This is a genomic window from Arenimonas oryziterrae DSM 21050 = YC6267 (assembly GCF_000420545.1).
Classification (GTDB): domain Bacteria; phylum Pseudomonadota; class Gammaproteobacteria; order Xanthomonadales; family Xanthomonadaceae; genus Arenimonas; species Arenimonas oryziterrae.
The window spans coordinates 171588-228623 of record NZ_ATVD01000002.1; the positions used below are offsets into that span (position 1 = coordinate 171588).

A 57036-nucleotide genomic window follows, 5' to 3' on the forward strand; every position below is an offset into this window, starting at 1 on the left:
GTGCGCGACCGGACCCGCGAACTCGAACACGCCAACGTCGAGCTGCGCGAGCAGATGGTGGTACGCGAGCACATCGAATCGCGCCTCAAGCACGAAGCTCTGCACGATGCGCTGACCGGGCTGCCGAACCGGGCCTCGATGCTGGAACGGCTGACCCTGGCCCTGCGCCGCTACCGCGCCGACCGCTCGCGGCAGTTCGCGGTGCTGTTTCTCGATCTGGACCGTTTCAAGGTCGTCAACGATTCGGTCGGGCATCTGGTCGGCGACGACCTGCTGATTGCGGCGGGCCGGCGCATCGCCGCCTGCGTGCGCGACCCGGGTTCGGTCGCACGCCTGGGCGGCGACGAGTTCACCGTCGTGCTCGAGGACATCAACGGCGTCGAGGATGCCAACCACGTGGCGATGCGCATCCTCGCCGCCCTCGTCGATCCGATCCGCATCGGCGACAAGGAAATCTATACCTCGGCCAGCATCGGTATCGCGCTCGCCGACCCGCGCTACACCAGCGCCGAAGAACTGCTGCGCGATGCGGACGTGGCGATGTACCGCGCCAAATCACGCGGCCGCCAGCGCTACGAATTGTTCGACCAGACCCTGCACGAGGAAGCGCTGCACGTGCTGGATCTGGAAAGCGACCTGCGCCGAGCGATCGTACGCCGCGAGTTCATGCCGTATTTCCAGCCGATCGTGCGCCTCGACGACGGCGCGATCGTCGGCTACGAGGCCTTGCTGCGCTGGCAGCACAAGGAACGCGGACTGATGCTGCCGCACGAATTTCTCGGAATCGCCGAGGATTCGGGCAGCATCGAGCTGATCGACTGGCAGATCTACGAACGCGTGTTCGACGCCATCCCGCGCCTGGGCGCCGCCCCGCTGTACACGGCGATCAACGTGTCGGCACGGCATTTCCGCTCGCCCTATCTCGCCGAGCGCCTGCTGGAACTGCTCGAGACCTACCAGGTCGCGCCCGATCGCGTACGCATCGAAGTGACCGAAGGCGCGCTGCTGGAAAATCCCGATCAGGCACGGCAGACGATGCTGCGCCTGCGCGATGCCGGCGTGCTGTGCGCGCTCGACGATTTCGGCACCGGCTATTCGTCGCTGTCGTACCTGCACCGGTTCCCGCTGTACGCGCTGAAGATCGACCGATCCTTCGTGTCCGACCTGCAACCCGATCTCGGCGGCAGCAGCGCCGCGGTCGTTCGCGCGATCCGTGCGTTGGCCGGTTCGCTGGGCATGGAAGTGATCGCCGAAGGCATCGAGACCAGCGCCCAGCGCCAGGCGCTGATCGAACTTGACTGCCGGGTTGGCCAGGGCTTCCTGTTCGCGCAGCCGCAGCCGCTGCCCAAACTCGCGACCGTGAATTGAGCGCACTTGCCCGCGACGGCGCAAGAGAGTAAATTTTCGCAACTTTCAGCAATTACTGAAACTTCCGAATGAACCTGCCCCCACTGACTCAGAGCTTTGTCCTGCACTTCGGCGAGATGGGCAGCCGCTGGGGCATCAACCGTACGGTGGGGCAAATCTACGCCCTGATCTTCGTCTCCAGCCGGCCCGTCCACGCGGATGAAATCGTAGATAAATTAGGGGTTTCCCGCTCAAACGTGAGTATGGGCTTGAAGGAGCTCATGGCCTGGCGACTGGTCAAACTCGAGCACCTGCCGGGCGACCGTCGCGACTATTTCACCGCCCCGGGCGAAATCTGGACCATCTTCACCACCCTGGCCGAGGAGCGTCAGCGCCGCGAAGTCGAGCCGACCCTGTCGATGCTGCGGGTGGCCCTGCTCGAGTCGACCGACTCGCCCGAGGACCTGCATGCGCAGGCGCGCATGCGCGAGATGTACGAATTGATGGAGCTGATGACGACCTGGTTCGCCGAGGTGCGCAAGCTCTCGCCGTCGACCCTGGTCAAGCTCATGGAACTCGGCGGCAAGGTCAATCGCCTGCTCGAGCTCAAGGACAAGCTGATGGTGGTGCCGGGCGGCAAGCCCTGAACCCTTGCAGGAGAGTTTGATGGATCCGCTCGTCCTCGCCCGCATCCAGTTCGCGGCGAACATCTCGTTCCACATCCTGTTTCCGACCGTCACGATCGCGATGGGCTGGCTGCTGCTGTTTTTCAAGCTGCGCCATCGCGCGACTGGCGAGAAGAAATGGATGGACGCCTACGGCTTCTGGGTGAAGATCTTCGCGCTGAGCTTCGCGCTGGGTGTGGTCAGCGGCATCACCATGAGTTTCCAGTTCGGCACCAACTGGCCCGGCTACATGCAAACGGTCGGCAACATCGCCGGTCCGCTGCTCGCCTACGAAGTGTTGAGCGCGTTTTTCCTCGAAGCGACCTTCCTCGGCGTCATGCTGTTCGGCCGCCGCCGCGTGAGCGAGAACATGCACACGCTGGCGACCTTCCTTGTCGCGGCGGGTACGACGCTGTCGGCGTTCTGGATCCTGGCGCTGAATTCGTGGATGCAGACGCCCGCCGGTTTCGAAATGATTGGTGGCCAGGCGCATGTCACCAGCTGGTGGCAGGTGATCTTCAACCCCTCGTTTCCGTACCGTCTCGTGCACATGCTGCTGGCATCGGGCCTGACTGCGAGTTTCCTGATGGCCGGCGTCTCGGCCTACCAGTGGCTGCGCAGCGATCGTGCACCGGCGGTGATGGCCGCCCTGCGCACCGGTGTCTTCGTCGCTGCGATGCTGATTCCGGTGCAGATCTTCGTCGGCGACCAGCACGGCCTCAACACCTTCGAACATCAGCCGGCGAAAGTCGCGGCGATGGAAGGCGTCTGGGACACCGAGCGCGGCGCGCCCGCCCTCGCCTTCGGATTACCCAACGCGAAAGATCGGCGCAACGACTATGCGATCGGCATTCCGAAGCTCGCCAGCCTCATCCTCACCCATCATGTCGACGGCGAGATCCGCGGCCTCAATGAGTTCGGCGATCGTCACCCGCCGGTCGCACCGGTGTTCTGGGGCTTCCGCGTGATGGTCGGCACCGGCGTGCTGATGCTCGGCATTTCCTGGTGGTGTGCCTTCCGGCTGCGGCGCGGCGGCGAACCCAGCCCCTGGCTCGCGCGCGCCCTGGTCGGCATGACCTTCTCCGGCTGGCTCGCCACGCTCGCCGGTTGGTACGTCACGGAAATCGGCCGACAGCCCTATCTCGTTACCGGCGTCCTGCTGACCCGCGATGCTGCCGCCGCGACGCCGGTGCCCCTGCTCGGCATTTCCTTGACCCTGTACCTGACGATCTATGCGCTGCTGATCGTTTCCTACGTCAGCGTGGTTTTCCATCTCGCGCGCAAGCGCAAGCTCGTCGATCGCGATGCCGAAGACCTGGGCCAGGAGCTGCCGCAATGAACGACCTGTATCCGCTGATCTTCGTTTTCCTGATGGCGCTGTCGATGCTGATCTATGTCGTGCTCGACGGCTACGACCTCGGCGTCGGCATCCTGTTGCGCCGCGCCAGCGACGCGCACAAGGACGAGATGATTTCCTCGATCGGTCCGTTCTGGGACGCGAACGAAACCTGGCTCGTGCTCGGCGTCGGCATCCTGCTCGTGGCGTTTCCGCAGGCGCATGGCGTCATCCTCGGGGGTCTGTACCTGCCGGTCGCGTTCATGCTGATCGGACTGATCCTGCGCGGCGTCGCCTTCGACTTCCGCGTCAAGGCGCACGACGACCATCGCAAGTGGTGGAATCGTGCGTTCTATGCCGGCTCCTTGCTGGCGGCGGTCTCGCAAGGCTTCATGCTCGGCATCTATCTGCTGGGCTTCGACTATTCGTTCGCCAGCGTGGTATTTGCGGCCTTCGTCGGCCTCGGCCTCGCTGCGGGATACACCCTGCTCGGTGCGACGTGGCTGATTCTCAAGACCGAGAATGCGCTGCTCGATCGCGCGGTGCGCTGGGCCCGCGGCAGCCTGTGGCTGACCGGCTTCGGCATCGTGGCGGTCTCGGTGGCGACGCCCTGGGTGAGTTCGCGCATCTTCGACAAATGGTTTTCGATGCCGAACCTGTTGCTGCTCGCGCCGATTCCGCTGCTGACGGCCGTGCTGTTCTTCGCCTGCGAACGCCAGCTCAAGCACATGATCGAGGGCCGTCCGCATCGCGCCTGGCTGCCGTTCGCGTCCGCCGTCGGCCTGTTCGTGCTCGCGTTCGTCGGTCTGGCCTACAGCCTGTTCCCTTACCTGGTCGTCGACCGCCTGACCTATCTCGACGCCGCAACCGCCCCCGAATCGATGAAGGTCATGCTCATCGGCATCGCGATCACCTTGCCGGCGATCCTGGGCTACACCGTGTACTCGTACCGTGTGTTCTGGGGAAAAACGCGGGAGCTCAGCTACTAGCTAAGGAAGGCATTCCCTAGCGAAGTGGTGGGATTGCGAATCGCCGTCGGCTAGAACCCTGGCTCTAATCTGGTGGTTGACAAGCGTTTCGACGCGCGCTTAGTCTCGACCCATGCCTCGCCACCACACCACTGCCAACGCAATCACCGCCCGGGTCCTCCCGGTCGCTGATGCGTTCGTGGTCAATGGCCTGGCCCTCGCAGCGCTCGTACTCGTACTCGTCCTTATTATCCCCGGAGGTGCGGGCTGAGGGCGTTCGTCTAACGAGTAAAACCAGACGAGACCGAAAACCCCGCACCCGGAAACGGATGCGGGGTTTTTTGTTGCCCGGCTCGCCAAAGCGAACCATGCAAACAGTCAACCAACCCACGCAAAACAACGACGAAGCGCCGCGCGAACGCGTACGCATCTTCGACACCACCCTGCGCGACGGCGAACAGGCTCCCGGCTATTCGATGACGCGGGCGCAGAAGCGGCGCATCGCCCAGGCGCTCGCCGAACTCGGCGTCGACATCATCGAAGCAGGCTTCGCCCAGGCCTCCGACGATGATTTCGCGGCCGTGCAGGCGATCGCCGGCGACCTGCGCGGACCGACCGTCTGCGCCCTCGCCCGCTGCCAGTTCGGCGACATCGAAGCCGCCGCCCGCGCGCTGGAACCGGCGCATCACGCGCGCATCCACGTGTTCATCGCGACCAGCCCGCTGCATCGCGAGCACAAGCTGGGCATGAGCAAGGCCCAGGTCATCGACAACGCGGTCGCCGGCGTGCGCCGGGCGCGCGAGTTGTGCGGTGACGTCGAGTTCTCCGCCGAAGACGCGCTGCGTACCGAACCGGAATTCCTCGCCGAGGTCCTGAGCGCGGTCATCGCCGCTGGCGCTTCGACCCTCAATGTGCCCGACACGGTCGGCTATACGACGCCGGCGGAGATGGCCGAGCGCATCGCCTACCTGCGCCGGCACGTGCAGGGCATCGAACGCGCCGTGCTCAGCGTGCACTGCCATAACGACCTCGGCATGGCCGTCGCGAACAGCCTGGCGGCCGTCGGCGCCGGTGCGCGCCAGGTCGAGTGCACGCTGACCGGCATCGGCGAACGCGCCGGCAATGCCGCGCTCGAAGAAGTGGTCATGGCCCTGAAAACGCGCAGCGAGCTGTATCGCGTCGACACCGGCATCGCCACGCAGCGCCTGTATCCGACCGCGCGTCTGCTGACCAATCTGCTGGGCATGCATCTGCCGCGCAACAAGGCCGTGGTCGGCGAGAACGCGTTCGCACACGAAGCGGGCATCCATCAGCATGGCATGCTCAAACACCGCGGAACCTACGAAATCATGCGTCCGGAAGACGTCGGGTTCGCGCGCTCGCAGCTGGTGCTGGGCAAACACAGCGGCCGACATGCCCTGCGCGAACGCCTGGCCACGCTCGGCCACGAGCCGGACGAGGCGCAGCTCGACGAGCTGTTTACGCGCTTCAAGACGCTCGCCGACAAGAAGCGCGAGGTGTTCGACAACGATCTGGAAGCGTTGGCGCTCGGCCGCGATCCCGATGCGCTCGGTCCCTGGCGCATCGTGCAGTTGCACACCAGCAGCCACGTTGGCGGCATGGCCTCGGCGACGGTCAAGCTGACACACGAGGACGGCCGCCAGGCCAGCGAAGCCTCGATCGGCGATGGGCCGGTGCATGCGGTGCTGCGCACGATCGAGCGCGCGACCGGCCACGCGCTGGAGATCGGCGATTTCCAGATCCGTTCGCTGAGCGTGGGCGGCGATGCCCAAGGCCAGGCAACGTTGTCGGTCGAGCACGAAGGCCGCGAGGTCCGCGGCAAGGGCGTATCCACCGACATCGTCGAGGCGGCGGCGCTCGCTGCCCTCGAGGTGGTCAATCGCATCGAACGCCTGAGCGCGCCCACGCGCCGCGCCGCCAACCAATCCTGACGGAGTCGTCTCATGAAAGCCCCCACCCTGCTCTGGCACAACGGCCGCATCAAGTCCTGGCACGAGGCCAGCGTGCATGTCGGCGCGCATGCGCTGCACTACGGCTCGTCCGTGTTCGAAGGCGAACGCGTCTACGCGACGCCCTCGGGCCCGCAGTATTTCCGCCTGGCCGAACACACCGAGCGCCTGTTCAATTCCGCGCGCATCTACGACCTGGTCATCCCCTACACGCCCGATGAAATCAATGCCGCCTGCCACGAGGTGATCCGCGCCACCGGCCTCAAGAGCGCGTATGTCCGTCCGATCGCGTACCGCTCGGGCTTCACCTTCAGTCTCGCGCCCACGGCGGACGTCGCCGTGGACGTCGCGATCATCGCGATCGAATGGGGATCAATGCACGGCGCCGCCGCGCTGGAGAACGGCGTCGATGTCTGCGTGAGTTCGTGGACGCGCGCCGCGCCGAACACCTATCCGACCGGCGCCAAGGCCGGCGGCAACTACCTGTCGAGTCAGCTGATCGCCCAGGAAGCCGTGCGCGGCGGTTTCGTCGAAGGCATCGCGCTGGCGCCGGGCGGTCTGCTCAGCGAAGGCGCCGGCGAGAATCTTTTCGTCGTGCACAAGAACCGCATCTACACGCCGCCGGCGGGCGCCAGCATTCTGTGTGGCATCACCCGCGACAGCGTGTTCACGCTTGCACGCGAGCTCGGCTACGAGGTGCAGGAGCAGGCCTTGCCGCGCGAAATGCTGTATTTCGCCGACGAGGTGTTCATGACCGGCACCGCGGCGGAAATCACGCCGGTGCGCTCGGTCGACCGCAAGCCGGTCGGCAAGGGCGAACCCGGCCCGGTGACGAAAGCGCTGCAGAAGGCGTTCTTCGGTCTGTTCGACGGCAGCACCGTCGATCGCTGGGGCTGGCTCACACCGGTGACCGAGGCGACCCAGTCCCAGGAGGCCGCGTGATGAATCCGTCCGCCCGCACTCTGCTCGACAAGCTCTGGGACGCGCATCAGGTCGTCGCCGAAACGGCCGCGGCGCCCGGTGTGCTCTACATCGATCTGCATCTGATCCACGAAGTCACGACGCCGCAGGCCTTCACCGAACTGCGTGCGCGCGGCCTGTCGGTGCGCCGTCCCGAACGCATTCTCGCCACGCTCGACCATTCCACGCCGACGACGCCGCGCGATGCGCAGGGTCAGCATGTCTACGCCAGCGAGGAAGCGGCCGCCCAGGTCGCGCAGTTGGAACTGAACTGCCTGCAGTTCGGCATCGACCTGCAAGGCTGGAGCAGCGAATCGCGCGGCATCGTCCACGTGATCGGCCCGGAGCTGGGCGCCACCCAGCCGGGCATGACCATCGTCTGCGGCGACAGCCACACCTCGACCCACGGTGCCTTCGGCGCGCTCGCGTTCGGCATCGGCACGACCGAAGTCGGCCATGTGTTGGCAACGCAATGCCTGTTGCAACGCAAGCCGAAGAACTTCGCGATCCATGTCGAAGGTCGTCTGGCGCCGGGCGTGACGGCAAAAGACCTGGCCCTGCATCTGATTGGCCGCATCGGCGTCAACGGCGGCACGGGCCATGTCCTCGAATACCGCGGCAGCGCCATCGAGGCCCTGACCATGGAAGAGCGCATGACCCTGTGCAACATGTCGATCGAGGCCGGTGCACGTGCCGGGCTGATTGCACCGGACGAAACCACGTTCGCGTATCTGCAAGGTCGCGAACGCGCTCCGAAAGGCGCCGCCTGGGATCAGGCGCTGGCTTATTGGCGGACGCTGCCCAGCGATGCCGGCGCGCGCTACGACCGCGAACTGCGCTTCGATGCCGCCGACGTGCGCCCGACGATCAGCTACGGCACGCATCCGGGCATGGTCGTCGCCCTGCACGCCCCCGTGCCTGCCGCGAAAGACCTGCCCGAGCGTCGCGCGCTCGATTACATGCGCGTTGATGCCGGCAAGCCGATGACCGGCATGCCGGTCGACCTCGTGTTCCTCGGCAGCTGCACCAATTCGCGCATCAGCGATCTGCGTGCGGCGGCGAGCCTGCTGCAGGGCCGGCGGATCGCCGCGAACGTGCGCATGCTGGTCGTGCCCGGTTCGGTCACGGTGCAACGCGAGGCCGAGAAAGAAGGCCTGGACCAGGTGTTCCGCGACGCCGGCGCCGAATGGCGCGAGCCCGGCTGTTCGATGTGCATCGCGATGAACGGCGATCTCGCCCAGCCGGGACAACTGGTCGTCAGCACGAGCAATCGCAATTTCGAAGGCCGACAAGGTCCGGGCGCTCGCACCGTTCTTGCCAGCCCCCTGGTCGCCGCTGCTTCCGCCCTGGCGGGCTGCATCGCCGATCCGCGCGACGTCGGAAAGTCCGGCGATACCTCATCGACCCGGGAGCAAGCGGCATGAAACCCCTGACCCATCTGCGTTCGCGTACCGCGGTGCTCACGCACGAAAACATCGACACCGACCGCATCATCCCGGCGCGGTTTCTCACCACGACCGAGCGCAACGGCCTGGGTCGTTACGCGTTCAACGACTGGCGCTACCGCGCCGACGGCAGCGCCGACCCCGAGTTCGCGCTGAATCGCCCGTCTTCGCAGGGCTGCGAGATCCTGGTCGCCGGCCGCAATTTCGGCTGCGGTTCCTCGCGCGAGCACGCGCCCTGGGCCTTGCTCGACTATGGCCTGCGCGCCGTGCTGTCTTCGGAGATCGCCGACATCTTTCGCGGCAACGCGCTCAAGAACGGCCTGCTCGCAGTCACGCTCAGCGAGGCCGAGCACCGCTATCTGCTCGCGCATCCGGGCATCGAACTGGCGATCGACGTCGCCGCCGGCACGATCGAACTGCCCGATGGCGGCCGCTTCCGTTTCGAACTCGACGCGTTCGCGCGCCACTGCCTGACCCAAGGAGTCGACCAACTCGGTTTCCTGCAACAGCACGGCGCGCAGATCGATGCCTTCGAAGCCCGGCGCGAGGTGCACGCATGAAGGCGAACCTTGTCCTGCTGCCCGGCGACGGCATCGGCCCGGAAACCACGGCTGCTGCGGTCGCGGTGCTGCGCGCCATCGCGACGCGTCATGCGCACGATTTCGTATTCACTGAACACGCGATCGGTGGCTGCGCGATCGATGCGACGGGCGCGGCCTTGCCGGCGGCCACGCGCGCCGCCTGCCTGCAAGCCGACGCCGTGCTGCTGGGGGCGGTCGGCGGACCGAAGTGGTCCGATCCGGCGACGCCGGCGCGTCCGGAACAAGGGCTGCTGCAATTGAGGGCTGCACTCGGCGTGTTCGCGAACCTTCGCCCGGTGCGCGTGCATCCGCGCGCGGCCGCGCTGTCGCCGATCAAGCCCGAACGGCTCGCCGGCGTCGACCTGCTGTTCGTGCGTGAACTCACTGGCGGCAGCTATTTTGGTGCGCGCACCCGCGACGCCGCCAGCGCCAGCGACGAATGCCGCTACACCGTGGTCGAAATTGAGCGCGTGCTGCGCCGCGCCTTCGACCTCGCACGCGGCCGGCGCGGCCGTGTCACCTCGATCGACAAGGCCAATGTGCTGGAAACCTCGCGTCTGTGGCGAGAGACCGCAGTGCGGGTCGCCGCTGACTATCCCGATGTCGTGCTGGAACACCAGCTCGTCGATTCGATGGCGATGTTGCTGCTCACGCGACCGGCGGACTACGACGTGCTGGTCACCGAAAACCTGTTCGGCGACATCCTCACCGACGAGGCCGCCGTGCTCGCCGGCTCGCTCGGCCTGCTGCCTTCGGCCTCGCTCGGCGACGGCCGTCGCGGCCTGTACGAGCCCATCCACGGCTCGGCACCGGACATCGCCGGCCGCGGCGTCGCCAATCCGATCGGCAGCATCCTCAGCGCGGCCCTGTTGCTGCGGCATTCGTTGGGTCTGGAATCAGAAGCGCGCGAAATCGAAGTGGCGGTCGACGCCGTGCTCGATGCCAACGAGCTACCCCGCGACCTCGGTGGCCAAGCCGGCACACAGGACATCACCGCCGCCGTGCTGGCCGCCCTCGCCCACTCCCACGCCGCACAAGCGGCGGCCTGACCCGGACTCGACATGCGCAGCAATGCCATCAAACACGGACCCGATCGCGCCCCCGCCCGCGCGATGCTGCGCGCCACCGGACTCGACGATGCCGATATCGCCAAGCCCCTGGTCGCGATCGTGCACACCTGGTCGAACGTCTCGCCCTGCAATCTCAACCTGCGCGATCTGGCGCAGGCCGCCTGCGACGGCGTGCGTGCGGCCGGCGGTACGCCGATCGAATTCAACACGATCGCCGTGACCGATGGCATCGCCATGGGCACCTCGGGCATGCGTGCCTCGCTGGTGTCGCGCGAACTCATCGCCGATTCGATCGAACTCGCCGTCGACGGTCATTGCCTGGATGCCGTGGTGGTGTTGTGCGGCTGTGACAAGACCATTCCGGCCGCGGCGATGGCGCTCGCGCGCATGAACATCCCCGGCGTGGCGCTGTATGGCGGCAGCATCGCGCATGGCCAACTCGCCGGCCAACCGATCACGATCCAGGAAGTGTTCGAGGCCGTCGGTGCACACGGCGCCGGCAAGATGAGCTGCGCGCAGTTGGCCGAGGTGGAAAAGAAAGCCTGCCCTGGCGCGGGCGCCTGCGGCGGCCAGTTCACCGCGAATACGATGGCGATGGTGCTGACCGCGCTGGGCCTGTCGCCGCTCGGACTCAACGATATCCCTGCGACCGATCCGGCGAAGCGCGATGCCGCGTTTCGCTGCGGCGAGCTGGCGATGCAATGCCTCGCGGACGGTTTGCTGCCGCGTGCCACGCTGACACCCGAGGCCTTCCGCAATGCCGCCCGACTGGTCGCCGCGACGGCAGGTTCGACCAATGCCGTCCTGCATTTGCTGGCAATCGCGCACGAAGCCGGCGTCGCGCTGACGCTGGAGGATTTCGAGCAGGCCTCGCGCAACACGCCGGTGATCGCCGATCTCAAACCCGGCGGCCGCTACACCGCGGTCGAGCTCACGCTCGCCGGCGGCACGGCCTTGGTCGCCCGCGAATTGCGCGCCGCCGGCATGCTCGACGATGCGCCGACGGTGACCGGCCACTCGCTGTTCGCCGAACTCGATGCCGCGGCACCCGCATTCGAAGGCCAGCAGGTCGTGCGCACGATCGCCGATCCGCTCAAGCCGCGTGGCGGCTATTCGATCCTGTACGGCAATCTCGCGCCGGAAGGCTGCGTGCTCAAGCTCGCCGGCCAGGGCAAGGTGCATTTTGACGGTGTCGCGCGCGTGTTCGAAAGCGAGGAGGAAGCCTTCGCCGCCGTGCAGTCCGACCGCATCCGCGCCGGCGATGTGCTGGTGATCCGCAACGAAGGACCGGCCGGTGGTCCGGGCATGCGCGAAATGCTCGCCGTGACTGCCGCCCTCGTCGGGCGCGGACTCGGCAACGAGGTGGCCCTGATCACTGACGGCCGCTTCAGCGGTGCCACGCACGGCTTCATGGTCGGACATGTCGCACCGGAGGCCGCGCGCGGTGGTCCGATCGCCCTGCTGCGCGAAGGTGACCGCGTGGTCATCGACGCCGACACGCGCCGTCTCGACACCGATGCCGATCTCGAGACGCGACGCGCGCAATGGCAGGCGATCGCACCGACGGTCATCCGCGGCGCCCTGGCCAAGTACGCCCGCCTGGTCGGCTCCGCCGCGAAAGGCGCCGTGACTGACGGCGTCTAGGCAACCCATTCCAACCCCCCTTCCTCAACCCACCCTGCTTACCGGAGAAACACCATGACCACCCCCGCCACTACCGACGCCCTGAAGTCATCGCGTCTTGCCATCCTCGGTTACGGCAGCCAGGGTCGTGCCCATGCTTTGAACCTGCATGAATCCGGACTCGACGTGATCGTCGGCGTGCGCAAGGGCGGCCCCAGCTGGGAGAAAGCGCAGGCCGACGGTCTGCGCGTGGCCGAACCGGCCGAGGCGGTGAAACAGGCCGATCTCGTCGCCGTGCTCACCCCCGACATGGTGCAGCCGGCGCTGTATCACGAAGCGATTGCGCCCTACCTCAAGCCGAACGCGGCGCTGTTGTTCGCGCACGGCTTCAATGTGCATTTCGATCAGATCCAGCCGCGCGCGGACATCGACGTGATCCTCGTCGCGCCCAAGGGACCGGGTGCCCTGGTGCGTCGCGAATACGAAAAGGGCCACGGCGTACCCTGCTTGTACGCGATCCACCAGGACGCCAGCGGCGAGGCGCGTGCCAAGGTGCTCGCCTATGCCGCGGGCATCGGCGGCGCGCGCGCGATGCTCATCGAAACCGAATTCGCCGAGGAAACCGAAACCGATCTGTTCGGCGAGCAGGCCGTGCTCTGCGGCGGCGCCACCGAACTCGTGCTGCAGGGTTTCGAAACGCTGGTCGAAGCCGGCTACAAACCCGAGGTCGCGTACTACGAGTGCCTGCACGAGCTCAAGCTCATCGTCGACCTGCTGCATGAGGGCGGCCTGGCGAAGATGCACCAGTTCGTTTCCGAGACCGCGCAATACGGCGACCTCACCCGCGGCCCGCGCGTGGTCAACGACGAAACCCGCAGTCGCATGCGCGAAGTACTCGCCGAGATCCGCGACGGCCGTTTCGCCAAGGAGTGGGTCGACGAATACAAGGCCGGCAATGGCAACTACCGCGCCATGAAAGAGCGCGATCTGGCGCATCCCATCGAACAGGTCGGCGCGACGCTGCGTGCGCGCATGCCCTGGTTGGCACCCGCAGGAGGCTGACATGGACGGTTCCAAGGAACAACGCACGATCACCCGCACCGGCGCGCAATGGCTGCTGCAGGCGCTGGAGGCGGAAGGTTGCGAGGTCATGTTCGGCTATCCGGGCGGCGCGATCATGCCCGTGTACGACGCCCTCGTGGACAGTCCGATCCGGCACATCCTCGTGCGTCACGAACAGGGCGCGGCACTGGCCGCCGATGGCTACGCCCGCGCCTCGGGCAAGGTCGGCGTGTGTCTGGCGACGTCCGGACCGGGCGCGACCAATCTGCTCACCGGCATCGCGAACGCGTATCTGGATTCGGTGCCGATGGTCGCGATCACCGGCCAGGTGCAGACGATGATGATGGGTACGGATGCCTTCCAGGAAGTCGACGTGTTCGGCATGAGCCTGCCGGTGGTCAAGCACAGCTACGTCGTGCGCCGTGCCGAAGATGTGTATGCGACCGTGCGCGAGGCTTTCGCGATCGCGCGCTCGGGTCGGCCGGGACCGGTGCTGATCGACTTGCCGAAGGATGTCGCCGTCGCTTCGGCGCTGGCACGCGCGCCGCGCTACCAGACCCGCCGCGGCAACGACGACGAACCGGAGGCCTTGATGCAGGCGCGCGCCCTGGTCGCGCAGGCCGAACGGCCGCTGCTGTATGTCGGCGGCGGCGTGAGCATGGCCAACGCCGAATGGGCCCTGCGCTCGTTGATGCGTTCGACCGGCTTGCCGGCGGTCTACACGCTCAAGGGCCTCGGCGCGGTGGATCCCGATGCGCCGTTCAATCTGGGCATGCTCGGCATGCACGGCAATCCGGCCGCGAATCACGCCGTGCAGGAATGCGATCTGCTGATCGTCGCCGGTGCCCGCTTCGACGACCGCGCGACGGGCAAGCTGGCGACGTTCGCGCCCAACGCGCGCGTGCTGCACCTGGACATCGATCCGGCCGAAATCGGCAAACTGCGCACGGCCGATGTCGGTCTCGGCGGCAAGCTCGGTGAAATCCTGCCGGCGCTGGCGCAGCCTTTGCACATCGGAGCCTGGCAGCAGCATTGCCGGCAAATGAAAACCCGCCACGCGGAACGCTACGACGCACCCGGCGACGGCGTGTTCGCACCGGCCCTGCTCAAGCAGTTGTCCGAAGCCGGCGGCAATCGTCTGATCGTCGCCAGCGATGTCGGTCAGCACCAGATGTGGGTCGCGCAACACTGGCGGGTCAACCGCACTGCCGCGCATCTGTCGAGCGGCGGCCTGGGCACGATGGGCTTTGGTCTGCCGGCCGCGATCGGTGCGCAACTGGCGAAACCCGAGGCCTGCGTGGTCTGCGTCAGCGGCGACGGCTCGATCATGATGAACATCCAGGAGCTCGCCACGCTCAAGCGTTACGGCATCCCGGTCAAGATCGTGCTGCTCGACAATGCCTGCCTGGGCATGGTGCGGCAGTGGCAGGAATTGTTCTTCGGCGAGCGCTACAGCGAAGTCGATCTGTCCGACAATCCAGACTTCGCGCAACTCGCACGGGCATTCGGTATCGCCGCCTTCACCGTCGAGCGCCGCGATCAGGTGGCGGATGCGATCGAACGCCTGCTCAGCGAAGACGGCCCCGTGCTGTGCCACGTCAAGATCGATCCGCGCGCGAACGTCTGGCCGCTGGTGCCGCCGGGCAAATCGAACGCAGAAATGATGGGCTGCGCCGCATGAGCCGCGCCTTCGCCATCGAACTCGAGCAGGCCGAGGGCGCCCTGCTGCGTCTGCTCGGCACCATCGAACGGCGCGGCTTTGCGCTCGCCGGCCTGCAGGCCGATCCGACCGGAAGTGGCGGACTGTCGGTGCGCCTGAGCGTCGACGGCGAGCGCGATCCGAACGTGCTCTGCCGCCAGCTGGAGCGCCTGGTCGACGTCCGCGAAGTGCGTCTTCTGCCCGAACCCCCCGAAGAAACTCCCGACACCTTCCAGGCCACCTGGCTGCAAGGCTGATCCTTCATCCCCATGAAACCTCATCCACTTACGGAGATCGCCATGAACCGTCGAATTACCAGCAAGTCGTCGCCCCACCCTTCCCGCGCACCCTGCGCCACGACTTGCGATCACCCTCATGACCTCTTCCTTCGAGTACGCCGCCCTTCCCGTTTCGACTGACACCGCGTTTCCGCCTGCCGTTCGCACTACGCGCCGCGTCGCCGCCGCGGCACCCCCACCGTTGCATGTCGTGACCCCGCTGTTGCCCGCCGATATTCTCGGCCGCCGGGTGTTGCTCAAGCTCGACAATCTGCAGCCCTCCCGCTCCTTCAAACTGCGTGGCATCGGTCACCTGTGCCAGCACCACGCTGCGCGCGGCGTCACGCGTTTCGTCTGTTCGTCCGCAGGAAACGCCGGTTATGCCGTCGCCTGGGCAGGACGCGCCCTGGGCATCGCGGTCACTGTCGTCGTCCCCGCCTGCACACCGGAATTCGTGCGTCGTCGCATCGCCGCGCTCGGTGCCGAGGTGCGTTCGGTCGGAACGGTCTGGGACGAAGCGAACACCGCCGCGCTGGAGCTGGCCGCGCAACCGGGCTGCGCCTTCATTCCGCCGTTCGATCATCCGCTGCTCTGGCAGGGCCACGCGTCCCTGGTCGACGAGCTCGTGCAGCAATGCGAGGCGCCGCCCGATGCGATCCTGCTCGCGGTGGGTGGCGGCGGGCTGTTGCTCGGCGTGCTCGAAGGCCTGCGCCGCGTCGGCTGGCAGCACACACGCGTGTTCGCCGTCGAACCCGAACGCGCCGCCGCTCTTGGTCCCAGTTTGTTGTCGGGCAACATCGTCGAGTTGTCGCAGCCGCGTTCGGTCGCGACCAGTCTGTGCGTGCGACGTCTCGCACCGTCGCTGATCTCCGCCTGTCGCGATCGCCCGGTCACCGCGTTGACGGTCAGCGATGCGGAAGCTACGCAGGCTTGTGTGCATCTCGCTGAAGACCAGGGTCTGATGGTAGAGCCGGCCTGCGGTGCAGCGCTCGCGCCCCTTTACGCATCGCATCCGGCGCTGGCCGACGCCCAACGCGTCGTCGCCATTGTCTGTGGCGGCATGGTGGTGACGCTGGATCAGTTGGCGCAGTGGCGCCATGCCGCGGAGGACGCGCCGACGGCCCTCGGATGAGGACTGGGCAAAACTAGCGCGTGTCGACGACTTGTGCGTCCAGCCAGGTCACGACCTGCGCACGCGCCGCGAGATTGTGCACGGGCAGAACGACGACATCGCCGGCACGCGCCCAGGCCAGCATCGCCTGTGCCGCTTCGACTTCCGGAAGAATCGTGCGCAAGTTCGTTTCCGGCAGGCCGTGCCGGAGCAGTTCGTCGCGCAGGATGCCGGGCACCTCGCCGATGGCGCGACCGCGCATATAGCCGTCGAGATCCTTGAGCACGACGAAGTCGGGCCCTGCGGCGGCGGCCGTTCGCGCGAGTTCGCGAATCGCGCCGTCGTCGCGGTTGCCCGCCTGTCCAAGCAACAGCCCCAGACGCCCGCCGGTACTCGCGCCCACGCTGCGGGCAACGGTCAGCAGGCCCGACAGACCCTCCGGGTTGTGGGCATAGTCGAGCAGGACGCTGACGTCACCGATCCGCCAACGTTCGAGACGGCCGGGATTGTCCTCGCGACTCGCGCCGAATCCGGCAAGTACCGCGGCGATGACTTCGGCGGACAGACCCAGACAGGCCGCGACGAGCGCGGCGCCGGCGATGTTGGCGATGTTGTAGCGTGCCGAGCCCGACAGCGTCAGCGGCATCGCGTCGACCGGGCCGAGCCGGTAGCGGATGCCGCGAATTTCCAGCGTCAGCACGCCGTCGGCGACACCGCAGGTCGCGCCACCGTGGCGGCGGTGCGCGACGAGATGCGGATGGTTGTCGTCGAGCGAGAACCACGCGAGCGGACAGGTCAGCTTTGCGGACTTTTCCAGCAGCAAGGCATCATCGGCATTGAGCACCAGCACGCCGTCTTCGCCGATCGCGCGCGCGAGCACGAGCTTGGCGTCGGCGAGATCGGACAGATCGTGTACGCCGTATTCGCCGAAATGATCCGGGCTGATGTTGGTGACGATTGCGGCATCGGCGCGATGGACCGCGAGTCCACGACGCAGGATGCCGCCGCGCGCGGTTTCCAGCACGGCTGCCTGCACGCGCGCATCGCGCAGTACACGACGCGCGCCATTCGGGCCGGAATAATCGCCGCTTTCCACGCACTCGCCGCCGACGAACACGCCGTCGGTGCAGTTGAACCCGCTGCGCTTGCCGGCCTTGCGGAACATTGCCGCCAGCAGGCGCACTGTCGTGGTCTTGCCGTTGGAACCGGTGACCAGGACGGTCGGAATATCGTGCAGCTCGCGCCAGGGCACCTCGGCGGGCAAAGCATCGTTCGGCCAGGTCAGGCCACCCTCGCCCGCTCCGAGCGTGAGCCCGTCATCGTCGAAAAACGCCGGCAATTCGTGCGCTTTCGCCGCTTGCATCAGCGCGATGGCAGCCGCGTTGGCCTCGCCCCGCGCCATCAGGCGCAACGTGCGCACGGCCGCCTCTTCGTCCCAGACGGCCGGATAGCCCGGCGCCTGCGGCCACGGAAACTGCGCGGTATTGACCGCGACGCCCTGCCAGGCCCATTCGTTGATTTCCGTCGCCGTCAGCAACTGATCTTCGGGCGCGACAAAGGCCAGCGACGCGCCGGACCGATGCAGATGCACCGCGAAGTCGCGCAGGGGCCAGCCGAGCGCGGCCATCATCGCGCGTACGCGCACGGCCCAACGCTCGCCGATGTCGGGGCTGTTTTCGAAAACTTCCAGTACGGCACCGCAATCGGGGAAATACAGATTGGGGCCGGTCAGACGTCGCGAGCTTTCGAACAGCGCGGGATCAGACTCGTTCAGTCGTCTTCCTCGCGCGCCAGGCGTACGCCGCGCTCGTCACGCACCAGCCCCTCGAAATCCGCGATGGCTTCTTCGGCCGCCATGGCCGGCGTTTCCGGCACCGCGACTTCCACGCGACGCGGCGGCGGCGCGCCTTCGGGACGGAACTTGATGACCTGTTTCCAGGAGCGGATCAGGGCATCGCCGAAAATCAGCAGCAGGTCGCCGGACCGGCCCATGCGCAGCGCCGCATCGATCGCGGCCTGCTCGTCGGGAATGATGCTGATCGCCTCCAGCGGCACGCCCTTGGCCTGCAGGGCCTTGGCGAGAATGCGCGGCACTTCGTCGCCATCGCGTCCGCGCAAGCCGTCGTCGCGACGACAGATGTAGTGATCGAAACGGCCGGCCACGGTCTCGGCGATCGCGCGCAGATCCTCGTCGCGGCGGTCACCGGGACCGGCCAGCACGATGATGCGGCGACCGGCGACATCCAGGCGCTGCGCCAGATCGGCCATGACGCCGACCGCATGCGCGTTGTGCGCATAGTCGAAGATGACCTTGAACGGATGCTCGTCGAACACGTTCATGCGGCCCGGGGCCTGGAAGAATGTCGTATCGAAGGTGCGCAGGCCCTGGCGGATCGCGTCAAGCTTGATGCCCATCGAGAACGCCATCGCCGTCGCGAACATCGCGTTCTGCACGTTGTGCATCGCGCGGCCTTCCAGCGTCGCGGGCACGAGATGCGTCCACAGCAGCGGAATGTGGCTACCCTTGTCGTACAGGGTAATCATCTGGCCGTTGATGCCCGCTTCCAGCGCGCAGGCGCGGCCCCCGGCGCGGATGTGTTCGCGCACCAACGGATGCTGCGGATTCATGGTGACGTAGCAGATGGTCTTGGCTTCGGTGTACGCGGCCATCTTCAACACCAGCGGATCGTCGGCATTGAGCACGGCGCAATCTTTTGCCACTTCGACGATGATGCGTTTGACCTCGGCGAGCTGCTCGAGCGTGTCGATGCCCTTCATGCCGAGGTGATCGGCGGCGATGTTGAGCACCGCACCGACATTGACGAAGGGCACGCCCATGCCGGCACGCAGCAGACCGCCACGCGCGACTTCGAGCACGGCCATGTCGATCTGCGGATCGGCCAGCACCATGCGCGTGGCCACCGGTCCGGTCATGTCGCCTTCGACCGTGCGCTGGCCGTCGATGTAGACGCCGTCGGTCGTGGTCAGACCCGGCGTGTAGCCGGCCATTTTGGTGATGTGCGCGAGCATGCGCGAGGTCGTCGTCTTGCCGTTGGTGCCGGTGATCGCCGCGATCGGCACGCGCGAAGGCGAACCAGCCGGGAACAGCATGTCGATGACCGGACCGGAAACATCGCGCGGCGTGCCCTCGCTGGGCGCGACATGCATGCGGAAACCCGGCGCCGCATTGACTTCGCAGATACCGCCACCGTGACTCTTGTAGCTTTCGGCGATGTTGTCGCTGAGGAAGTCGACACCGCCGACATCCAGGCCGATCGCCTGGATCGCCCGCACCGCCATGTCGCGGTTGTCGGGATGGATGACATCGGTGACGTCGGTCGCGGTGCCGCCGGTGGAAAGATTGGCGGTTGATCGCAGATAGACGATCTCGTCGCTGCGCGGCACGGAGTCGGCCGTGTAACCGACGCGCTCGAGCATCATCTGTGCCTGCGCATCGAGTTCCAGGCGCGTGAGCACTTTTTCGTGACCGACGCCGCGACGCGGATCCTGGTTCACGATCTCGACGAGTTGGCTCACGCTGCGCTGACCGTCGCCGACGACATGACCCGGCGTGCGCTTGGTCGCCGCGACGAGTTCGCCGTTGACCACCAGCAGACGGTGATCGTCGCCGGTGACGAAGGTTTCGACGATGACCGAGCGGGAGATCTCGCGCGCGACCTTGAAGCCCGCGACCACTTCCTCATCATTCATCAGGCGGATCGAAATGCCGCGACCGTGATTGCCGTTGTAAGGTTTGGTGACGACCGGAAAACCGATGCGGCGCGCGGCGCGCTTGGCCTGCTCTTCGGTCTGCACGAGCTCCTGGCGCGGCACGGGCAGGCCCAGCGAGCCGAGAATCTTGTTGGTTTCTTCCTTGTCGCTGGCCAGTTCCACCGCGATATGCGAGGTCTTGCCGGTGACGGTCGCCTGGATGCGCTGCTGGTACTTGCCGTAACCGAGCTGGATCAGCGACTGCGAATTCAGGCGCAGCCAGGGAATGCCGCGCTCTTCGGCAGCATGCACGAGCGAGGCGGTCGACGGTCCGAGCGCACGGCGCTGCGAATAACGGATGAATTCATCGCGCGCGGTCGGCCAGTTCCAGTCCTCGGGCACCAGGCCGGACGTCTGCAGCTCGGCCGGCAGCAGCGAGGTCAGCAGGCGCATCGCCAGTTCGCCGGCTTCGATGCCTTCGTCTTTCTGCACGTATTCATAGACGACCGAGTACACGCCGTCGCGACCGGCGCTGCGTGTCTTGCCGAAGGTCACCTGTTCGCCGGCGACGTTCTGCAACTCGATCGCAACGTGTTCGAGCACATGGCCCAGCCAGGTGCCCTCGTCCTCGCGCATGCGCCGCACGAAACCGCCCGGTTCGCCGTAGGAGCAGCCGTGCTCGGCGAGGCCGGGCAAGGCCGCGAGCAATCCGTCGATGAAGGCGGGACCGAGTTTCGCGGTCGGCCAGGCTTCCAGCACCCCCAGATCAAGCTCCAGCCGGATCACCGGGAAGTGGGCGTACAGCGAGGGCCCAACGAAAACGGAGCGATCGAGGATGCGCATGGTTCTATCCTTTGGCGCGTGCCAGTTCGCCGGCCGAAGCCTGGCGGGTACTCAGATTGAAGGTGGCACCGGCGACAAGCAGGTGCAGGGTCAGCCCGAGCATACACACCGGCTGCCCTTCTTCCACCAGATCCATGGAAGAAAACTCGATGCCCTTGGCGTCGACCACGGTAATGCCGCCGCTGCCTTCAACTTCCAGGGTGTTGTCCGGACCGATGAAGGCGGCGGTGTCCTCGTCCAGGCCGATGCCAACCGCGAAGGGATTGAAAGCCAGTGCGGTGAGCAGACGACCGATGCGGTCGCGCTCGCGGAAATGCTGGTCGATGATGAAGCGATTGGTCAGACCCAGTCCCGGCGCCAGACGCACGCTGCCGGCGATCGGTGTCGGACCTTCTTCGCCGAACGCGATCATGTGCTCGCTGATGAAACTCGCGCCTGCACTGGTGCCGGCGACAGGCACACCCTCGGCATTGCGCTGGCGGATGAGCTTGGCGACCGCCGTGCCGCCGATGATCGTCGACAGCCGCAACTGGTTGCCGCCGGTCATGAAGATGCCGGTCGCCTGCGCGATGCGCTGCAGTCGGGATTTTTCGTCGCAATCGCGGCGTGTGTCGAAATCAACCGCCTCCACGCGCGCGGCACCGAGGCCGCTGAAAATGCGCTCGTATCGCGCGCCGGTATCGGCCAGACGGCTCGCGGTCGGCAGGATCACGATGTCGGCCTGGTCGCCGCCGCACAGTTCGACGAAACGCTTGAGGATCTGCGGATTGTTTTCTTTTTCTTCGCCGCCGCCGATCGGAATGATCCAGCCGCGGGTACCGCCATCGGGCACAGGACTCGGCATCAGACCGCGCCCTCGAACGTGCCGCGCACCACGGCTTGGCGATCGCGCACGAACCAGCGACCGGAAATCATCACCTCACTCACTTCGAAATCCTCGTTCAAGATCAAAATATCGGCATCGGCCCCGGCGGCGATGCGCCCCTTGCCGGCCAGGCGCAGCAAACGCGCCGGGTTGCTGGTGAATGCAGGCAGCACGCGCTCGAGCGGCTGGCCCCGGCGCAGCAAGGCGGCCAGGGTCTGTGCGAGCGAACCGGGCTCGCCGATCTGCATGCTCAGCATGCGACCGTCGCCGTCGAAATGCGGCAGGCAGCCGCCGCCATCGGAACTGATCGTGACGCGCTCGGGCGGCGCGCCGCTGTCGAGATAGCGCAGCAGGGCTTCGTCGGCAGCCCAGGCGTCTTCGCCCTCGGCGACCGGAAACGCGGTGATGTCGACGGTGCAACCGCGCCGTGCCAGTTCGACCGCTTCCTCGAACAGCGCCCGTCGGCGATTGATGTGCGTGGGATTGAACACCTGCGCCGGAATCTCGCTGAGATCGAGCGCCTCGCGCACCTGCGACAAGCCGCGCGGGCCATCGCCCAGATGCAGATGCAGGATGCCGGCCTTGCCGGTCAGCAAACCGCCGACATGCGCATCGGCGGCGACCCGCAGCAGTTCGTCGAGCGTGGGCTGGCTGGAACGGTGATCGCAGATCGCGAGTTCGCCGACACCGAGCAGGCAATCGATGAAGGCGAGATCGTCGCGCACGCTGCCGGTGACCGTCGCCAACGGCAGGTGATAGCCGCCGGTGTACGCGAACGCGTTCAAGCCTTCGTTGCGCAGGCCATTGACCGTCGCGACAAGTTCGCGCGTGGAGCGCGTGGTGTCGTCGGTGCCGAGCACGCCGACCACGGTGGTCACGCCGCCCAGGGTGAAGCGCGACAGCGGCACGGGCGGCACGCGCGTATGCGCACCGGCTTCGCCACCGCCACCGGTGACATGGGCGTGGCCGTCGATGAAACCAGGCATCAAGGCGCGGCCTTTCACGTCGACCACCTGCAGACCCGCCGCCCCGGCGATCACCGGCTCGGGGTCTTCCCCGATCGACAGGATCTTGCCGCCACCGATCAGCAGATGGCGCAGACCGACATGCGCAGGCGCATGGACATCGGCGTTACGGAGCAACAGCAGCGGAGCGTCTGACACGTGCGGGACCCTGTCCGGAATGGCGCAACCCGGTACGGGACCGGGCGCAAACGTTTCTCAGTATCCCACGCTCAGGCGCTGCGGCGCGCCTTCAGGGCCGGGCTCAGGGCCACGCGCTCGTCGAAAACGAAGCAATCGCCGTCGTAGCCTTCGCCGCCGACCTGCTCGAAATAGCCCAGGATGCCGCCCTCGAGCTGGAGCACATGGCGGTACCCGGCCTGCTGCATCCACAGCGCGGCTTTCTCGCAGCGGATGCCGCCGGTGCAAAAGCTGACGATGGTCTTGTCGGCCAGTGCGTCGCGATGCGCTTCCAGTGCTTCGGGAAGCTCGGTGAACTTGTCGATCGGCAGGGTCAGGGCCTGCTTGAAACTGCCGTACGCGACCTCCTGGCGATTGCGCGTATCGAGCAGGACCAGCTCGCGTCCAGCGTCGTCGCGACCGGTCCGCAACCACTGCTGCAGTCGCTCCGGCGACAGGGCCGGCGCGCGCTCGGCGGCGGGCACCAGCGATTCGTCGCGGAAGGTGATGATTTCGCGCTTGAGCTTCACGCGCAGGCGTTGGAACGGCACCGTCTCGCTGTCGCTGAATTTGACCGTCAGCCCGGCGAATCGCGGGTCTTCGCCCAGGTCGCGCAGGAATTCGTGAATCGCCTCGCCCTCGCCCGCCAGAAACAGATTGATGCCTTCCGGCGCGACCAGGACGGTGCCTTTCAGGTCACCGGCCTCGCACGCCGCGCGCACGCGCGCCACGACCGCCGACGGATCGGCGATCGCGACAAAACGATAGGCGGCGATGTTGAGGATGCTCATGACGACCAAGGACTCAGACGCCGATCACGCCTGGCCGATGAAATCCCGCTTGCCCACGTCGACGCCGTTGTGGCGCAGGATCGCGTAGACCATGCTGAGGTGGAAATAGAAGTTCGGCTGCGCCATGTGCAGCAGGTACGGCAGGCCCTTGGACTGGATGACCAGATCACCGGCGCGGATCTCGATGTCGCGGTCTTCGCCGCCGGCGAAGCTCGCCTCGGGAATGCTGCGCACGAACTCCAGGGTCTTGGCGATGCGCGCCTTGAGCTCGGGCACCGTGGTCTCGGTGTCTTCGAACTTCGGGTTTTCGGTCCCCGACAGGCGGGCCATCGGACCCTTGGCGAAATCGCAGGCGATCTGCACCTGGCGGATCAGCGGGAACATGTCCGGTGCCAGGCGGGAATTGAGCAGCACGGCCATGTCGATCTTGCGCGCCTCGGCGTTCGCGACGGCCTTGTCGAGGATCGCCTCGAGATTCTTCAGGCCGCGGATGGCGACGTGGCTGGCGGTGCCGTAAAGGGTGGTCTGCATCGGTGCTGCTCCATGGGGGTTGCCGGGGCCGCAATGATACGCAGGTCGTGCCGGGCTGCCGGGAGAGGCAATTCCGCCGCCGCGCGGTCCATTCCACACCGGACGGTGCCGTCCGGTGGCCGAAACGGCGTCCGCGGGGTCCCGCGCCCGGGCAAATCGGGTCCGTTTCTTGCGATAATTCACACTTCAGTCCCCGTAGCTCAGCCGGATAGAGCGCGTCCCTCCTAAGGACGAGGCCACAGGTTCGACTCCTGTCGGGGACGCCAGACGGTATGCGGGTCCCCCGCAAGAGCCCGCACATCCATGTGCGGACTTTCAAAATGTTTCGTTAATTTTCGTTCCTGGAGCACTCAATGACCCACCCCGTCCTCACCGCCCTCGGCCTGACCGATCACGAATCCGGCACCTATCTCGGCCGCGGCGAATGGTCCAAGACCCGCGACGCGGGCGTCATCGAGCCGATCAACCCCAGCACCGGCGAAGTCCTGGGCAAGGTCTACGCGTCCTCGGAAGCCGACTACGCGATCATCCTCGAGCGCGCCGAAGCCGCCTTCAAGGTCTGGCGCACGACGCCGGCGCCCAAGCGCGGCGAAGCCATCCGCCTGTGCGCCAATGCGCTGCGCAAGCACAAGGACGCGCTCGGCTCGCTGGTCGCACTGGAGATGGGCAAGATCAAGCCCGAAGGCGACGGCGAAGTGCAGGAAATGATCGACATCGGCGAATTCGCCGTCGGTCTGTCGCGTCAGCTGTACGGCCTGACCATGCACAGCGAACGCCCCGGCCACCGCATGTACGAGCAGTACCAGCCGCTCGGCATCGTCGGCATCATCAGCGCGTTCAACTTTCCGGTCGCGGTCTGGGCCTGGAACAGCTTCCTCGCCGGCGTCTGCGGCGACATCTGCATCTGGAAGCCGTCGCCGAAGACCCCGCTGTCGGCGATCGCCTCGATGAAGATCTGCAACGAAGCACTGCAGGCCGCCGGCTTCCCGGACATCTTCTTCCTGTTCAACGACGCCGGCACCGAGATCGCCTCGAGCTTCGTCGACGACAAGCGCATCCCGCTGATCAGCTTCACCGGCTCGACCCACATCGGTCGCCAGGTCGGCGAGCGCGTCGCGCAGCGCATGGGCCGCTCGCTGCTCGAACTCGGCGGCAACAACGCGATCATCGTCGACCCGACCGCGGACATGAAGCTGGCGATCCCGGCGATCGTGTTCGGCGCCGTCGGCACGGCCGGCCAGCGCTGCACGACCACGCGCCGCCTGTTCGTGCACGAGTCGATCTTCGATTCCGTGCTCGAGACGCTGATCAAGGCCTACAAGCAGGTCGAAACCAAGATCGGCGACCCGACCCTGGCGACCACGCTGATGGGCCCGCTCAACAGCCAGGCCGCCGTGCAGCAATACCTCGCTGCCGTGAACAAGGCCAAGGCCGCGGGCGGCCAGGTGCGCACCGGCGGTGCGGCGATCGAGGGCAAGGGCAATTTCGTGCTGCCGACGATCATCACCGGCGTCGAGAATTCGCATGAAGTCGTGCAGACCGAAACCTTCGCGCCGATCCTGTACGTGATGCCGTTCAAGACCCTCGACCAGGCGATCGAGATGCAGAACGCCGTTCCGCAGGGCTTGTCCTCGTCGATCTTCACCACCAATCTCAAGGCGGCCGAGCAGTTCCTGTCGTCGGCCGGTTCGGATTGCGGCATCGCCAACGTCAACATCGGTACCAGCGGCGCAGAAATCGGCGGCGCGTTCGGTGGCGAGAAAGAAACCGGCGGCGGCCGCGAATCGGGCTCCGACGCGTGGAAGGTGTACATGCGCCGCCAGACCAATACGATCAACTACTCCGATGCGCTGCCGCTGGCGCAAGGCATCAAGTTCGACCTCTGAGGACTCACCATGGACGAGCAGACCCCCGTACCGGCCGCACCGGAACCGATCGTATTGCCTCCCGCGAGCCCGGTCGGACCGAGCAAGCAGACCAGCACGACCGCTGTCATCAGCCTGGTCGCGGGCATCCTCGGCTGGAGCCTCGCGCCCTGGCTGGGCAGCATCGTCGCAATCATCACCGGGCATATGGCGCGTCGGGAAATCGCGCGCAATCCGGACACGATGGATGGCGATGTCATGGCCGTGATCGGCCTGGTGCTTGGCTGGTCGATGATGATCTTCAGCATCCTGGGCATCATCATGGTCATCCTGTTTTTCGGCGGACTGGTCGGCCTGCTGGCGATCGTCGGCGTCGCGGGGCACTGAGGTCGCGTGTACGGACTCGCCCGCCCCTTCCTCTTCTGCCTCGATGCCGAACGCGCCCATGGTCTGGGCCTGAGCGCGCTTGAGGCGGCCTACCGCACCGGCCTGAATCCCTTGATGGCGCTGAAACCGGCGCCGCTCAAGACCAAGGCGTTCGGCGTCGAATTCCCCAATCCGGTCGGCCTTGCCGCCGGCCTGGACAAGAACGGCGAATACATCGATGCGCTGATGTCGCTGGGTTTCGGCTTCGTGGAAATCGGCACGACCACACCGCGACCGCAGCAAGGCAATCCCAAGCCGCGCATGTTCCGCTTGCCGGACAAGCGCGCCGTGATCAATCGCCTGGGCTTCAACAATGCCGGCGTCGACGCGTTGGTGCGCAATGTCGAGAAGTCCAAGCGCAACGGCATCCTCGGCATCAACATCGGCAAGAACAAGGACACGCCCAACGAGAACGCGGTGGACGACTACATCCACTGCCTCGAACGCGTCTATCCGCTCGCTGACTACGTCACCGTCAATATCTCCTCGCCCAATACCTCGGGCCTGCGCGATCTGCAGGAAGAGGAAACGCTGCGCCGCTTCGTCGGCGACCTGCGCGAAGTGCAGGAAGACCTCGCCGGCCTGCACGGCCATCGCGTGCCGATGCTGATCAAGATTGCGCCGGATCTTTCCGACGCCGAACTCGATGGCGTGGCCTCGGTGTTCAATGCTGCGCGCGTGGACGGCGTCGTTGTCGGCAACACGACGATCGACCGCCTCGACATCGAGAACCATCGCCTTGCCAAAGAAGCCGGCGGCCTGTCCGGACAGCCGCTGTACGGCAAGTCGACCTCGGTGCTGCGCAAGATGCGCCTGCGCCTGCAGGACAACATCCCGCTGATCGGTGTGGGCGGCATCCTCAGCGGCGCCGATGCGGTCGGCAAGATCACGGCGGGCGCGTCGCTGGTGCAGTTCTATACCGGCATGGTGTATCGCGGCCCGGAACTGATCGGCGAATGCGTCACCGCGATCCGCCGTCGCAAGGAAGGCGTGGCGTGATCCGCAAGCCATGACCGGTTACCAGCTCGCCGACAACATCTCCCTGCAAGGCCGCAACACGTTCCGCGTGCCCGCGCATGCGGCGATGATGGCGGACGTGCGTCGCGGCGATGCGCTGGCCGAGCTGTACGATTTCGCGATGCTGCGCGAGGGTCCGGTCATGGTGCTCGGCGAAGGCAGCAACCTGCTGTTCGCCGGCGATTTTCCCGGCGTGGTGATCTGCCTGACGATGGCAGAGATCCGCATCCTCGAAGACGACGGCCAGCATGCCCTGGTGCGCGCCGATGCCGGCGTGGGCTGGAACGACCTGGTCGGCTGGACGCTCGCGCGCGGCCTGTGCGGCCTGGAGAACATGGCGCTGATTCCCGGCACCGTCGGCGCCTGCCCGATCCAGAACATCGGCGCGTACGGCGTGGAAGTGGGCGAGTTCATCGAAACCGTCGAAGCCTTCCAGCGCGATACCGGCCAGATCAAGCGGCTGGCGAAAGCGGACTGCGAGTTTTCCTATCGCGACAGCCTGTTCAAGCAGCAGCTCGACCGCTGGGTCATCACCGCCGTCGAACTGCGCCTGCCGCGCCAGCGCGAACTCAAGCTCGACTACGCCGGCGTGCGCGAAGAACTTGCTGCAATGGGCGTCGATACGCCGCGCGCCGTGCACGTGGCCGAAGCGATCAGCCGGCTGCGCACGCGAAAGCTGCCGAATCCGGCGATCCTGGGCAATGCCGGCAGCTTCTTCAAGAATCCCATCGTGCCCGCCGCGCAAGCGCTGGCGCTGAAAGACCGGCACGCCGCCCTGCCCGTGTACCCGGGCGACGCCGACGACACCCGCAAGATTTCCGCCGCGTGGATGATCGAACAGGCGGGCTGGAAAGGCTTCCGCGACGGCGACGCCGGCATCGCTGCGCAGCATGCGTTGGTGCTGGTCAATCACGGCAACGCCACCGGCGCGCAGCTGCTGTCGTTGGCGCACCGCGTCGCCGATTCCGTGCAGGAAAACTTCGGTGTGGCGCTCGAGCCGGAGCCGCGCCTGATCGGCGCGCGCTGGGCCGACCGGTGAGCGCCGTCCTGCCCCACCACGGCGGCAGCGAGAACGTCCAGCGTGCGATCGGCTTCATGGTGCTCAGCACCGTGCTGTTCGGTCTGATGGCGGTCTGCATCCGCCTGGCCTCGAAGCAGTTGCACGCGTTCGAGATCGCCTTCTTCCGCAATTTCTTCGGTTTCGTGTTCACCCTGCCCCTGCTCTACAAGCACGGCTTCGGCATCCTGAAGACGAACAAGCTGTCGCTGTACTTCATGCGCTGCGTGATCGGCATCGTGTCCATGCTCGCGGGTTTCTGGGCGATCGTGCACCTGCCGCTTGCGCAGGCGATCGCGCTGTCGTATTCCACGCCGCTGTTCGTGACCATCGGCGCCGTGCTCGTGCTCGGCGAGGTCGTGCGTGCGCGGCGCTGGACGGCGGTGATTGTTGGTTTTCTTGGCGTGATCGTGCTGATGCATCCGGGCAGCGGCAGTTTCACGATGGGCAGCCTGGTTGCGCTGCTGGCGGCGGTCATGAGCGCCAGCGTGGCGATCAGCATCAAGTTCCTCTCGCGCACCGAGAAGCCCGATGCGATCGTCATCTACACCACGATGATCTGGGTACCGCTGTCGCTGCTCCCGGCCCTGATGTACTGGACGATCCCGACCGGCATCACCTGGCTGTGGATCGTGCTTTCCGGCGGCCTGGGCACGACCGCGCACCTGTGCTGGACGCGCGCGCTCAAGCTCGGCGATGCGTCCATGCTCACGCCGATCAGTTTTCTGCAGGTGCTCGTGGTCGGCGCGTTCGGGTATTTCCTGTTCGACGAACAGGTGGACCGCTACACCTTCCTGGGCGCGGCGATCATCTTCGGTTCCAACGTCTACATCGCGCGCCGCGAGGCCAAGCTGGCGCGCCGGGCCGTGACCGACCCGGACATCAACCCCGAGACCCAGCAGCGGTGACCACCCTCCCGGCCCGCCTTGCTGCAGCGCGTCGAACCGCGCCGGACCGGGCTCCCGGGGCAGCCCCGGGGCGTCGGGGCGAGCCCCGGGCTTACCCGCTACAATCGGCCTCAGTGCCTTCCCCCCGCTCGCCATGAGTCAGCGCGACAACGACCCCATCACGACCCAGTTCACTGCCGTCAGTGCGCCCCTGCTCAATGGGCCGCGCTCGGCCTGCGTGATCGTGATCCATGGCGAGAGCCTGGGCAAACGCGCGGACATCGAGGACACGCCGGTCATCATCGGCCGCTCGGAAGAAGCCGACCTGCATATCCCGAACAAGAGCGTCTCGCGCCAGCATTGCGAGATCTGGCGCGTCGGCGACAGCTACCGGCTGCGCGACCTCAAGGCGACCAACCGAACGCGCGTGAACGACGAGCCGGTGACCGAGGGCGAACTCGCCGACGGCGACCACATCACCCTGGGCGAAAGCGTGCTGAAGTTCATCAGCCACTCCAGCGTGGAAGCGCGCTACCACGAAGAGGTCTACCAGCTCGCCACGCACGATGCCCTGACCGAGCTGTACAACCGCCGCCACTTCATCGACCTGGTCGACAAGGAAATCGCGCGCGCCGTGCGCCATCGCCGCTCGCTGGTGATGTGCATCATCGACGTCGACCACTTCAAGCCGATCAACGACAAGTACGGCCATATCGCCGGCGACGGCGTGCTGCGCCAGATCGCCGGGCTGATCAGCAGTTTCGTGCGCGGGGAAGACGTCGCCGCGCGCATCGGCGGCGAGGAGTTCGCCGTGCTGCTGCCCGAGTCCGACCTCGACGCCGCCCTCGCGTTTTCCGAGCGCCTGCGCGAGGCGGTCGAGCTGACCGACTTCGTGATCAATGGCGAAGTGCAGCGCATGACCATCAGCATCGGCCTGGCCGCGATTTCCGATGCACGCCGCGAACGCGTGCCGCTGATGCATGCCGCCGACGTCGCGCTGTACCGCGCCAAGGGCGAGGGCCGCAACCGCGTCTGCGTCGAATCCTAGTTCCCGTCTGGAGATTGCCGGTGCGTCCACTGATCCTGATCCCCGCCCTGCTTCTGCCCGCGCTGATGCTGATCGCCACCGCCTCGCGCGCCGCCAGCTTCGACTGCCGCAAGGCCAGCGTGCCTTCGGAAAAAGCGATCTGCGCCGACCGCGAACTGTCCGGTCTCGATGACCAGCTGGCTGCGTCCTACAAACAGGCGCTCGGCGCCTGGCAGGGACGCATCGCCGAGTACGTGCGCGCCGACCAGAAAGCCTGGCTCGCAGAAACGCGTCGCGCCGGCCTGGAAGACGACGACGAGATCGACAACGCCGTCTGCGACGGCCCGCTCACGCCCTGCCTGCGCGATCGCTACCGCGCCCGCCTGGCGGCCTTCGCCAGCCCCGCGTATCGGCACAGCGGCATCTACCTGCGCAGCGACGGCAGCAAGCTGCTGATCTATGCGACCGGCGCACTGGCGGTACGCGTGTACAACAAGCCGGCCGCGATCGCCTATTCCTCGCGCGAGGAAACCGGTGGCGCGGCCTGGGCCAGCAGCGACCGGATGCGTGTCCAGCTCGACGACGACAGCGGCAAGTGCACGCTGGACATCACCCTCAACGGAACCGAAGCGGTGGTGAGCAAGAATCCCGGCTGCGCGCTCAAGGGCGTCGAGGGTCGCTTCAAGCGGGACTTGAAGGACGTCCTTGCGAACTACGAGCTGGATATCTACTGAAATCAGGCAGTTATTCGGTCGCGCCTGCGTGACCGGAGTTCCGGGCACTTTTCCGTTGTTGTGAAGGCAGCCTCCCTGCCCACACGAGGAAAGTCCCATGCGTTCACTGATCTATGCTTCGCTCGCGCTCGCGCTGTTCTCGACCTCCGCCTCCGCCGCCGATTCCTGGACCGGCTTCTACGCCGGCGCCAATGCCGGTCGCGCGAACGGCGACTCCCGCAGCCAGCTCGCCTTCGGCGGAAACTGGGCCATCGAGACCCCCGCCTTCCGCGACGAGGTCCGCAACACCTGGTCGACCGATCTCGATCCGAGCGGCTTCACCGGCGGCGTGCAGGCCGGCTACGACCACCAGTTCAACAATCGGTTCGTGCTCGGCGTCGAGTTCGACATCAACTCGGTCAATCTCGACGAAACGCGTCTGACGCCGCCGACGTCGGTGTCCGCCGCGCCATCGGTAACCTATTCGTACGGCAACTCGATCGACACCGGCCGCGCCTTGTCGCTACGCCCGCGCTTCGGCGTAGCCTTCGATAACAACACCCTGCTCTACCTCACCGGCGGCTGGACCCGCGTCAAGGTCGAAGGCGGCGCGGAAATTCTCAGCAACGCCAACTACTCCAAGATCGGCGCCGGGTCCAAGACCCTGAACGGCACGATCTGGGGCATCGGCGTCGAGCACCGTTTCGGCAACAGCAAGTGGTCGGGCAAGCTCGAATACCTGCGCTCGAAGCTCGACGACTTCACCTTCGCGACGACCTATCGCGCCGGCAGCTCGTTCCCGGGCTATAGCGAGACGGTGACGCAGGATTTGTCGTATCGGACGATACGCGTTGGATTCAATTATCGGTTCTGATTGTGTTTTCTTGTGGAGCGAAAGAGCCGGGCATTGCCCGGCTCTTTCGTTTGATTGGGCGCGTCATTCCGTATGCCGTTACTCGCTTGATGCCGCAGGAAGTTTGACAACACAACTTAAGTCGTCCCCGTCGCCCGACAGGTCGTTGATTCCGTTGGATCCGAATGATTCGAAGTAGAAGTCACCAACCTCATTTCGTCCAAATAGCAGCGGGCGACCCCAGCCGTCGATCAAGTCCTCTTCCTTCATATAGGGTGGGTTCTCTCTCCAAAGCTCACTGAGCTCGAAGCTCTCCCTATGCCCCTTCCCGTCTGCGAAATATGTCGCTACCGAACCGCACAAGGTCGAGACCTGTGCTCGAGTTCTTCCACGAGCCATTCCCTCCACGGTATCCCTTGGCCGCGAAACTTGCCAAGCGAGGGTCAAAAACGAAATCAAAATTCCGGCCACGATCAACAGCCATATTTTCTTCATTTCAACAACCTTGAATCCTTGAAAAGGATTTTCACACCCTAGCAAATTCTCACTGAGAAAATTGCCCCCAGAAACAACACCTACAACGCTAGTTTGAACACTTCTTGCAAAATGGATTTTCTTGCCTGTATTGCGCATACAGGCTCGTCAAATCAACGCGAACTCTTCTTGCGCTACCCCAAACAGGCCCATGGGGCACGTCTTGTTTTCTGGCACGACTGCGCTCGAAGTACTCTCGCATATAAATGGAGTCGTGATGCTCAGTATGATCTGGACTCAAAGAGAGATCTTCCCACCACCTATCAGTACTGTGCATCGATTCATGGAAAAGAGAAAAGAACAACTCGTTCCACTCAACCTCAGAAAGGCAAGACGGAATGCAGTATCTCTCCGACACTGTAATGTCTCCCGAAAACTGATTGGCATCCGCATAGATTCCCTCGTCGAGACGTCCGCAATAGACAATTCCGCGAGGATGGAGCTCAGGAAACTGCTGCAAAACTACGCCCTGAACTCGCCTTACATCAACAATATCAAGTCCAAATGGGTCGACCAATCCAATTGGAGAACTGTTCACGTAGGAAAACGTGGAAACACCTCCATTCATTCCGATCGGGTCACTTTGCACATACCGTCCGATCGCTGGATCGTAGTCGCGAAAGTAGTTGTAGTGCAGCTTGCTCTCCGAGTCATACCACTGCCCGGGGTAGCGGAGATTGAAGGTGTAGGTGATCGAATTCGCGTCCGGGTCTGCGCTCGGAGCATGTTCGCCGAAGGCTGTGTTTGTTAGGTTCCAACGCCAAATGATTTTGTCTTTGGCGGGATGGATTACCGCTCTGGGAGTTCCAAGATGATCGGTCTCTACGTACTGGTAGGTACTGCCGTCGTGATCGCTCAGCACGCCAACCAGTGTGTCATCGAGCCACACGTATTCCTGCACCCGCGTGCCGTTCGCCTGATATTCGCCGAGCACATGGCCGGATTCGTCGTAAGTGTAATAGCGATTGGCCGAGCTGCCTGCCGCGACCACTTTGGACACCCGCTCGCCGCGGCCGCTATAACGATACGTCCGCGTAACGGACGTGCCATTGGCCTTGTAGTCGCGCAGGCGATTGCGATCGTCGTAGACGAAGGTCGATGTGCCGTTCTTTGTCTGATTTCCATTCGAGTCGTAGGTCAACATGACAGCACCAGTTTGCGTCAGGCGATGACTCGCCGGGTCGTAGATATTGGTCGTGGTCGTGCTGCCGAGCGTCTTGCTCAGACGGTTGCCTGTGGCGTCATAGGTGAAGCCTTGCACGAGCGAGCCGCCGCTCTTGAGTGCAGCAAGGCGATCCTGACCATCGTAGGCGAAGCTTCGGGTAGTCATGGCACTCGTCGTCGTACGCTCCACCACGCCGGTGATATTGCCCACCGCATTTAGCGTGAAGTCTTCGCTAAGCCCATCGACACCCGAGTCGCTGACTTTGTCGATGCCATAGTTTTGGTCATAGGCCTTAGTCATGACCCGGCCGCTGCCGAAGGTCAGCGTGTTCAATGGCCCGAACGGCAGATAGGCCACAGACGAAACTAGACTGATCTGCGCGGCCACCGCCGTCGGCTTAGCAGTAATTCCAGTGATCTGACCATTGGCATCGCGCAGATAGGTCACGATGGCGCCACTGGGATAGGTCATCGCCACCAGGCGACCAGTGCTGTTGTAGGTTGACCCCACCGTCAGCGTCGGGCCGCCAATGACGGACTGCACCTTGCGCACCAAGTGACCAGAGCGGTCATAGCAAAAGCGCGTGCTGCCTGACTCATCCCGGATGCGCGCCAAGCGGCCGGCGCCGGACATTTCCCCAGCGAGACAGTCGGCTTGCGGCAGGTCGTAGTCGAAATAGATGTTCTGCGCGCTATTGGAGACGGATTGGCTGATCAGGCGGTTCAACGCATCGTAACTATAGGTCGTCAACTTGCCACGCGCATCGAGCTGGCTACTCCGGTTGCCGGCACTGTCGTAGCCATAGATCGTCGTCCCGGTGTCCGGACTCACCAACTGAGTGATGTCGTCCAGGCCGTCGTAACCGTAATTCGTGGGAAGGCCTTTGGGATCGATGACTCCGATCAAGTTGTCACGAGCGTCGTACTGGAACTGCGTAGTGCCCTTTTCCACCCCCGTGCCCGTCGCATTGACAACGCTTCTCTTGAGGTGCCCCAACAGATCGAAATCGCTGCCGCCAACACGCGACAATGCATCGGTGATGGTGTTGACCGTGCCCTCGGCGTTGTAGGTGAAGTCAGCCGGCGTAGCGGTCGCATCAGCGATGGTTTGCAGCTGTCCCAAGCCATTGTAGACACGCGACAGAGTTCTCTTAAGGACCCCGTTGCCATTCTTCGTATCTTCTTTGATGCGGTCACCAGAACTATTCAATGTGTAAGTGACCGAGTTCCCTGAGTTGTCAGCGATACCGGTCAAACGATGAGCAGCATCATAGGCATAGCTGATGAAGGAGCCATCCGGCAAAGTGACTCTGGCAATTTGTCCGGCTTCATTAACGTCCATGCGAGTGATCGCATCGTCCGCCTCGGTACCACTGTCGAAACCACGGACCTTGCGCGCAATCAACCAGCCTCTGGAGTGGTATTCCAGATCGGTGATCACGCCATTGGCATCTTTCATAGATAGAATTCGGCCATTCGCGTTGTAGGCCAATATCTCGACGACCTGGCCCGCGGCATTCGTTACCTTCCAAAGATCGCCCTTGCGATACGGACAGGTCGTGGGAACCGTCGCGCAGCCAGCGGCATCGCTGGCATAGTACGAGTAGGTGCTAATGTCACCAACGTCCGTACGCGGGCCGTTTGCGGAAGTCACCAGCCCCACCAAAGGGCAGATTCCAGCTGCCACGTCCGCAGTTTCGCAGTAAGTCAGGCTCGACGTGCGGGACCGGCCAGCCGCGACATCAGTGAGCGTCACGGCGAGGATTTGACCTCGGCTGTTGTAGGTGTAGGTTTGCCGTTGACCGGCACGATCGATCTGCCTCGGGGTGCGCAACGTGGTATCCCAGTGAAGCGTCTCAGCCCTTTGCTCCGGCGTGCCCTTGGCTCGAACGACCTGGATCAGCAGCCCAAACTCATCGTAGTCTGAGTCTTCGATTGTGCCTGCCGCATCGATCGAGACGTCTGGAAGACCCGATTCGTCAAAGGACCACTGCCTTGTCTGCGAACTGCACCCAGTGCACGAAATGGTGTCCGACGCACGTAAAACACGGTCGTGAACTACAGAAAACCGACGGACAATTGACGACCCGGAAGCGGTGGTGATGGTGGCGCTACCATCCGGATTTCGAGACAACACATATCTCTCGACGCCACCGGCGTGCTCGGTCGAGATCGCCTCACCCACCCAGTTGTACCCGAAGGACGCGAATCTCTGGCCCTTTTCGTCAACTATTCCTGTCAACGCTTGAGGCAGAGAACTTCCTGTCGTCAAGGCTTGCTCGTTGTAGACGTAGCCTCTCGTTGATCCGCCGGGCTTCGAAACCGACACAAGCAGCCCGCCTGAATAGGCATACGTGTACGCACTTCCATCGGGAAGAGACACGGAGCCAATTTGGCTGTCCGCTCGATAGGTGAAAATCAGGGAGCGCCCGAGATAATTGGTGACCGCGATGAGCAGTCCCGGACGCGGCGCTATCGCTGATGACGTGCTGCTTGTGCTGTATTCAAACGAAAGCTGTTCTCCCAAGCCGCCCCTGATAGAAACTATTCGCCCGGCAGCATCGTACAATTCAGCATGACTGGCGCCATTTTCATGGTAGGTCCAACCAAGGATCTTTCCCGCCCCATCCCTACTGCTGGAAAGCTTCGAGAACTCTCCTGCTTCTGCAAGCCAGCGATCGCCAGTCCATTCAAACGAAACTGTTCGACCATCAGCCCTAAACAATGTCGCCGTCTCTTTTCCTTGCGCATCTTTCGCGTGATCGATTTTCAACGAATAGCTGTGCCTCCAACGTGCCCCCAACTGCGCCCATGCCATTTCGCCCAAGCTGTTGTAGTAGCGCTTGAACTCCAGCCCAGCGCCAAGGTCGAAGTCAGTTTCTTCCTGAAACTTGTTGCCGGTTCCTGTGTTGATCGGGTTTCCGCATGCGGTTCCTGCTCGCAAACAATGCGACCCGGCCGATTTCTGGGCCTGACGCCTCTTGTCGATCTCGTCACCCGAATAGGCCACGAGGAATATGCCGGCATTGCCTGTATTGTTGAGTGCGACGTTGCAGTAGCTCCAGTCGCGATCCTGAATTCCGGTGATGAAATACGGATATGGATCAACATACGCACCTATCCAAGACTCGCAATCCGACCGACACTCCCGGGTTCCCGTTGCCGAATTCTGCATACACCAAAGGCCCGCAGCAGGCGTAGACGATGGAACTACGCCCAATTTCGCTGCGACAGGCGTCGCTGGGAGCAAAAGCATCAGAGCGACCATCACAGACGCAGAGAAACAAGAAACTAAGCGCATATCTATCTCGAGTTATTTGGAAGCGACACTTTTTTAAAGCGTCAGCCTAGAGTCCGCCAGGGGAATGAAAATTGATGCCGCCAGCCGATACTAGCCGCGCGATCAACTGGTCCGGCCGGACAATTCGGCCAGACTCGTTTGTCGTGAGTGACGGCCCCTGTCCCTATGTGTCAGATACCCGAAAATCGCGCGCAAAAAGTCATCTGCCATGACCTCCTGTGAGTAAATCTGTACGCGTTTCCGTACAAAACGGTTTCGTCGTCAGACTTGATAACTACGATTCAGGGCGTGAACGACCGCCAGCTCTGCTATTCGCGAGCTTTGGTTCGTTTCGCAGGGGGCCTTCTTGGAAAGAAGGAATTGGCCGGGGATCGGGGACCCCTCGCAGGTTTTGTCGCCAGCGAGCTGGCTCCTACATGCCGCGCGCGCTCAGGACTCGATAAACCGCACACGCCGCGTGATCGAGCAGGTCAGCTCGTAGCTGATGCTGCCAGCGGCGGCGGCGACTTCTTCGACCGGCAGGTCCGGGCCCCAGAGCGTCACGGCATCACCGACGCGGGCGTTGCCGAGGCCACGCAGGTCGATCGTCATCAGGTCCATCGAGACGCGGCCGATGACGGTGGTGCGTTGGCCGTCGACGAGCACCGGCGTGCCGGGCGGTGCGTGGCGCGGATAGCCATCGCCGTAGCCGATGGCGGCGACGCCGACGTCCATGTCTTCCGGACATTCCCAGGTCGCCGAATAACCGATGCGTTCGCCTTTGGCGACGCGGTTGATCGCGATCAGGCGCGTCGACAGGGTCATCGCCGGTTTCAGGCCGAAGTCCGCACCGGTCTTGCCCGCCACGACCGACAACCCGTACAGCGCCCCGCCCGCGCGCACCCAGTCGCGATGCGCCTGCGGCCAGCCGAGCACCGCGGCGGAATTGGACAGTGACGCGTCACCGGGCAAGGCATCGGTCGCGTCGGAAAATTCTTTCAGTTGCGCGCGCGTCTGTGCGCTGTCAAAATCGTCGGAGCTGGCGAAATGCGTCATCAGCGTGATGTCGTCGGCGACATTGGCCAGCGCTTGCAGACGTGCATGCGCGTCGGCGGCCTGCGCCGGCGCGAAGCCCAGGCGATGCATGCCGGTGTCGAACTTCAGCCAGACGCGGATCGGTTCGGCGGTGGCATCGCTCGCGGCATCAGCTTCGAGCATCGCCAGCTGCGATTCGTGATGCACGACCGTGTCGACGCCCAGACGGCGCAGCACCGCGAAATCCGACGGCTCGTCGAAGCCCGACAACAGCACGATGCGCTGCGACAGACCGGCCGCACGCAAACGCTCGGCATCGGACAGGGCCGCCACACCGAACGCATCGGCGCCTTCGAGCGCGCGCGCGACGCGTTCCAGACCGTGCCCATAACCGTCGGCCTTGACCACGGCCATGACCCGGCTGTTCGGCGCGAGCTGGCGCACCTGTGCGAGGTTGTGGCGGAGCGCGTCGATGTGGATCGTGGCGGTGGTGGCTCGGGACATGGCGTTCTATGCAGATGAGAGGGATGGGACGCGGCGGTGGCGGCTTAGGCCGCCTTGCCCAGTGCCGCCAGGAACTTGCGTGCGAGCACGGCGATATCGAATTCTTCGAGGAAGCGCGCTTCGCCGGCCTTGACCATGCGCTCGCGCAGTTCGGGATCGCGGACCAGGCGCGCGATGCTCGCGGCATACAGACGCGGATCGACGTCATCCCAGAGCAAGCCGGCCTCGCCCACCGTCGCCGGCGTCGCCGCGGTCGCCCGGCCGATGATCGGCAGGCCCATGACCATCGCCTCGACCAGGGGCACGCCGAAGCCTTCGTGCTCGGACAGATACAGCATCGCATCGGCGCGCTCGTAGCAGGCCTTGAGCACGGTGTCGCCGACGTTTTCGAACACATGCACCTGCCCGGCCAGGCCGTAGGCGGCGATGCGCTCCTGCATGCGCAGCTGGTATTTGCTCAGGCGCGGGTCTTTTTTGCCGACGATCATCAGCTCCGCATCGGGATCGTAGTTGGCGACGTAGCAGGCGAACGCATCGATCAGCGGCAGATAGCCCTTGTTCGGCGCCAGGCGACCGACCATCAGCAGCTTGGCGCCGCAAACACTCAAGCGCGACAGCGCGCGGTGATCGGGTTCGATCTCCAGCAGATGCTCCATGCGATGGAAAGGCGCGACGATATGCGACCGCGCGCGGTCGAGACCGAGCTCGATGAGTTCGTCTTCGTTGTACGAAGAATCGGAAATCCACTCCAGCCCGGGAATCGCGACCAGGCGCGCGACTTCCGCGCGACCAGCGGCGCAGGCGCGCAGGTAGCTGTGGTTGATGCCGTAGAAAAACTGCGGCGGCGTGATGTTGTGATAGCGCACGATGCGCCGGCAGCGCAGACCGCGCAGCAGGGCTTCGGCGCTCGGCCAGCCGATGGAATGGTGGTAGATCAGCAGGTCGTCGGCGCCGGTGAGCCATTCGCGCAGCGTCGTGTACGAATGCACCGTCTCTTCCTGCAGGTCGGACGGCTCTTCGGCGAACAGGCGCAGCTCGTCGCCACGCGCGCGCAGGATCGCGACCATCTCACGGATGTCCGCACCGATCGCATCGCGCCCGAGGATCGCCGGCGCCAGCATCGCGATCTTCATCGCGGCTCTCCCGGCCACGCGGCCGAGGGATCGGGCGCCGCGCCCTGACGCGCGATGGTCTTGCGCAGTTCGCCGATTTCCTCGTACAGGCGGGCGACCTGCTCGGCCGCCTGCGCTTCCGCCGCTTCGCAGCGCGCCTGCAGGCGCGACTGCTGCACGTTCTGCTCGCGCTGGATCGACGGCAGCCGCAACAGGATCGACACGCGTTCGATCAGACCGCCGAGCAGTGGAATGCGATAGATGCGTTCGAGCGCGTAACGGCGATCGAGCCCCTTGATGCGCACGCCGCCGGCGCGGGCCTCCGGCGAGGCGGCAACCTGCCCCATCAACAGGATCGGGTTTTCGCCGCGCTCCAGGCGCGTCAGCGCGTCATGCAGTTCTTCGGTGCGCGGTGCGCGTTTGACGACAGCGCGATACAGCCGTTCGACGAAATCCTCGCCGAAGCTGTTCTCGAAATCGCGGCGCGCATAGGTCCTGCGACCTGGCTCGATCGGCGGCAGCGCCGGCGCGGTGCCCGCCGACGGCACTGACCAGACCGGCAAGGCCTGGGCCTCGCGCAGGATCTGCGCGCGCAGCGCGGGGTCGCTGTCCTTGCCGGGATCGCTCGTGCCGGGATGCGCTGGGCTCATGCGTGGGTCCGATTCCAAACCAGTTCGGGGTCTTTCCGCGCGCCGGGCCGCTGGCCTGCGCACGCGCGGGAAGGTCGCGCTAGCTTATTCGAAACTGCCGACGGAATCCCGGGCCAGATTGTCGAAGCGCGTGTATTCGCCGAAGAATTTCAGCTTCGCCGTACCGGTCGGGCCGTTACGCTGCTTGGCGATGATGACCTCGGCCAGGCCTTTGTCGTTCGAGTCCTTGTGGTAGTACTCGTCGCGGTAGATGAACATGATGATATCGGCGTCCTGCTCGATGGCGCCGGACTCGCGCAAGTCGCTCATGACCGGGCGCTTGTCGGTACGCGATTCCAGGCCGCGATTGAGCTGCGACAGGGCCACCACCGGCACCTTGAGCTCCATCGCCAGCGCCTTGAGCGAGCGGGAGATTTCCGAGATCTCGTTGGTGCGGTTTTCGGCCGAACCGGGCACCTGCATCAGCTGCAGGTAGTCGATGACGATCAGGCCCAGGTCGTGCTCGCGCTTGATGCGGCGGGCTTTCGAACGCAGCACATCGGGCGACAGCGCCGGCGTGTCGTCGATGAAGACCTTGACGTCGGACAGCATCTTGATCGCCATGTTCACGCGCGACCAGTCCTCGTCCTCGAGCTGGCCGGTGCGCAGGCGCGTGGCATTGATGCGGCCGATCGAGGAGATCAGACGGAATGCCAGCTGCGAGGCCGACATTTCCATCGAGTAGATCGCGACGGCTTTCTTGGTCTTGAGCGCGGCGAACTCGGCTATGTTCAGCGCCAGCGTCGTCTTGCCCATGGCCGGACGCGCAGCGAGGATGATGAGGTCGGACGGCTGCAGGCCGGCGGTCATTTCGTCGAGATCGTGGAAGCCGGTCGGCAGGCCGGTGACCGAGCCCTGGTTCTCGTAGCGCTCCTGCAGGATCTGGAACGCGTCCTTCATCGCCTCGCGCAGGGGCACGAAATCGGCGCGGCCGCGGCGGCCTTGCTCGGCGATCTTGAACACCTTCATTTCCGCCGCGGACAGCACTTCCTGGCTCTCGCGGCCTTCGGGCTGGAAACCGTCGTTGACGATCTCGGTACCGACGTCGATGAGCTGACGCAGCACCGATTTCTCGCGCACGATCTCGGCATAGGCGCGGATATTCGCGGCCGAGGGCGTGCTCGAGGCCAGTTCGATCAGATAGCCGGTGCCGCCGATCTGCTCGGAAAGGCTGTGGGCTTCGAACCACTCGCCCAGGGTCACGGCATCGAAGGGCTTGCTCTTTTCCGACAGCTCGCGGATCGCGCGGTAGATCAGGCGATGGTCGCGGCGGTAGAAGTCCTGCTCGATGAGGAAGTCGCCGACCCGGTCGAGCGACTCCGGCGCCAGCATGAGGCCGCCGATGACGGCCTGTTCGGCCTCCACGGACTGCGGCGGGACGCGCAGGGCGTCGATCTTGCTGTCGGAGCGGAACGAATCGGGGCGTGCGGACATGTAGTTATTGTTCTCGATGCCATCGCGGGCGGATGGCCGCAACGAAGGGATCATCGTACTCGCCTCCACGGTCGCGCGTCATTGCGCAACCCTGTGGATAAGCGGTGGGCATCTCACCGATTGAGACTCGGGACCGGCAAACAAAACGGCCGCCCGAGGGCGGCCGTTCGGCAGTACTTGCGAGACGCTTACGCGGCTTCGCCGACCACGATGACCTTGATCTTCGTCTCGACGTCAGCGTGCAGGTGCGCGGTGACTTCGAATTCGCCGGTGCGGCGGATCGGGCCTTCGCCCATGACGACTTCCGACTTCTCCAGCTTGTGGCCGGCAGCCGTGAAGGCCTCGGCGATGTCGCGGGTGGTGACGGAACCGAACAGCTTGCCTTCGGTCGAGGCGTTCGCGGCGATGGTGACCACGGCGCCTTCCAGGGCGGCCTTGCGGGCTTCGGCAGCCGACAGGATGCCGGCGGCTTTCGCTTCGTATTCGGCGCGCTTGGCTTCGAAGGTCGCGATGTTGGCCGCCGTCGCCGGCACGGCCTTGCCGTACGGGATCAGGTAGTTGCGGCCGTAGCCCGGCTTGACGTTGACCTTGTCGCCCAGGCCACCGAGGTTGGTGACTTTCTGCAGGAGAATCAGTTGCATGGTGTTGCTCCGTTTACGTTAGCGGCGCCGAAGCGCCGCAACTGTGGCTGTCCGTAAGGACGGTTAGACGTTGTGGTTGTCGGTGTACGGAATCAGGGCCAGGAAGCGGGCGCGCTTGATCGCGGCCTGCAGCTGGCGCTGGAACTTCGACTTGGTACCGGTGATGCGGCTCGGAACGATCTTGCCGTTCTCGGTCAGGTACTGGCGCAGCGTGTTCAGATCCTTGTAATCGATCTTGGTCACGCCTTCGGCGGTGAATTTGCAGAACTTGCGGCGGCGGAAGAACTTGGACATGGTCGGTCTCCTCGGGCTCAGGCGGCGTCAGTGGCGTCGACGCCACCTTCGATCGAATCATCATCACGGCGGCGGCGATCACCCTTCTCGTCTTTCGACTTCAGGATGTGGCTCGGCTCGGTGACGGCCTCTTCTTCCGAGAGCACGATGTGGCGCAGGACCGCGTCGTTGAAGCGGAAGCTGTCGCCCAGCTCGGTCAGCACCTTGGCGCCGCACTCGATGTTCATCAGAACGTAGTGGGCCTTGACCAGGTTCTCGATCGGGTAAGCCAGCTGACGACGGCCCCAATCTTCCAGACGGTGGATCTTGCCGTTGTCGCCTTCGATCAGCGCCTTGTAGCGCTCGATCATGGCCGGCACCTGCTCGCTCTGGTCCGGATGGACCATGAACACGACTTCATAGTGACGCATGGGTTGTTTCCTTGTGGATGCGGCCTTGCGGCCTGGCAGCTCCCGGCGGGATGCCGTGGAGCAAGGTCTCCCGGAACCTTAATGCAATCGGGAGCCGCCGATTATGCCGGAAACGGCCGTATCAGCGCAAGTGGCTGTGCCGCAAGGGAAAAGGGCCTCAGGCGGCCTGTTCGTCCGTGGTGAAGCTCTCGCCGCAGCCGCATTCGGCCGCGACCCGCGGGTTGCGGAAGACGAACTGCTGGTTCAAGCCCTGGCTGACAAAGTCGATTTCGGTGCCGTCGACTTGCGCCAGGCTGCCGCTGTCGACACGGACAGCGACGCCGTCCTGTTCGAACACCTGCTCGCCGTCATGGGCCTGCGTCGCGATGTCGATCTGATAAGCCCAGCCCGAGCAACCGCTCTTGCGCACGCCGAAACGCAGACCGATGCCACCGGGCGTTTCCGCCAGGTATTGGCGGACGCGGGCGACGGCGGCGGGTGTGAGGGTGACGGCCATGGGCGGATTCTCTCGATTCGAAGGGCAAGTATAAGGCGTGCGTCGCCCGGAACGCTGCGGAAAGCCCCGCTGTCCGGGTATCCTTGCCGCTTCCCTCTGTAAGTAGGCCTTCGAGGCCGGAGATTCAAGGCATGGCAGTGGTCAGCGTCCAGCAGGCACTCGCAGGCGGCATCGCGGCGGGCAGTGAAGTCACGGTGCGCGGCTGGGTTCGTACCCGGCGCGACTCGGCCGGCCTGGCCTTCGTCAACGTCAGCGACGGCTCGTGCTTCGACCCGATCCAGGTGGTGGCGACCGAATCGCTGGCCAACTTCGACAACGAAGTGAAGAAGCTGTCGGCGGGCTGCTCGGTGATCGCGACCGGCACGCTGGCCGCGTCCCAGGGCAAGGGCCAGAAATTCGAGATCCAGGCGACCTCCGTCGAAGTCGTCGGCTGGGTCGAGGACCCCCTCACCTATCCGATGCAGCCCAAGCAGCACACGCTGGAATACCTGCGCGAATTCGCCCATCTGCGTCCGCGTACCAACCTGTTCGGCGCGGTCACCCGCATCCGCCACTGCCTGGCGCAGGCGATCCACCGTTTCTTCCACGAAGACGGCTTCTACTGGGTCAACACGCCGATCATCTCGACCTCGGACGCCGAAGGCGCCGGCCAGATGTTCCGCATCTCGACCCTGGACATGATGAACCTGCCGCGCGACGCCAAGGGCCAGGTCGACTTCTCGAAGGATTTCTTCGGCAAGGAAGCCTTCCTGACGGTGTCGGGTCAGCTCAATGTCGAAGCCTTCTGCCTGGCGCTGTCGAAGGTCTACACCTTCGGCCCGACCTTCCGCGCCGAGAATTCCAACACCACGCGCCACCTCGCCGAATTCTGGATGATCGAACCGGAGATCGCGTTCGCCGATCTCAACGACGACGCCAACCTCGCCGAGAAATTCCTGAAATACGTGTTCCAGGCCGTGCTCAACGAGCGCATGGACGACCTCGCCTTCCTGGCCGAGCGCGTCGACAAGACCGCGATCACCAAGCTCGAGACCTTCATCGCCGCGCCGTTCGAACGCATCGACTACACCGATGCGGTGTCGCTGCTGCAGAAGTCCGGCCACAAGTTCGATTTCCCGGTCGAATGGGGCCTGGACCTGCAGACCGAACACGAACGCTGGTTGACCGAAGTGCACGTCGGCCGCCCGGTCGTGGTCATGAACTACCCCGAGCAGATCAAATCCTTCTACATGCGCCTCAACAACGACGGCAAGACCGTCGCGGCGATGGACGTGCTCGCGCCAGGCATCGGCGAGATCATCGGCGGTTCGCAACGCGAGGAACGCATCGACGTGCTCGACGCGCGCATCGCGCAGTTCGGCCTCGATCCCGAGCACTACACCTGGTACCGCGATTTCCGCCGCTATGGCACGGTGCCGCATGCCGGTTTCGGCCTGGGCTTCGAGCGCCTGGTGGTCTATGTCTGCGGTCTTTCGAACATCCGCGACGCGATTCCGTATCCGCGCGCACCGGGTCTGGCGACGTTCTAAGCCATGTGGCAGGCGATGCTGTTCCTGTTTCTCGGCCTGGCCGGCTCCGCGGGGCCGGCGCATTTCGGCATGCGCGTGCTTTCGCACCGGCAGCAGCTTGATCGCCGGCTGGCGTTCGCCCCGGGCACCGAGGATGGCGGTTTTCTCTACAGCTGGTGGCTGATGCGGTTCGGACAGGCGCGCCTGGGCGATGCCGCGTTGCGCCAGTTCGGCAATCTGGCCGGCATCATGGGCTGGCTCACTCTCATCGGCGTGGTCGGCACCGCCGTCTGCATCGCGGCAAAGGCAGGAATCGAAAATGGCTGACGAATCGATCTACGACCTCGGATATGAAGCACAGGCGTTCGAGCGCGAGGAATGGTGGCTGGCGACGCCCGAGCCGCTGCTGATCTGGGCGCGCCTGCGCATCCTGCACAGCGGCGTCGCGCAGGTGTTCGACAGCCACGGCGAAACCCTGAGCTACGAAAGCGACGACATGGCGCGTGCCGCGCTCATGGATGCCGATTTCCGCGCGCTCGAAGGCATGGACGACGACGATGCCGAAGCGATCGGCCAGCTGCTCGAAGACCTGCAGCCGCCGCAGGGCGAGGACGACGAAGAACTGCTGCCGCAGATGATCAAGACCCTCGGCCCGCGTCACTGAGCATGTACACACCTCGCCATTTCGCTGAAGACGATCTGGCGGCGCTGGACCGGCTGGCGGTGGCGCACCCGTTCGCCACGCTCATCACGCTCGCCGATGGCGCACCCTTCGTCTCGCATGTGCCGGTGCTGTACCGGCGCGACGAACACGGCATCGAATTCCGCGGCCACTGGTCGCGCGCGAATCCGCAATGGCGGCACGGTGGCGACGCGACGCTGATCCTGCACGGCCCAAGCGCCTATGTCTCGCCGTCCTGGTATCCCGACAAGGAAAGCGCCGCGCGCGTGCCGACCTGGAATTACGCGGTCGCGCATCTGGGCGGCGTGCTGGAGACCTTCGAGGACGACGCCGGCCTCGCGGCCATCGTCGCCGACCTCAGCGATCATTTCGAAGCGACGGTCGGCAGCGAGTGGCGTTTCGAATTCGAACGCGAGGACCATCGCAAGCAGTTGCGCGGCATCGTCGGCTTCCGGCTGCGCCCGACGCGCGTCGAACTCAAGTTCAAGCTCAACCAGAATCATCCGCCGATCAATGGTCATCGTGTCGCCGAGGCCCTCGCCACCGGCAGCGACGATGCCCGCGAGATCGCCGCGCTGATGCGCGAGCGCCTTGCGCCACCCGCACAGGAGACATGACATGGGCCTAGCGCTCGAAGGCAAACACGCGCTGGTCTGCGGCGCGTCGGAAGGCATCGGTCGTGCCAGTGCGATGGCCTTGGCCGAGCTCGGCGCCACCGTTACGGTGCTCGCCCGCCGGCAGGAAAAACTCGATGCCGTCTGCGTCGCCCTGCCCCGTCCGTCCGGCCAGACGCATGCGACGCTGTCGGCCGATGTCAGCGATGCCGCTGGCCTGCGCGAAAAGGTGCAGGCCTGGGCCGCGGCCCATCCGGTGCACATCCTGATCAACAACACGGCCGGCCCGGCTGGCGGCCCGGCGAACAGCGCCGAACCCGAGGCCTACCTGCAGGTGTTCCAGCAGCACCTGATCGCCAACCAGATCCTGGTGCAGTCGGTTCTTCCGGGCATGCGCGCGGCGGCCTGGGGCCGCATCGTCAATATCATCTCGACCTCGGTTAAAGAACCCATCGCCAACCTCGGCGTGTCCAACACCATCCGCGGCGCCGTCGCCAGCTGGGCCAAGACGCTCGCGGGCGAACTGGGTCCCGACGGCATCACGGTCAACAACGTGCTGCCCGGCTACACGCGCACGCAGCGCCTGGACCAGATTCTTGCCGAACGGGCCAAGGCCACAGGCAAGAGCGAAGCCGAGATCGCCCAGGGCATGCTCGCCACGGTGCCCGCCGGCCGTTTCGCCGACGCGTCGGAGATCGCCGCAGCGGTCGCCTTCCTGTGCTCGCCGCAGGCGGGCTACGTCAACGGCATCAACCTGCCCGTCGACGGCGGCCGGATGAAATCGCTGTAACATCGGCGCCATGTCGTTTTTCGAACGCCGCCAGGCCCCTCGCGAAGCCAAGCAAGTGCAGGCGCTCGTCGTGCGCGGCACGACGGCCTTCCAGGTGGATGTCGCCGATCTGTCCAAGGGCGGCGCCTGCGTGAAGCGGCCGCGCAACTGGCCCTTCAACATCGGCGATGCGGTGTTCCTGTACCTGGTCGGCAGTCCCGGTCCCGTCATGGCGATGGAAGCCCGCGTGATCTGGTTCAAGGACGACGAAATCGGATTGCAATACCTCTGATGCCCGCCCGCCACGACACGCCGGCCACCCCGCTCCCTGGGGCCGACGTGCGGGCCAAACCTGTCCGCATGGCGGGCCTGCCGGTTAAGCTTGGCCGATGACCTTGCGACTGACCCAGCTCATCGGCGCCCACGCCCGGCCCGCGAAATCCGAAGGCTGGCTCGATGTGCACGAACCGGCCACTGGCGCGCGTTATGCCCTGTGCCCCGATGGCGATGCCGACGATGTCGCGGCCGCCGTGGAAGCAGCGCAGGCCGCGTTTCCGGCCTGGTCCGCCCTGCCGACGAGCGAACGTGCCCATTGGCTGCACCGGCTCGCCGATGCCCTGCAATCGAAGCTGGAAGATTTCGCCCAGGCCGAATCCCGCGACGCCGGCAAACCGCTGCCGCTCGCGCGTGAGGTGGAAATTCCGCGCGCGGTCGCCAACCTGCGTTTCTTCGCCGCCGCCGCGACGCAATTCGCGAGCGAATCGCATCATGGCCAGGCCGGTCTGAATTACACGCTGCGGCAGCCGCTCGGTGTCGTCGGCTGCATCAGTCCCTGGAATCTGCCGCTGTACCTGTTCACCTGGAAGATCGCGCCCGCCCTCGCTGCGGGCAATTGCGTCGTCGCCAAGCCCAGCGAGGTCACACCGGTGACCGCATGGATGCTCGGCGAGCTCGCGCGCGATATCGGTTTCCCACCCGGCGTGCTCAACATCGTCCAGGGCCTCGGTCCGAAGGTCGGGCAAGCCCTTGTCGATCATCCCGGCATCAAGGCGATCAGCTTCACCGGCAGCACCGCGGTCGGGCTGCGCATCGCCGCGACCTGCGCGGCCAGCCTGAAAAAGGTCTCGCTCGAACTTGGTGGCAAGAACCCGACTCTCGTGTTCGCCGATGCGCCGCGCACCGGGCTCATCGACCAGCTCGCGCGTTCGGCGTTCCAGAACTCCGGGCAGATCTGCCTGTGCGGTTCGCGCCTGCTCATCGAGCGCAGCGCCTATGCCGACATCCGCGACGAGCTCGTCGCGCGCGTCAAACACCTGCGCCTGGGCGATCCGCTCGATGCAGCGACCCAACAGGGCCCGCTGGTCTCGCAAGCGCATTACGACAAGGTGCTCGGGCATATCGAACTGGCGCGGGCGGAAGGCGGCAGCGTGCTGTGCGGCGGCCATGCCGCCCCACCGGCCGGGCGCTGCGAGAATGGCTGGTTTGTCGCGCCGACCGTCATCGAGAATCTCGGCCCGTACACGCGCACCAATACCGAGGAAATCTTCGGCCCGGTCGTGACCTTGCAGCCCTTCGACGACGAAGACGAGGCGCTGGCGTTCGCCAATGCCACGCCTTACGGGCTGGCCGCGAGCATCTGGACCAGCGATCTGCGGCGGGCGCATCGGGTGGCCGAAAGGCTGGAGGCCGGAATCGTCTGGGTGAATACATGGCTCGAACGCGATCTGCGCACGCCCTTCGGCGGCATGAAGCAGTCGGGCCTGGGCCGCGAAGGCGGACTCGACGCAATGCGTTTTTTCACCGACAGCAAAAACATCTGCATCAACCTGGGGTAAGCAATGAGCCAGTTGGACGACCTGCTGAAACGCAACAAAGCCTGGGCCGAAAGCGTGCGCGCGGAAGATCCGGGATTCTTCAAGCGCCTGTCGACGCAGCAGGCGCCGAAATACCTGTGGATCGGGTGTTCTGACTCGCGCGTGCCGGCGAACCAGATCACCGGCCTGGCGCCGGGCGAGGTGTTCGTCCATCGCAACATCGCCAATGTGGTCGTGCATACCGACCTGAATTGCCTGAGCACGATCCAGTTCGCCGTGGACCTGCTCAAGGTCGAACACATCCTCGTCGTCGGCCACTACGGCTGCAGCGGCGTGCATGCGAGCCTCACCGGCACGCGCGTGGGCCTGGCCGACAACTGGCTGCGCCATGTCGGCGACGTCGCACAGAAGCATGCGTCCTTGCTCCGGGAAGTCGAACTCGAATCCCTGCGCCACGCCCGCCTTTGCGAACTGAACGTCATCGAGCAGGTCATGAACGTCTGCCAGACCACGATCGTCGAAGACGCCTGGGCGCGCGGCCAGAAGCTGTCGGTGCACGGCTGGGTCTACAGCCTGCTCGATGGACGGGTGCGGCAGTTGGGCATGGACATCGAAGCGCGCGAACAATTGTCCGACGCGTACGCCGGTGCGCTCAAGCGCGTCGCCGGCCAGACGCAATCGCGATGAGCGAGGTCATCCGCACCGACAGCGCGCCCCGGGCCGTCGGCAGCTATCCGCATGCGCGCCGCGTCGGCAACCTGTTGTTCCTGTCGGGCATCGGTCCGCGCGATGCGCGCGACAACAGCATTCCCGGCAATGTGCTCGATGCAGCGGGAACGCTCGTGTCCTACGACATCGTCGCGCAATGCCATTCGGTATTCGCGAACGTGAAAGCCGTGCTGACCGCGAGCGGCGCGAATTGGGCGGACCTGGTCGACGTGACGGTCTACCTCACCGACATGGCCAACGATTTCAAAGCCTACAACGCCGTGTGGGCCGACTATTTTCCCGACGCCGCGACCGCGCCCTGTCGCACGACGCTCGGTATCACCGCCCTGCCGACGCCGATCGCGATCGAGCTCAAATGCCTGGCGGTCCTGCCGCCGGTCGCCTGATCGCCGCTGTCCCGAAAGGAAGCCGTCCCATGCTGACCCCCGCGTTCAACCTGCAAGCCTGGATCGATCAGAACCGGCATCTGCTCAAGCCGCCGGTCGGCAACAAATGTATCGTAGACGGCGATTTCATCGTGATGATCGTCGGCGGGCCGAACCAGCGCACCGATTATCACTGGGACGAAGGTCCGGAATTTTTCTACCAGATCGAGGGCGAGATGGTGCTGCGCCTGCAGGAAGACGGTGCCGTGCGCGACATCCCGATCAAGGCCGGCGAGATGTTCTATCTGCCGCCGCGCGTGCCGCATTCGCCGCAGCGCATGGCCGACTCGGTCGGCCTGGTCATCGAGCGCCGCCGTCTGGCGCACGAGGACGACGGCCTGCTGTGGTTCTGCGAGCAGTGCAATCACAAGATCTACGAAGAGTATTTCCATCTCGACAACATCGAGACGGATTTTCCGGCGGTGTTTGAGCGTTTCTACCGTTCGCGTGCGCACCGGACCTGCCAGACCTGTGGCCATCTGAATCCGGCGCCGTCCAAGTTCGAATTTCCCGATACCTGAGCCGGTAGACTAGGGCCATGCTCAAAATCGATACCCACGCCCACTACCTGCCCCGCGACTGGCCCGATCTCGCGGCCAAGTATGGCGACAACCGCTTCCCGGTGATCCATCACGGCGACGACGGCCGTCATCGCATCTACAAGGACGGCAAGTTCTTCCGCGAGATCTGGCCCAAGACCTGGGATCCGGATGTTCGCATCGCCGACTACGCGCAATTCGGCGTGCAGGTGCAGGTGATCAGCACGGTGCCGGTGATGTTCGGTTACTGGGCCAAGGCGCACCACGCGCTCGAGCTGCACCAGTCGCTCAATGACCACATGGCTGAAACCTGCCGCGCCCACCGCAAGCATTACGCCGGCATCGGCACCGTGCCCCTGCAGGCACCGCGTCTGGCGATCCAGGAACTGGAACGCTGCATGGACCAGCTCGATCTGCAGGGCGTGCAGATCGGCTCACATGTCGGCGAGTGGAATCTCGACGCGCCCGAGTTGCTGCCCTTCTTCGAGGCCGCGCAGGACCTGGGCGCGGCGATCCTCGTGCATCCCTGGGACATGATGGGCAGCGAGTCGATGCCCAAGTACTGGCTGCCCTGGCTGGTCGGCATGCCGGCCGAACAATCGCGCGCGGCCTGCTGCCTGATCTTCGGCGGCGTGCTGGAGAAATTTCCGCGGCTGAAGATCTGTCTGGCGCATGGCGGCGGCAGTTTCCCGTACACCATTGGCCGGATCGAGCATGGGTTCAACATGCGGCCAGACCTGGTCGCCACCGATAATCCGCGCAATCCGCGCGAATACCTCGACCGCCTGTTCTTCGATTCCTGGGTCGCCGACGAACGCGCGCTGCGCTATCTGCTCGACACCTGCGGCGTCGACCGCGTGATGCTCGGCACCGACTACCCGTTCCCGCTGGGCGAGCAGGAGCCGGGCAAGGGCATCGCCTCGCTGAATCTCGACGCCATCGCGCAGGCCCGCCTGTATCACGGCACGGCGCTGGAATGGCTGGGCCTGGCGAAGTCGCGCTTCGAATGAGCGCTCCCACGAACCCAGACCCGCGACGCATGACCGATCCGTATTCCGACGAGCACGCCCTCGCCCTCGACACCGCCGATCCGCTGCGTGCCTTCCGCGACGAATTCCACGTGCCGGTGCATGGCGACGGCGAGCAGCTTTATTTCTGCGGCAATTCGCTCGGCCTGCAACCGCGGGCCGTACGCGGCGCGCTGATCGACGAACTCGACGACTGGGCGCGCCTCGGTGTCGAAGGCCATTTCCTCGGCAAGCATCCGTGGATGCCCTATCACGCCTTCGTGCGCGATTCGTTGGCGGCCTGCGTGGGTGCGATGCCCTCGGAAGTGGTCGCGATGAACTCGCTGTCGGTGAACCTGCACCTGCTCATGGTCAGTTTCTACCGGCCGACCGCTGAGCGCCCGGCCATCCTTATCGAGGCCGGCGCCTTTCCCTCCGATCGCTACGCCGTCGAAGCGCAGATCCGCTTCCATGGCTTCGATCCGTCGACCTGTCTGATCGAACTCGAAGCCGACGAACAGACCGGCACGATTTCGCTGGCCGCGATCGAGCGCGTCCTCGCCGAACACAGCTCGCGCATCGCGCTGATCCTCTGGCCCGGGGTGCAGTACCGCACCGGCCAGGCGTTCGACCTGAAGGAAATCGCACGTCTGGGCCATGCGCGTGGCTGCGTGGTCGGCTTCGATCTCGCGCACGCGGCTGGCAACCTGCCCCTGCAACTGCACGATAGTGGCGCCGATTTCGCGGCCTGGTGCAGCTACAAATATCTGAACTCCGGGCCGGGTGCGGTGGCTGGCGCTTTCGTGCACGAGCGCCACGCGCACAGCGATCGTCCGCGCTTCGCCGGATGGTGGGGTCACGACCAGGCCACGCGTTTCCGCATGGGCCCCGACTTCGTGCCCACGCCCGGCGCCGACGGCTGGCAGCTGAGCAATCCGCCGATCCTCGCGCTCGCGCCATTGCGCGTATCGCTGGAGATTTTCCAGCGCGCCGGCATGACTGCCTTGCGCGCGAAATCGGAAAAGATCACCGCGTATCTGGAAACGCTGATCCGTGCGCGCGTCGCCGACACGCTGCAGATCGTCACGCCCTCCGAGCCCGAACGTCGCGGCGCACAGCTGTCCCTGCGCGTGGCCGGCGGTCGCGAGCGCGGGCGCGCGCTGTTCGAGCACCTCGTCGCCCTGGGCATCGTCGGCGACTGGCGCGAACCCGACGTCATCCGCATTTCCCCGGCGCCGCTGTACAACCGCTACCGCGACGTGCTCGGTTTCGTGCGCGCGGTGGAGGCCTGGCGCAACCCCTGACTCCGGAACCCCGATGCGAGCTGAGAAAAAGATCACGATCATCGGTGCCGGTCTCGCCGGCGCCCTGCTGGCCATCCTGCTGGCACGCAAAGGCTGGACCGTCGAAGTGTTCGAGCGGCGCCCGGACCCGCGCCTGGCCGGCTACGAGGGCGGACGCTCGATCAATCTCGCGCTCGCCGAACGCGGCCTGCATGCCCTGCGGCTGGCCGGCCTGACCGAAGCGGTTATGGCGCAGGCGGTGATGATGCGCGGCCGCATGGTGCATTCGGCCGACGGCGGCACACAGCTGCTGCGCTACGGCAAGGACGATTCCGAAGTCATCTGGTCCGTGCACCGCGGCCGGCTCAACATCAGCCTGCTCGATGCCGCCGAGGCCGCAGGTGCGACGATCCGCTTCAATGCGCGCCTGGACCGCGTCGACTTCAACGCCAAGACCTTCCGCCTGATCAACGATCACGATCGCCGGGACGAAGTACGCGATTTCGCCGTGCTGATCGGCGCGGACGGCGCGGGGTCGGCGCTGCGCCAGGCGATGTCTGGCAAGGTCGCGCTCAACGAGCATTTCGCGCCGCTCGGCCACGGCTACAAGGAACTGGAAATCCCGCCGGCGGACGATGGCGGCTTCCGCATCGAACCCAATGCGCTGCATATCTGGCCGCGCGGCGGCTATATGTGCATCGCCCTGCCGAATACCGAAAAGACCTTCACCGTCACCCTGTTCCTGCCCAATGAGGGCGATCCGAGTTTCGCGACGTTGCCCGATGTCGCGGCCGCGCATGCGTTTTTCGCGCGCGACTTTGCCGACACCCTGCCGCTCGTGCCGGAATTCGACGCGGACTGGACCAATAATCCGATCGGCAGCTTGTCGACGCTGTATCTCGATCACTGGCACTTGGACGGCCGCGCGGTGCTGCTGGGCGACGCCGCGCATGCGATGGTGCCCTTCCACGGTCAGGGCATGAACTGCGCGTTCGAGGACTGCATCGCACTCGCGCGGCATATTGAGGAGGCCGGCAACTGGGCCGAGGCTTTCGCCGCGTTCGAAGCCGAACGCCGGCCCAATGCCGAGGCGATCCAGGCAATGGCGCTGGAAAATTACGTCGAGATGCGCGACCGCGTCGACGACGTCGACTTCCTGCTGCAGCGCCAGCTCGAGCGGGTGCTCGCCGAGCGCCACCCGGGCCGATTCGTGCCGCGCTACACGATGGTCAGTTTCATGCGCGTGCCTTACGCCACCGCGTTCGAGCGCGGCAAGATCCAGCGCCAGCTGCTGATCGACGCCACGCGCGGCCTGCGCGACATCGCCCAGGTCGATCTCGAGGCCGCCGACGACATGGTGCGCACGCGCCTGTCGTCCCTGGTCACGACCTCGATGACCTGACGCCGCCGTTTCCGCGAGGTCCCCGATGCCCGCAAGCTTCCTCTGGTACGACCTGGAAACCTTCGGCCGCGATCCGCGGCGTACGCGCATCGCGCAGTTCGCCGGCATCCGCACCGACGAACAGCTGCAGCCGATCGGCGAGCCGATCTCGCTGTACTGTCAGCCGGCCGACGATCTGCTGCCCTCGCCGGAAGCGACGATGATCACCGGCATCACGCCGCAACAGGCCCGGCGCGATGGCTTGCGGGAAGCGGATTTTTTCGCGCGCTTGCACGAAGAACTCATCCAGCCCGGCACCTGCGCGGTCGGTTACAACTCGATCCGCTTCGACGACGAATTCATCCGCTTTGGTCTGTACCGGAATTTCCACGACGCCTACGAGCGCGAATGGCGCAACGGCAATTCGCGCTGGGACCTGCTCGACGTCATGCGCCTGATGCGCGCGCTGCGGCCGGAAGGCCTGCAGTGGCCGCTGCGCGAAGATGGCCTGCCGAGTTTCAAACTCGAACACCTCGCCGAAGCGAACGGCGTGCGCGAAGGCATGGCGCACGAGGCCCTGTCGGACGTGCGGGCACTGATCGGCCTCGCGCGACGCATGCGCGAGGCGCAACCGCGCCTGTGGGACTACGCGCTGCGCCTGCGCGACAAGCGCCATGTCGGCAGCCTGCTCGATACGATCGCGCTCAAGCCGGTGCTGCATATCTCCGGCAAGTACCCGGCCAGCCGGCATTGCGCGGCGCTCGTGCTGCCGCTGGCGCGGCATCCGCGCATCGAATCGCGCGTGATCGTGTTCGATCTCGACGCCGACCCCGCGCCCCTGCTCTCGCTCTCGGCCGAGGGCATCGCCGACCGGCTCTACACGCCTGTCGCCGACCTTCCGGAAGGGGAATCGCGTATTCCGCTCAAGGAAGTGCACACCAACAAGTGCCCGATCCTCGTGCCGCTCGAACATCTGCGCGAGACCGACTTCGAACGGCTCGGCATCGACCGCGCCGCCTGCCTCGCGCATGCCGACCGCCTGCGTGCCGACACCGGCTTAGCGGAGAAGGTCCGGCGCGTCTTTGCCTCCGAGCAGGCACGCGAACCGGCCGATGCCGATGCGGCGCTGTACGACGGCTTCCCATCCGACGGCGACAAGCGATTGTTCGCGCGCGTGCGCAGCACCGGGCCCGCGCAACTGGCCGCGCTCGCCGGCGAGTTCAAGGACCCGCGCTATCCGGAACTGCTGCTGCGCTATCGCGCGCGCAACTGGCCGGAAACCCTCTCGGCGGCCGAACGCGGCGCCTGGGACGACTACCGCCGACGCCGCCTGACCCGCGACAGCGGCCTGTCCGAATACGATTTCACAACGTATTCCGAAACGATTGCGACACTGCGCGCCTCGCAGGGCCCGGGCGAAGCCCAGGCCTGGCTCGACGCGCTGGAAGACTGGGGCCGGGAGATCGAAGCCAGTCTCGGCTGAACCACGGAATCGAAGACAGACTATGCCTACCTACTTCACCGAAAAGACCTTCAAGTTCCTGCGCGCGCTGGCGCGCAACAACTCGCGCGAGTGGTTTCATGAGCACAAGCCCGAGTACGAGGAACACCTGCGCGCGCCTTTCCTGCGCCTGATCACCGACCTGCAGCCCGATCTCGCGACGATCAGCGAGCACTACCGCGCCGATCCGCGGGCCACGGGCGGCTCGCTGTTCCGCATCCATCGCGACACGCGTTTTTCCAACGACAAGACACCTTACAAGACCTGGTCGGGCGCGCGGTTCTCGCATGCACGCAGCAAGCAGGTGGAAGCCCCGTCGTACTACCTGCATGTGCAGCCCGGCAACTGCTTCATCGGCGCGGGCCTGTGGCATCCGGAGCCGGAATCGCAGCGCAAGATCCGCCACTTCATTTTCGAGAATCCCGGCACCTGGAAGGCCGCGGTGAAATCGCCGGCGTTCGCGCGCAAGTTCACCATGGACGGCGAATCGCTTGTGCGTCCGCCACGCGGCTATCCGGCCGACCACGAGCTCATCGAGGACATCAAGCGCAAGGATTTCGTGGCGACGCTCGGGCTGGAAGATGCCGTCGTGCTGGGCCCGAACCTGCGCAAGACCGTCGCCACGCAATTCACCGCCCTGTCGCCTCTGGTCGACTATCTCTGCGCGGCCCTCGATCTCGAGTTCTAACCCGCTGACTTATTCGCAAGAAGCATCTTGTTCGTCCCGCGGGTACTTCGCGAGAACATGGGGCGGGCCGACAGCACGGCCATGCCCGCGCTGGGCTGACCAGAGAATTTGCCGAAACAGATCGAGCGCGGCTCGGTCGCGTATCCTGCCTGTCAGACTGGGAAGCGATCCTTCGCATTTCGAATAGAGCTGAAAAGAAGCGGTCGCAACGAACTCCTTTTCATCTGTGAGCAAGTACAAGTCGATCGGCATCTGATGGATGGTCAGTTTGCAGGTCGATACCTTGCCTTTCCATCCCTCGAAAGATTCCGGACCAAGGTAGTCGTTGGCGATGTTGATCGGATGACTTCCGTCTGAGTACCAAAGGATACCCTCGACGGCCCGCGGACCTGTCGTCTGCTTCATCTCAGCAGGCATGGTCACCGACAAAGCAGTGACATCCTCGACCCTGCCCGCGATCGGAGCAGGCGGTGTCGCCGAACAAAGCTCAGCAACAACGGCGGCGTGATCCAGCCCGTCCACTGGACCCGCACAACCAGAAAGAGCGAGCAGAAACACCACTGAGAAGAGGTGGATTGACAGCCAATTGCGCGAATTTCTAGTCATTTCTTGCCTAGTGGG

54 protein-coding genes and 1 tRNA gene (2 of these 55 running past the window's edge) are annotated in these 57036 nt (G+C 65.0%); 38 read left to right on the forward strand and 17 right to left on the reverse strand.

From position 1 onward, the window contains the following. From G467_RS15565 to G467_RS0105630, 14 genes are all read left to right on the forward strand, one after another. Positions 1 to 1368: the 3' portion of a bifunctional diguanylate cyclase/phosphodiesterase gene (locus G467_RS15565; RefSeq protein ID WP_022968745.1), read on the forward strand. The gene continues 1557 nt to the left of window position 1, outside the view; 1368 of the gene's 2925 nt are visible here — the last part of the coding sequence; the start codon falls outside the window, past its left edge; the stop codon is at positions 1366 to 1368. A gap of 68 nt (positions 1369 to 1436) precedes the next feature. Then, positions 1437 to 1994: a GbsR/MarR family transcriptional regulator gene (locus G467_RS0105570; RefSeq protein ID WP_022968746.1), complete on the forward strand. Its 558-nt coding sequence runs from the start codon at positions 1437 to 1439 to the stop codon at positions 1992 to 1994. 19 nt (positions 1995 to 2013) lie between these two features. Beyond that, on the forward strand, positions 2014 to 3351 hold the full coding sequence (locus G467_RS15570) for a cytochrome ubiquinol oxidase subunit I (RefSeq protein ID WP_022968747.1): 1338 nt from the start codon (positions 2014 to 2016) through the stop codon (positions 3349 to 3351). Next, on the forward strand, positions 3348 to 4337 hold the full coding sequence (locus tag G467_RS0105580; RefSeq protein ID WP_022968748.1) for a cytochrome d ubiquinol oxidase subunit II: 990 nt from the start codon (positions 3348 to 3350) through the stop codon (positions 4335 to 4337). Before G467_RS15570 ends, G467_RS0105580 begins: the two co-directional genes overlap by 4 nt. Before the next feature lie 347 nt (positions 4338 to 4684). Then, entirely contained in the window at positions 4685 to 6268 is a 1584-nt protein-coding gene (locus tag G467_RS0105585) for a 2-isopropylmalate synthase (RefSeq protein WP_026802398.1), read from the forward strand. Positions 6269 to 6280: 12 nt separating this feature from the next. Beyond that, positions 6281 to 7228, forward strand: coding sequence for a branched-chain amino acid transaminase (locus G467_RS0105590; protein WP_022968750.1), 948 nt, complete (start codon positions 6281 to 6283; stop codon positions 7226 to 7228). Further along, positions 7228 to 8670 carry a 3-isopropylmalate dehydratase large subunit gene (leuC, locus tag G467_RS15575; protein WP_022968751.1) on the forward strand — a complete coding sequence of 481 codons (1443 nt, stop codon included), beginning with the start codon at positions 7228 to 7230 and terminating at the stop codon, positions 8668 to 8670. Before G467_RS0105590 ends, leuC begins: the two co-directional genes overlap by 1 nt. Then, positions 8667 to 9251 carry a 3-isopropylmalate dehydratase small subunit gene (leuD, locus tag G467_RS0105600; RefSeq protein ID WP_022968752.1) on the forward strand — a complete coding sequence of 195 codons (585 nt, stop codon included), beginning with the start codon at positions 8667 to 8669 and terminating at the stop codon, positions 9249 to 9251. Before leuC ends, leuD begins: the two co-directional genes overlap by 4 nt. Continuing rightward, positions 9248 to 10321, forward strand: coding sequence for a 3-isopropylmalate dehydrogenase (leuB, locus tag G467_RS0105605; RefSeq protein ID WP_022968753.1), 1074 nt, complete (start codon positions 9248 to 9250; stop codon positions 10319 to 10321). The genes leuD and leuB overlap by 4 nt, the downstream gene beginning before the upstream one ends. A 12-nt stretch (positions 10322 to 10333) precedes the next feature. Then, complete coding sequence (gene ilvD, locus G467_RS0105610; RefSeq protein WP_022968754.1) at positions 10334 to 11986, forward strand: dihydroxy-acid dehydratase; 1653 nt, start codon at positions 10334 to 10336, stop codon at positions 11984 to 11986. A gap of 54 nt (positions 11987 to 12040) precedes the next feature. Further along, a complete protein-coding gene (gene ilvC, locus G467_RS0105615; RefSeq protein ID WP_022968755.1) occupies positions 12041 to 13027 on the forward strand; it encodes a ketol-acid reductoisomerase in 987 nt (328 codons plus the stop codon). 1 nt (position 13028) lies between these two features. Next, positions 13029 to 14708: an acetolactate synthase 2 catalytic subunit gene (gene ilvG, locus G467_RS0105620; protein ID WP_022968756.1), complete on the forward strand. Its 1680-nt coding sequence runs from the start codon at positions 13029 to 13031 to the stop codon at positions 14706 to 14708. After that, complete coding sequence (locus G467_RS15580; RefSeq protein ID WP_022968757.1) at positions 14705 to 14983, forward strand: ACT domain-containing protein; 279 nt, start codon at positions 14705 to 14707, stop codon at positions 14981 to 14983. Before ilvG ends, G467_RS15580 begins: the two co-directional genes overlap by 4 nt. Before the next feature lie 118 nt (positions 14984 to 15101). Next, a complete protein-coding gene (locus G467_RS0105630) occupies positions 15102 to 16136 on the forward strand; it encodes a pyridoxal-phosphate dependent enzyme (protein ID WP_022968758.1) in 1035 nt (344 codons plus the stop codon). A 13-nt stretch (positions 16137 to 16149) separates the two neighbouring features. On the opposite strand, the gene G467_RS0105635 is transcribed toward G467_RS0105630, so the two are convergent. The 6 genes from G467_RS0105635 to G467_RS0105660 form a co-directional block, all read right to left on the reverse strand. Further along, the gene (locus G467_RS0105635; protein ID WP_155844839.1) at positions 16150 to 17760 is read right to left on the reverse strand and encodes a Mur ligase family protein; all 1611 of its coding nucleotides are present in this window, start codon (positions 17758 to 17760) and stop codon (positions 16150 to 16152) included. Between the two features lie 125 nt (positions 17761 to 17885). Further along, entirely contained in the window at positions 17886 to 20669 is a 2784-nt protein-coding gene (gene cphA / locus G467_RS0105640; RefSeq protein WP_022968760.1) for a cyanophycin synthetase, read from the reverse strand. A 4-nt stretch (positions 20670 to 20673) separates the two neighbouring features. Next, complete coding sequence (locus G467_RS0105645) at positions 20674 to 21513, reverse strand: cyanophycinase (protein WP_022968761.1); 840 nt, start codon at positions 21511 to 21513, stop codon at positions 20674 to 20676. Then, positions 21513 to 22697, reverse strand: coding sequence for a beta-aspartyl-peptidase (iadA, locus tag G467_RS0105650; RefSeq protein WP_022968762.1), 1185 nt, complete (start codon positions 22695 to 22697; stop codon positions 21513 to 21515). The genes G467_RS0105645 and iadA overlap by 1 nt, the downstream gene beginning before the upstream one ends. Positions 22698 to 22768: 71 nt before the next feature. Continuing rightward, a complete protein-coding gene (locus tag G467_RS0105655; protein WP_022968763.1) occupies positions 22769 to 23506 on the reverse strand; it encodes a sulfurtransferase in 738 nt (245 codons plus the stop codon). A gap of 24 nt (positions 23507 to 23530) precedes the next feature. Continuing rightward, positions 23531 to 24037, reverse strand: a complete 507-nt coding sequence (locus tag G467_RS0105660; RefSeq protein ID WP_022968764.1) for a DUF1993 domain-containing protein — start codon at positions 24035 to 24037, stop codon at positions 23531 to 23533. A gap of 189 nt (positions 24038 to 24226) precedes the next feature. On the opposite strand from G467_RS0105660, the gene G467_RS0105665 reads away from it, so the two are divergent. From G467_RS0105665 to G467_RS0105705, 9 genes are all read left to right on the forward strand, one after another. Continuing rightward, positions 24227 to 24303, forward strand: a tRNA-Arg gene (locus G467_RS0105665). Between the two features lie 87 nt (positions 24304 to 24390). Beyond that, positions 24391 to 25923 (forward strand): L-piperidine-6-carboxylate dehydrogenase, encoded by a 1533-nt coding sequence (amaB, locus tag G467_RS0105670; protein ID WP_022968765.1) that lies wholly within the window; start codon positions 24391 to 24393, stop codon positions 25921 to 25923. A gap of 9 nt (positions 25924 to 25932) precedes the next feature. Next, positions 25933 to 26289 (forward strand): DUF4190 domain-containing protein, encoded by a 357-nt coding sequence (locus G467_RS0105675; RefSeq protein ID WP_022968766.1) that lies wholly within the window; start codon positions 25933 to 25935, stop codon positions 26287 to 26289. Between the two features lie 6 nt (positions 26290 to 26295). Then, positions 26296 to 27327 carry a quinone-dependent dihydroorotate dehydrogenase gene (locus G467_RS0105680; protein ID WP_022968767.1) on the forward strand — a complete coding sequence of 344 codons (1032 nt, stop codon included), beginning with the start codon at positions 26296 to 26298 and terminating at the stop codon, positions 27325 to 27327. Positions 27328 to 27337: 10 nt separating this feature from the next. Beyond that, positions 27338 to 28384, forward strand: coding sequence for a UDP-N-acetylmuramate dehydrogenase (gene murB, locus G467_RS0105685; protein ID WP_022968768.1), 1047 nt, complete (start codon positions 27338 to 27340; stop codon positions 28382 to 28384). 56 nt (positions 28385 to 28440) lie between these two features. Further along, on the forward strand, positions 28441 to 29310 hold the full coding sequence (locus G467_RS15585) for a DMT family transporter (protein WP_051130424.1): 870 nt from the start codon (positions 28441 to 28443) through the stop codon (positions 29308 to 29310). A 133-nt stretch (positions 29311 to 29443) separates the two neighbouring features. Continuing rightward, on the forward strand, positions 29444 to 30337 hold the full coding sequence (locus G467_RS0105695) for a GGDEF domain-containing protein (protein ID WP_022968770.1): 894 nt from the start codon (positions 29444 to 29446) through the stop codon (positions 30335 to 30337). 20 nt (positions 30338 to 30357) lie between these two features. After that, the gene (locus tag G467_RS17385; protein WP_022968771.1) at positions 30358 to 31050 is read left to right on the forward strand and encodes a lysozyme inhibitor LprI family protein; all 693 of its coding nucleotides are present in this window, start codon (positions 30358 to 30360) and stop codon (positions 31048 to 31050) included. A 97-nt stretch (positions 31051 to 31147) separates the two neighbouring features. Next, a complete protein-coding gene (locus tag G467_RS0105705) occupies positions 31148 to 31903 on the forward strand; it encodes an outer membrane protein (protein WP_022968772.1) in 756 nt (251 codons plus the stop codon). Between the two features lie 78 nt (positions 31904 to 31981). On the opposite strand, the gene G467_RS0105710 is transcribed toward G467_RS0105705, so the two are convergent. The 10 genes from G467_RS0105710 to G467_RS0105755 all read right to left on the reverse strand — a co-directional run bounded on the left by G467_RS0105710 (position 31982) and on the right by G467_RS0105755 (position 43475). Then, entirely contained in the window at positions 31982 to 32515 is a 534-nt protein-coding gene (locus G467_RS0105710; protein ID WP_155844840.1) for a hypothetical protein, read from the reverse strand. Continuing rightward, positions 32466 to 36755 (reverse strand): RHS repeat-associated core domain-containing protein, encoded by a 4290-nt coding sequence (locus G467_RS15595; RefSeq protein ID WP_162140742.1) that lies wholly within the window; start codon positions 36753 to 36755, stop codon positions 32466 to 32468. Before G467_RS15595 ends, G467_RS0105710 begins: the two co-directional genes overlap by 50 nt. Positions 36756 to 37310: 555 nt before the next feature. Next, positions 37311 to 38399, reverse strand: a complete 1089-nt coding sequence (gene alr, locus G467_RS0105720; RefSeq protein ID WP_022968775.1) for an alanine racemase — start codon at positions 38397 to 38399, stop codon at positions 37311 to 37313. Between the two features lie 44 nt (positions 38400 to 38443). Next, complete coding sequence (locus G467_RS0105725; protein ID WP_022968776.1) at positions 38444 to 39532, reverse strand: glycosyltransferase family 4 protein; 1089 nt, start codon at positions 39530 to 39532, stop codon at positions 38444 to 38446. Continuing rightward, positions 39529 to 40161, reverse strand: coding sequence for a hypothetical protein (locus G467_RS0105730; RefSeq protein ID WP_022968777.1), 633 nt, complete (start codon positions 40159 to 40161; stop codon positions 39529 to 39531). The genes G467_RS0105725 and G467_RS0105730 overlap by 4 nt, the downstream gene beginning before the upstream one ends. A gap of 84 nt (positions 40162 to 40245) precedes the next feature. Beyond that, positions 40246 to 41688 (reverse strand): replicative DNA helicase, encoded by a 1443-nt coding sequence (locus tag G467_RS0105735; protein WP_033397396.1) that lies wholly within the window; start codon positions 41686 to 41688, stop codon positions 40246 to 40248. Between the two features lie 134 nt (positions 41689 to 41822). After that, positions 41823 to 42275 (reverse strand): 50S ribosomal protein L9, encoded by a 453-nt coding sequence (gene rplI, locus G467_RS0105740; protein ID WP_022968779.1) that lies wholly within the window; start codon positions 42273 to 42275, stop codon positions 41823 to 41825. A 63-nt stretch (positions 42276 to 42338) separates the two neighbouring features. After that, entirely contained in the window at positions 42339 to 42569 is a 231-nt protein-coding gene (gene rpsR, locus G467_RS0105745; protein ID WP_022968780.1) for a 30S ribosomal protein S18, read from the reverse strand. Positions 42570 to 42586: 17 nt separating this feature from the next. After that, positions 42587 to 42979: a 30S ribosomal protein S6 gene (gene rpsF / locus G467_RS0105750; RefSeq protein WP_022968781.1), complete on the reverse strand. Its 393-nt coding sequence runs from the start codon at positions 42977 to 42979 to the stop codon at positions 42587 to 42589. Positions 42980 to 43136: 157 nt separating this feature from the next. Further along, the gene (locus G467_RS0105755) at positions 43137 to 43475 is read right to left on the reverse strand and encodes a HesB/IscA family protein (protein WP_022968782.1); all 339 of its coding nucleotides are present in this window, start codon (positions 43473 to 43475) and stop codon (positions 43137 to 43139) included. A 131-nt stretch (positions 43476 to 43606) separates the two neighbouring features. Between G467_RS0105755 and asnS the strand changes: the two genes are divergently transcribed. The 15 genes from asnS (at position 43607) to G467_RS0105835 (ending at position 56415) form a co-directional block, all read left to right on the forward strand. Next, positions 43607 to 45004: an asparagine--tRNA ligase gene (gene asnS, locus G467_RS0105760; protein ID WP_022968783.1), complete on the forward strand. Its 1398-nt coding sequence runs from the start codon at positions 43607 to 43609 to the stop codon at positions 45002 to 45004. Between the two features lie 3 nt (positions 45005 to 45007). Further along, positions 45008 to 45310 (forward strand): hypothetical protein, encoded by a 303-nt coding sequence (locus G467_RS0105765; protein ID WP_022968784.1) that lies wholly within the window; start codon positions 45008 to 45010, stop codon positions 45308 to 45310. After that, positions 45303 to 45647, forward strand: coding sequence for a hypothetical protein (locus G467_RS0105770; RefSeq protein WP_022968785.1), 345 nt, complete (start codon positions 45303 to 45305; stop codon positions 45645 to 45647). The genes G467_RS0105765 and G467_RS0105770 overlap by 8 nt, the downstream gene beginning before the upstream one ends. A 2-nt stretch (positions 45648 to 45649) precedes the next feature. Then, complete coding sequence (locus tag G467_RS0105775) at positions 45650 to 46282, forward strand: FMN-binding negative transcriptional regulator (protein ID WP_022968786.1); 633 nt, start codon at positions 45650 to 45652, stop codon at positions 46280 to 46282. Between the two features lies 1 nt (position 46283). Beyond that, the gene (locus G467_RS0105780) at positions 46284 to 47069 is read left to right on the forward strand and encodes an SDR family oxidoreductase (protein ID WP_022968787.1); all 786 of its coding nucleotides are present in this window, start codon (positions 46284 to 46286) and stop codon (positions 47067 to 47069) included. 10 nt (positions 47070 to 47079) lie between these two features. Then, positions 47080 to 47340 carry a PilZ domain-containing protein gene (locus tag G467_RS0105785; protein WP_022968788.1) on the forward strand — a complete coding sequence of 87 codons (261 nt, stop codon included), beginning with the start codon at positions 47080 to 47082 and terminating at the stop codon, positions 47338 to 47340. Positions 47341 to 47437: 97 nt separating this feature from the next. After that, positions 47438 to 48883 carry an aldehyde dehydrogenase gene (locus G467_RS0105790; RefSeq protein WP_022968789.1) on the forward strand — a complete coding sequence of 482 codons (1446 nt, stop codon included), beginning with the start codon at positions 47438 to 47440 and terminating at the stop codon, positions 48881 to 48883. A 3-nt stretch (positions 48884 to 48886) separates the two neighbouring features. After that, on the forward strand, positions 48887 to 49549 hold the full coding sequence (gene can, locus G467_RS0105795) for a carbonate dehydratase (RefSeq protein ID WP_022968790.1): 663 nt from the start codon (positions 48887 to 48889) through the stop codon (positions 49547 to 49549). Continuing rightward, on the forward strand, positions 49546 to 49977 hold the full coding sequence (locus G467_RS0105800; protein ID WP_022968791.1) for a RidA family protein: 432 nt from the start codon (positions 49546 to 49548) through the stop codon (positions 49975 to 49977). The genes can and G467_RS0105800 overlap by 4 nt, the downstream gene beginning before the upstream one ends. Before the next feature lie 29 nt (positions 49978 to 50006). Further along, positions 50007 to 50537 (forward strand): 3-hydroxyanthranilate 3,4-dioxygenase, encoded by a 531-nt coding sequence (locus tag G467_RS15600; RefSeq protein WP_033397398.1) that lies wholly within the window; start codon positions 50007 to 50009, stop codon positions 50535 to 50537. A 17-nt stretch (positions 50538 to 50554) separates the two neighbouring features. Continuing rightward, positions 50555 to 51565, forward strand: a complete 1011-nt coding sequence (locus G467_RS0105815) for an amidohydrolase family protein (protein WP_022968793.1) — start codon at positions 50555 to 50557, stop codon at positions 51563 to 51565. A gap of 29 nt (positions 51566 to 51594) precedes the next feature. Then, on the forward strand, positions 51595 to 52866 hold the full coding sequence (gene kynU, locus G467_RS0105820) for a kynureninase (RefSeq protein WP_022968794.1): 1272 nt from the start codon (positions 51595 to 51597) through the stop codon (positions 52864 to 52866). A 13-nt stretch (positions 52867 to 52879) separates the two neighbouring features. Further along, positions 52880 to 54247 carry an FAD-dependent oxidoreductase gene (locus G467_RS0105825; RefSeq protein ID WP_022968795.1) on the forward strand — a complete coding sequence of 456 codons (1368 nt, stop codon included), beginning with the start codon at positions 52880 to 52882 and terminating at the stop codon, positions 54245 to 54247. A 25-nt stretch (positions 54248 to 54272) separates the two neighbouring features. Next, entirely contained in the window at positions 54273 to 55709 is a 1437-nt protein-coding gene (sbcB, locus tag G467_RS0105830; RefSeq protein WP_022968796.1) for an exodeoxyribonuclease I, read from the forward strand. Positions 55710 to 55731: 22 nt separating this feature from the next. Next, on the forward strand, positions 55732 to 56415 hold the full coding sequence (locus G467_RS0105835; protein WP_022968797.1) for a DUF2461 domain-containing protein: 684 nt from the start codon (positions 55732 to 55734) through the stop codon (positions 56413 to 56415). A gap of 9 nt (positions 56416 to 56424) precedes the next feature. On the opposite strand, the gene G467_RS18015 is transcribed toward G467_RS0105835, so the two are convergent. Continuing rightward, positions 56425 to 57036, reverse strand: partial view of a hypothetical protein gene (locus tag G467_RS18015; RefSeq protein WP_026802407.1) — the 3' portion only. Its footprint extends 54 nt past the window's final position; only the last 612 of its 666 coding nucleotides appear in the window; its start codon lies beyond the right edge, outside the window; its stop codon occupies positions 56425 to 56427.

Bases quoted from the DNA above. Each gene is read 5' to 3' on its own strand.
- G467_RS0105570 (WP_022968746.1), top strand. From the start codon at position 1,437: ATGAACCTGCCCCCACTGACTCAGAGCTTTGTCCTGCACTTCGGCGAG.
- G467_RS15570 (WP_022968747.1), top strand. From the start codon at position 2,014: ATGGATCCGCTCGTCCTCGCCCGCATCCAGTTCGCGGCGAACATCTCG.
- G467_RS0105580 (WP_022968748.1), top strand. From the start codon at position 3,348: ATGAACGACCTGTATCCGCTGATCTTCGTTTTCCTGATGGCGCTGTCG.
- G467_RS0105585 (WP_026802398.1), top strand. From the start codon at position 4,685: ATGCAAACAGTCAACCAACCCACGCAAAACAACGACGAAGCGCCGCGC.
- G467_RS0105590 (WP_022968750.1), top strand. From the start codon at position 6,281: ATGAAAGCCCCCACCCTGCTCTGGCACAACGGCCGCATCAAGTCCTGG.
- leuC (WP_022968751.1), top strand. From the start codon at position 7,228: ATGAATCCGTCCGCCCGCACTCTGCTCGACAAGCTCTGGGACGCGCAT.
- leuD (WP_022968752.1), top strand. From the start codon at position 8,667: ATGAAACCCCTGACCCATCTGCGTTCGCGTACCGCGGTGCTCACGCAC.
- leuB (WP_022968753.1), top strand. From the start codon at position 9,248: ATGAAGGCGAACCTTGTCCTGCTGCCCGGCGACGGCATCGGCCCGGAA.
- ilvD (WP_022968754.1), top strand. From the start codon at position 10,334: ATGCGCAGCAATGCCATCAAACACGGACCCGATCGCGCCCCCGCCCGC.
- ilvC (WP_022968755.1), top strand. From the start codon at position 12,041: ATGACCACCCCCGCCACTACCGACGCCCTGAAGTCATCGCGTCTTGCC.
- ilvG (WP_022968756.1), top strand. From the start codon at position 13,029: ATGGACGGTTCCAAGGAACAACGCACGATCACCCGCACCGGCGCGCAA.
- G467_RS15580 (WP_022968757.1), top strand. From the start codon at position 14,705: ATGAGCCGCGCCTTCGCCATCGAACTCGAGCAGGCCGAGGGCGCCCTG.
- G467_RS0105630 (WP_022968758.1), top strand. From the start codon at position 15,102: ATGACCTCTTCCTTCGAGTACGCCGCCCTTCCCGTTTCGACTGACACC.
- cphA (WP_022968760.1), bottom strand. From the start codon at position 20,669: ATGCGCATCCTCGATCGCTCCGTTTTCGTTGGGCCCTCGCTGTACGCC.
- G467_RS0105645 (WP_022968761.1), bottom strand. From the start codon at position 21,513: ATGCCGAGTCCTGTGCCCGATGGCGGTACCCGCGGCTGGATCATTCCG.
- G467_RS0105655 (WP_022968763.1), bottom strand. From the start codon at position 23,506: ATGAGCATCCTCAACATCGCCGCCTATCGTTTTGTCGCGATCGCCGAT.
- G467_RS0105660 (WP_022968764.1), bottom strand. From the start codon at position 24,037: ATGCAGACCACCCTTTACGGCACCGCCAGCCACGTCGCCATCCGCGGC.
- amaB (WP_022968765.1), top strand. From the start codon at position 24,391: ATGACCCACCCCGTCCTCACCGCCCTCGGCCTGACCGATCACGAATCC.
- G467_RS0105675 (WP_022968766.1), top strand. From the start codon at position 25,933: ATGGACGAGCAGACCCCCGTACCGGCCGCACCGGAACCGATCGTATTG.
- murB (WP_022968768.1), top strand. From the start codon at position 27,338: ATGACCGGTTACCAGCTCGCCGACAACATCTCCCTGCAAGGCCGCAAC.
- G467_RS15585 (WP_051130424.1), top strand. From the start codon at position 28,441: ATGGTGCTCAGCACCGTGCTGTTCGGTCTGATGGCGGTCTGCATCCGC.
- G467_RS0105695 (WP_022968770.1), top strand. From the start codon at position 29,444: ATGAGTCAGCGCGACAACGACCCCATCACGACCCAGTTCACTGCCGTC.
- G467_RS0105705 (WP_022968772.1), top strand. From the start codon at position 31,148: ATGCGTTCACTGATCTATGCTTCGCTCGCGCTCGCGCTGTTCTCGACC.
- G467_RS0105710 (WP_155844840.1), bottom strand. From the start codon at position 32,515: ATGCGCAATACAGGCAAGAAAATCCATTTTGCAAGAAGTGTTCAAACT.
- G467_RS15595 (WP_162140742.1), bottom strand. From the start codon at position 36,755: ATGCAGAATTCGGCAACGGGAACCCGGGAGTGTCGGTCGGATTGCGAG.
- alr (WP_022968775.1), bottom strand. From the start codon at position 38,399: ATGTCCCGAGCCACCACCGCCACGATCCACATCGACGCGCTCCGCCAC.
- G467_RS0105725 (WP_022968776.1), bottom strand. From the start codon at position 39,532: ATGAAGATCGCGATGCTGGCGCCGGCGATCCTCGGGCGCGATGCGATC.
- G467_RS0105730 (WP_022968777.1), bottom strand. From the start codon at position 40,161: ATGAGCCCAGCGCATCCCGGCACGAGCGATCCCGGCAAGGACAGCGAC.
- G467_RS0105735 (WP_033397396.1), bottom strand. From the start codon at position 41,688: ATGATCCCTTCGTTGCGGCCATCCGCCCGCGATGGCATCGAGAACAAT.
- rplI (WP_022968779.1), bottom strand. From the start codon at position 42,275: ATGCAACTGATTCTCCTGCAGAAAGTCACCAACCTCGGTGGCCTGGGC.
- rpsR (WP_022968780.1), bottom strand. From the start codon at position 42,569: ATGTCCAAGTTCTTCCGCCGCCGCAAGTTCTGCAAATTCACCGCCGAA.
- rpsF (WP_022968781.1), bottom strand. From the start codon at position 42,979: ATGCGTCACTATGAAGTCGTGTTCATGGTCCATCCGGACCAGAGCGAG.
- G467_RS0105755 (WP_022968782.1), bottom strand. From the start codon at position 43,475: ATGGCCGTCACCCTCACACCCGCCGCCGTCGCCCGCGTCCGCCAATAC.
- asnS (WP_022968783.1), top strand. From the start codon at position 43,607: ATGGCAGTGGTCAGCGTCCAGCAGGCACTCGCAGGCGGCATCGCGGCG.
- G467_RS0105765 (WP_022968784.1), top strand. From the start codon at position 45,008: ATGTGGCAGGCGATGCTGTTCCTGTTTCTCGGCCTGGCCGGCTCCGCG.
- G467_RS0105770 (WP_022968785.1), top strand. From the start codon at position 45,303: ATGGCTGACGAATCGATCTACGACCTCGGATATGAAGCACAGGCGTTC.
- G467_RS0105775 (WP_022968786.1), top strand. From the start codon at position 45,650: ATGTACACACCTCGCCATTTCGCTGAAGACGATCTGGCGGCGCTGGAC.
- G467_RS0105780 (WP_022968787.1), top strand. From the start codon at position 46,284: ATGGGCCTAGCGCTCGAAGGCAAACACGCGCTGGTCTGCGGCGCGTCG.
- G467_RS0105785 (WP_022968788.1), top strand. From the start codon at position 47,080: ATGTCGTTTTTCGAACGCCGCCAGGCCCCTCGCGAAGCCAAGCAAGTG.
- G467_RS0105790 (WP_022968789.1), top strand. From the start codon at position 47,438: ATGACCTTGCGACTGACCCAGCTCATCGGCGCCCACGCCCGGCCCGCG.
- can (WP_022968790.1), top strand. From the start codon at position 48,887: ATGAGCCAGTTGGACGACCTGCTGAAACGCAACAAAGCCTGGGCCGAA.
- G467_RS0105800 (WP_022968791.1), top strand. From the start codon at position 49,546: ATGAGCGAGGTCATCCGCACCGACAGCGCGCCCCGGGCCGTCGGCAGC.
- G467_RS15600 (WP_033397398.1), top strand. From the start codon at position 50,007: ATGCTGACCCCCGCGTTCAACCTGCAAGCCTGGATCGATCAGAACCGG.
- G467_RS0105815 (WP_022968793.1), top strand. From the start codon at position 50,555: ATGCTCAAAATCGATACCCACGCCCACTACCTGCCCCGCGACTGGCCC.
- kynU (WP_022968794.1), top strand. From the start codon at position 51,595: ATGACCGATCCGTATTCCGACGAGCACGCCCTCGCCCTCGACACCGCC.
- G467_RS0105825 (WP_022968795.1), top strand. From the start codon at position 52,880: ATGCGAGCTGAGAAAAAGATCACGATCATCGGTGCCGGTCTCGCCGGC.
- sbcB (WP_022968796.1), top strand. From the start codon at position 54,273: ATGCCCGCAAGCTTCCTCTGGTACGACCTGGAAACCTTCGGCCGCGAT.
- G467_RS0105835 (WP_022968797.1), top strand. From the start codon at position 55,732: ATGCCTACCTACTTCACCGAAAAGACCTTCAAGTTCCTGCGCGCGCTG.